At 61.6% G+C, this 55,726-nt stretch carries 56 protein-coding genes and 1 pseudogene (2 of these 57 running past the window's edge); 30 read left to right on the top strand and 27 right to left on the bottom strand.

Annotated features, from left to right (window positions below):
• The 5 genes in view from H7H48_RS19925 to H7H48_RS19905 are tightly spaced (at most 13 nt apart) and all read left to right on the top strand, a layout consistent with a single transcriptional unit that may run on beyond the window.
• Nucleotides 1-740: the 3' portion of an FGGY-family carbohydrate kinase gene (locus H7H48_RS19925; RefSeq protein ID WP_229450887.1), read on the top strand. Its footprint begins 706 nt before the window's first position; the window shows 740 of its 1,446 coding nt (coding positions 707-1,446); its start codon lies beyond the left edge, outside the window; its stop codon occupies nt 738-740.
• 13 nt (nt 741-753) lie between these two features.
• Nucleotides 754-1,668, top strand: coding sequence for a sugar ABC transporter substrate-binding protein (locus H7H48_RS19920; RefSeq protein ID WP_229450886.1), 915 nt, complete (start codon nt 754-756; stop codon nt 1,666-1,668).
• Between the two features lie 11 nt (nt 1,669-1,679).
• The gene (locus H7H48_RS19915; protein WP_229450885.1) at nt 1,680-3,200 is read left to right on the top strand and encodes a sugar ABC transporter ATP-binding protein; all 1,521 of its coding nucleotides are present in this window, start codon (nt 1,680-1,682) and stop codon (nt 3,198-3,200) included.
• Nucleotides 3,197-4,126 (top strand): ABC transporter permease, encoded by a 930-nt coding sequence (locus tag H7H48_RS19910; protein WP_229450884.1) that lies wholly within the window; start codon nt 3,197-3,199, stop codon nt 4,124-4,126. Before H7H48_RS19915 ends, H7H48_RS19910 begins: the two co-directional genes overlap by 4 nt.
• A 3-nt stretch (nt 4,127-4,129) precedes the next feature.
• Nucleotides 4,130-4,825, top strand: coding sequence for a GntR family transcriptional regulator (locus tag H7H48_RS19905; protein WP_229450883.1), 696 nt, complete (start codon nt 4,130-4,132; stop codon nt 4,823-4,825).
• Here the strand turns inward: H7H48_RS19905 and H7H48_RS19900 are convergent.
• Complete coding sequence (locus tag H7H48_RS19900) at nt 4,822-5,208, bottom strand: hypothetical protein (protein ID WP_229450882.1); 387 nt, start codon at nt 5,206-5,208, stop codon at nt 4,822-4,824. The genes H7H48_RS19905 and H7H48_RS19900 overlap by 4 nt on opposite strands.
• 144 nt (nt 5,209-5,352) lie before the next feature.
• Nucleotides 5,353-6,471 carry a Gfo/Idh/MocA family protein gene (locus tag H7H48_RS19895; RefSeq protein WP_229450881.1) on the bottom strand — a complete coding sequence of 373 codons (1,119 nt, stop codon included), beginning with the start codon at nt 6,469-6,471 and terminating at the stop codon, nt 5,353-5,355.
• A gap of 104 nt (nt 6,472-6,575) precedes the next feature.
• Here H7H48_RS19895 and H7H48_RS19890 point away from each other — a divergent pair, with 104 nt between their 5' ends.
• The 7 genes from H7H48_RS19890 (at nt 6,576) to H7H48_RS19860 (ending at nt 13,942) form a co-directional block, all read left to right on the top strand.
• Nucleotides 6,576-7,388, top strand: a complete 813-nt coding sequence (locus H7H48_RS19890; RefSeq protein WP_229450880.1) for a MurR/RpiR family transcriptional regulator — start codon at nt 6,576-6,578, stop codon at nt 7,386-7,388.
• A 142-nt stretch (nt 7,389-7,530) separates the two neighbouring features.
• A complete protein-coding gene (gene iolC / locus H7H48_RS19885) occupies nt 7,531-9,453 on the top strand; it encodes a 5-dehydro-2-deoxygluconokinase (RefSeq protein WP_229450879.1) in 1,923 nt (640 codons plus the stop codon).
• Nucleotides 9,450-11,273, top strand: a complete 1,824-nt coding sequence (iolD, locus tag H7H48_RS19880; protein ID WP_229450878.1) for a 3D-(3,5/4)-trihydroxycyclohexane-1,2-dione acylhydrolase (decyclizing) — start codon at nt 9,450-9,452, stop codon at nt 11,271-11,273. Before iolC ends, iolD begins: the two co-directional genes overlap by 4 nt.
• Complete coding sequence (gene iolE, locus H7H48_RS19875; protein WP_229450877.1) at nt 11,274-12,182, top strand: myo-inosose-2 dehydratase; 909 nt, start codon at nt 11,274-11,276, stop codon at nt 12,180-12,182. It begins immediately after the preceding gene.
• On the top strand, nt 12,179-12,379 hold the full coding sequence (locus tag H7H48_RS19870) for a DUF3329 domain-containing protein (protein WP_229450876.1): 201 nt from the start codon (nt 12,179-12,181) through the stop codon (nt 12,377-12,379). Before iolE ends, H7H48_RS19870 begins: the two co-directional genes overlap by 4 nt.
• A gap of 10 nt (nt 12,380-12,389) precedes the next feature.
• Complete coding sequence (gene iolB / locus H7H48_RS19865; protein ID WP_229450875.1) at nt 12,390-13,205, top strand: 5-deoxy-glucuronate isomerase; 816 nt, start codon at nt 12,390-12,392, stop codon at nt 13,203-13,205.
• 104 nt (nt 13,206-13,309) lie between these two features.
• The gene (locus tag H7H48_RS19860; RefSeq protein WP_229450874.1) at nt 13,310-13,942 is read left to right on the top strand and encodes a MarC family protein; all 633 of its coding nucleotides are present in this window, start codon (nt 13,310-13,312) and stop codon (nt 13,940-13,942) included.
• 7 nt (nt 13,943-13,949) lie between these two features.
• Here H7H48_RS19860 and H7H48_RS19855 read toward each other — a convergent pair whose 3' ends face one another.
• The 3 genes from H7H48_RS19855 to H7H48_RS19845 are packed head-to-tail and all read right to left on the bottom strand — an operon-like array spanning nt 13,950 to nt 16,179.
• Complete coding sequence (locus H7H48_RS19855) at nt 13,950-14,594, bottom strand: CDP-alcohol phosphatidyltransferase family protein (protein ID WP_229450873.1); 645 nt, start codon at nt 14,592-14,594, stop codon at nt 13,950-13,952.
• Complete coding sequence (locus tag H7H48_RS19850; RefSeq protein ID WP_229450872.1) at nt 14,591-15,541, bottom strand: phosphatidate cytidylyltransferase; 951 nt, start codon at nt 15,539-15,541, stop codon at nt 14,591-14,593. Before H7H48_RS19850 ends, H7H48_RS19855 begins: the two co-directional genes overlap by 4 nt.
• Entirely contained in the window at nt 15,541-16,179 is a 639-nt protein-coding gene (locus tag H7H48_RS19845; RefSeq protein WP_229450871.1) for a lysophospholipid acyltransferase family protein, read from the bottom strand. Before H7H48_RS19845 ends, H7H48_RS19850 begins: the two co-directional genes overlap by 1 nt.
• Before the next feature lie 212 nt (nt 16,180-16,391).
• On the opposite strand from H7H48_RS19845, the gene ugpB reads away from it, so the two are divergent.
• The 4 genes from ugpB to H7H48_RS19825 are packed head-to-tail and all read left to right on the top strand — an operon-like array spanning nt 16,392 to nt 20,595.
• On the top strand, nt 16,392-17,714 hold the full coding sequence (ugpB, locus tag H7H48_RS19840) for a sn-glycerol-3-phosphate ABC transporter substrate-binding protein UgpB (protein ID WP_229450870.1): 1,323 nt from the start codon (nt 16,392-16,394) through the stop codon (nt 17,712-17,714).
• A 60-nt stretch (nt 17,715-17,774) separates the two neighbouring features.
• A complete protein-coding gene (ugpA, locus tag H7H48_RS19835; RefSeq protein ID WP_229450869.1) occupies nt 17,775-18,656 on the top strand; it encodes a sn-glycerol-3-phosphate ABC transporter permease UgpA in 882 nt (293 codons plus the stop codon).
• Between the two features lie 12 nt (nt 18,657-18,668).
• Entirely contained in the window at nt 18,669-19,505 is an 837-nt protein-coding gene (gene ugpE, locus H7H48_RS19830; RefSeq protein ID WP_229450868.1) for a sn-glycerol-3-phosphate ABC transporter permease UgpE, read from the top strand.
• A gap of 16 nt (nt 19,506-19,521) precedes the next feature.
• On the top strand, nt 19,522-20,595 hold the full coding sequence (locus tag H7H48_RS19825) for a sn-glycerol-3-phosphate import ATP-binding protein UgpC (RefSeq protein WP_229450867.1): 1,074 nt from the start codon (nt 19,522-19,524) through the stop codon (nt 20,593-20,595).
• A 3-nt stretch (nt 20,596-20,598) separates the two neighbouring features.
• Here H7H48_RS19825 and H7H48_RS19820 read toward each other — a convergent pair whose 3' ends face one another.
• From H7H48_RS19820 to H7H48_RS19800, 5 genes are read right to left on the bottom strand one after another with little or no spacing between them, the layout of a single operon-like run.
• A complete protein-coding gene (locus tag H7H48_RS19820) occupies nt 20,599-21,084 on the bottom strand; it encodes a hypothetical protein (protein WP_229450866.1) in 486 nt (161 codons plus the stop codon).
• Nucleotides 21,085-21,111: 27 nt separating this feature from the next.
• The gene (locus tag H7H48_RS19815) at nt 21,112-22,170 is read right to left on the bottom strand and encodes a D-TA family PLP-dependent enzyme (protein ID WP_229450865.1); all 1,059 of its coding nucleotides are present in this window, start codon (nt 22,168-22,170) and stop codon (nt 21,112-21,114) included.
• A gap of 4 nt (nt 22,171-22,174) precedes the next feature.
• A complete protein-coding gene (locus tag H7H48_RS19810; RefSeq protein WP_229450864.1) occupies nt 22,175-23,086 on the bottom strand; it encodes a MurR/RpiR family transcriptional regulator in 912 nt (303 codons plus the stop codon).
• Between the two features lie 2 nt (nt 23,087-23,088).
• The gene (locus H7H48_RS19805; RefSeq protein ID WP_229450863.1) at nt 23,089-24,156 is read right to left on the bottom strand and encodes an ABC transporter ATP-binding protein; all 1,068 of its coding nucleotides are present in this window, start codon (nt 24,154-24,156) and stop codon (nt 23,089-23,091) included.
• A 10-nt stretch (nt 24,157-24,166) separates the two neighbouring features.
• Entirely contained in the window at nt 24,167-24,925 is a 759-nt protein-coding gene (locus H7H48_RS19800) for an SDR family NAD(P)-dependent oxidoreductase (RefSeq protein WP_229450862.1), read from the bottom strand.
• Nucleotides 24,926-25,241: 316 nt separating this feature from the next.
• Between H7H48_RS19800 and H7H48_RS19795 the strand changes: the two genes are divergently transcribed.
• From H7H48_RS19795 to H7H48_RS19775, 5 genes are all read left to right on the top strand, one after another.
• Entirely contained in the window at nt 25,242-26,474 is a 1,233-nt protein-coding gene (locus H7H48_RS19795) for a sugar ABC transporter substrate-binding protein (protein WP_229450861.1), read from the top strand.
• 84 nt (nt 26,475-26,558) lie between these two features.
• On the top strand, nt 26,559-27,434 hold the full coding sequence (locus tag H7H48_RS19790) for a carbohydrate ABC transporter permease (protein WP_229450860.1): 876 nt from the start codon (nt 26,559-26,561) through the stop codon (nt 27,432-27,434).
• The gene (locus H7H48_RS19785) at nt 27,431-28,255 is read left to right on the top strand and encodes a carbohydrate ABC transporter permease (protein WP_007007193.1); all 825 of its coding nucleotides are present in this window, start codon (nt 27,431-27,433) and stop codon (nt 28,253-28,255) included. Before H7H48_RS19790 ends, H7H48_RS19785 begins: the two co-directional genes overlap by 4 nt.
• Nucleotides 28,256-28,280: 25 nt before the next feature.
• Nucleotides 28,281-28,646, top strand: coding sequence for a RidA family protein (locus H7H48_RS19780; protein WP_229450859.1), 366 nt, complete (start codon nt 28,281-28,283; stop codon nt 28,644-28,646).
• A gap of 24 nt (nt 28,647-28,670) precedes the next feature.
• The gene (locus H7H48_RS19775) at nt 28,671-30,149 is read left to right on the top strand and encodes a M81 family metallopeptidase (RefSeq protein WP_229450858.1); all 1,479 of its coding nucleotides are present in this window, start codon (nt 28,671-28,673) and stop codon (nt 30,147-30,149) included.
• A 22-nt stretch (nt 30,150-30,171) separates the two neighbouring features.
• Here H7H48_RS19775 and H7H48_RS19770 read toward each other — a convergent pair whose 3' ends face one another.
• The 4 genes from H7H48_RS19770 to H7H48_RS19755 form a co-directional block, all read right to left on the bottom strand.
• Nucleotides 30,172-30,636, bottom strand: a complete 465-nt coding sequence (locus tag H7H48_RS19770) for an Rrf2 family transcriptional regulator (protein ID WP_229450857.1) — start codon at nt 30,634-30,636, stop codon at nt 30,172-30,174.
• 4 nt (nt 30,637-30,640) lie between these two features.
• The gene (locus H7H48_RS19765; RefSeq protein WP_229450856.1) at nt 30,641-31,102 is read right to left on the bottom strand and encodes a group III truncated hemoglobin; all 462 of its coding nucleotides are present in this window, start codon (nt 31,100-31,102) and stop codon (nt 30,641-30,643) included.
• Nucleotides 31,103-31,471: 369 nt separating this feature from the next.
• Nucleotides 31,472-31,735, bottom strand: a complete 264-nt coding sequence (locus H7H48_RS19760) for a hypothetical protein (RefSeq protein ID WP_229450855.1) — start codon at nt 31,733-31,735, stop codon at nt 31,472-31,474.
• A 330-nt stretch (nt 31,736-32,065) separates the two neighbouring features.
• Complete coding sequence (locus H7H48_RS19755) at nt 32,066-32,914, bottom strand: GntR family transcriptional regulator (RefSeq protein WP_229450854.1); 849 nt, start codon at nt 32,912-32,914, stop codon at nt 32,066-32,068.
• 168 nt (nt 32,915-33,082) lie between these two features.
• Here H7H48_RS19755 and fahA point away from each other — a divergent pair, with 168 nt between their 5' ends.
• Genes fahA through H7H48_RS19735 form a run of 4 tightly spaced genes read left to right on the top strand, consistent with a single transcriptional unit; the run spans nt 33,083 to nt 37,100 of the window.
• On the top strand, nt 33,083-34,408 hold the full coding sequence (gene fahA, locus H7H48_RS19750; RefSeq protein WP_229450853.1) for a fumarylacetoacetase: 1,326 nt from the start codon (nt 33,083-33,085) through the stop codon (nt 34,406-34,408).
• Between the two features lie 19 nt (nt 34,409-34,427).
• On the top strand, nt 34,428-35,456 hold the full coding sequence (locus H7H48_RS19745; RefSeq protein ID WP_229450852.1) for an ABC transporter substrate-binding protein: 1,029 nt from the start codon (nt 34,428-34,430) through the stop codon (nt 35,454-35,456).
• Nucleotides 35,456-36,274 carry an ABC transporter ATP-binding protein gene (locus H7H48_RS19740; protein ID WP_007007206.1) on the top strand — a complete coding sequence of 273 codons (819 nt, stop codon included), beginning with the start codon at nt 35,456-35,458 and terminating at the stop codon, nt 36,272-36,274. Before H7H48_RS19745 ends, H7H48_RS19740 begins: the two co-directional genes overlap by 1 nt.
• Nucleotides 36,267-37,100, top strand: coding sequence for an ABC transporter permease (locus tag H7H48_RS19735; RefSeq protein WP_229450851.1), 834 nt, complete (start codon nt 36,267-36,269; stop codon nt 37,098-37,100). Before H7H48_RS19740 ends, H7H48_RS19735 begins: the two co-directional genes overlap by 8 nt.
• Before the next feature lie 117 nt (nt 37,101-37,217).
• Here the strand turns inward: H7H48_RS19735 and uxuA are convergent, their stop codons facing one another.
• From uxuA to H7H48_RS19680, 11 genes are all read right to left on the bottom strand, one after another.
• Nucleotides 37,218-38,378, bottom strand: coding sequence for a mannonate dehydratase (gene uxuA, locus H7H48_RS19730; RefSeq protein ID WP_229450850.1), 1,161 nt, complete (start codon nt 38,376-38,378; stop codon nt 37,218-37,220).
• The gene (locus H7H48_RS19725; RefSeq protein ID WP_229450849.1) at nt 38,375-39,835 is read right to left on the bottom strand and encodes a mannitol dehydrogenase family protein; all 1,461 of its coding nucleotides are present in this window, start codon (nt 39,833-39,835) and stop codon (nt 38,375-38,377) included. The genes uxuA and H7H48_RS19725 overlap by 4 nt, the downstream gene beginning before the upstream one ends.
• A 6-nt stretch (nt 39,836-39,841) precedes the next feature.
• Complete coding sequence (locus H7H48_RS19720) at nt 39,842-40,903, bottom strand: ABC transporter ATP-binding protein (protein WP_229450848.1); 1,062 nt, start codon at nt 40,901-40,903, stop codon at nt 39,842-39,844.
• 2 nt (nt 40,904-40,905) lie between these two features.
• The gene (locus tag H7H48_RS19715; RefSeq protein WP_229450847.1) at nt 40,906-42,147 is read right to left on the bottom strand and encodes a hypothetical protein; all 1,242 of its coding nucleotides are present in this window, start codon (nt 42,145-42,147) and stop codon (nt 40,906-40,908) included.
• Nucleotides 42,144-42,974 carry a carbohydrate ABC transporter permease gene (locus H7H48_RS19710; RefSeq protein ID WP_025030173.1) on the bottom strand — a complete coding sequence of 277 codons (831 nt, stop codon included), beginning with the start codon at nt 42,972-42,974 and terminating at the stop codon, nt 42,144-42,146. Before H7H48_RS19710 ends, H7H48_RS19715 begins: the two co-directional genes overlap by 4 nt.
• Nucleotides 42,975-43,021: 47 nt before the next feature.
• Nucleotides 43,022-43,909 carry a carbohydrate ABC transporter permease gene (locus tag H7H48_RS19705; RefSeq protein WP_229450846.1) on the bottom strand — a complete coding sequence of 296 codons (888 nt, stop codon included), beginning with the start codon at nt 43,907-43,909 and terminating at the stop codon, nt 43,022-43,024.
• 78 nt (nt 43,910-43,987) lie between these two features.
• Nucleotides 43,988-45,310, bottom strand: coding sequence for an extracellular solute-binding protein (locus H7H48_RS19700; RefSeq protein ID WP_229450845.1), 1,323 nt, complete (start codon nt 45,308-45,310; stop codon nt 43,988-43,990).
• A gap of 144 nt (nt 45,311-45,454) precedes the next feature.
• Nucleotides 45,455-46,717, bottom strand: coding sequence for a neutral/alkaline non-lysosomal ceramidase N-terminal domain-containing protein (locus tag H7H48_RS19695; protein ID WP_229450844.1), 1,263 nt, complete (start codon nt 46,715-46,717; stop codon nt 45,455-45,457).
• On the bottom strand, nt 46,714-47,865 hold the full coding sequence (locus H7H48_RS19690; RefSeq protein WP_229450843.1) for an amidohydrolase family protein: 1,152 nt from the start codon (nt 47,863-47,865) through the stop codon (nt 46,714-46,716). The genes H7H48_RS19695 and H7H48_RS19690 overlap by 4 nt, the downstream gene beginning before the upstream one ends.
• Complete coding sequence (locus tag H7H48_RS19685) at nt 47,862-48,632, bottom strand: sugar isomerase domain-containing protein (RefSeq protein WP_229450842.1); 771 nt, start codon at nt 48,630-48,632, stop codon at nt 47,862-47,864. The genes H7H48_RS19690 and H7H48_RS19685 overlap by 4 nt, the downstream gene beginning before the upstream one ends.
• Complete coding sequence (locus H7H48_RS19680) at nt 48,625-49,323, bottom strand: 6-phosphogluconolactonase (protein WP_229450901.1); 699 nt, start codon at nt 49,321-49,323, stop codon at nt 48,625-48,627. The genes H7H48_RS19685 and H7H48_RS19680 overlap by 8 nt, the downstream gene beginning before the upstream one ends.
• Before the next feature lie 256 nt (nt 49,324-49,579).
• Here H7H48_RS19680 and H7H48_RS19675 point away from each other — a divergent pair, with 256 nt between their 5' ends.
• On the top strand, nt 49,580-50,590 hold the full coding sequence (locus tag H7H48_RS19675) for a LacI family DNA-binding transcriptional regulator (protein ID WP_229450841.1): 1,011 nt from the start codon (nt 49,580-49,582) through the stop codon (nt 50,588-50,590).
• A gap of 400 nt (nt 50,591-50,990) precedes the next feature.
• Nucleotides 50,991-51,698, top strand: coding sequence for a hypothetical protein (locus tag H7H48_RS19670; RefSeq protein ID WP_229450840.1), 708 nt, complete (start codon nt 50,991-50,993; stop codon nt 51,696-51,698).
• A 99-nt stretch (nt 51,699-51,797) separates the two neighbouring features.
• Here H7H48_RS19670 and H7H48_RS19665 read toward each other — a convergent pair.
• Both H7H48_RS19665 and H7H48_RS19660 read right to left on the bottom strand, forming a co-directional pair.
• Nucleotides 51,798-52,623 (bottom strand): annotated as a pseudogene (locus H7H48_RS19665) (IS30 family transposase).
• Nucleotides 52,624-52,734: 111 nt separating this feature from the next.
• Nucleotides 52,735-53,643 (bottom strand): LysR substrate-binding domain-containing protein, encoded by a 909-nt coding sequence (locus H7H48_RS19660; protein ID WP_229450839.1) that lies wholly within the window; start codon nt 53,641-53,643, stop codon nt 52,735-52,737.
• Between the two features lie 137 nt (nt 53,644-53,780).
• Here H7H48_RS19660 and H7H48_RS19655 point away from each other — a divergent pair, with 137 nt between their 5' ends.
• The 3 genes in view from H7H48_RS19655 to H7H48_RS19645 are tightly spaced (at most 37 nt apart) and all read left to right on the top strand, a layout consistent with a single transcriptional unit that may run on beyond the window.
• Nucleotides 53,781-54,755 carry a tripartite tricarboxylate transporter substrate binding protein gene (locus H7H48_RS19655; RefSeq protein ID WP_229450838.1) on the top strand — a complete coding sequence of 325 codons (975 nt, stop codon included), beginning with the start codon at nt 53,781-53,783 and terminating at the stop codon, nt 54,753-54,755.
• A gap of 37 nt (nt 54,756-54,792) precedes the next feature.
• A complete protein-coding gene (locus tag H7H48_RS19650; protein WP_229450837.1) occupies nt 54,793-55,305 on the top strand; it encodes a tripartite tricarboxylate transporter TctB family protein in 513 nt (170 codons plus the stop codon).
• Between the two features lie 27 nt (nt 55,306-55,332).
• A protein-coding gene (locus tag H7H48_RS19645; RefSeq protein ID WP_007007220.1) for a tripartite tricarboxylate transporter permease crosses the window boundary here: on the top strand, nt 55,333-55,726 show its beginning. Its footprint extends 1,100 nt past the window's final position; only the first 394 of its 1,494 coding nucleotides appear in the window; the start codon lies at nt 55,333-55,335; its stop codon lies off the right edge, out of view.

Genomic DNA, 55,726 nt, shown 5'->3' with positions numbered 1-55,726 from the left:
ATGCGGCAGCGGCCACATCGGGTGCAGCCGCTGACGCGCCGGGACGTGCCTATGCCTATCTCGGAACCACCGGCTGGGTTGCGGCCACGCTCACCATGCAGGAGGCCGCGCCCCCGCGTGACATCTACACGCTTGCCGATCCGGTCCATCCCGACCGCGCCATCATCATCTCGCCATTTCTGACGGCGGGTGCCGCCATGGACTGGCTGGCCGAAACCACGGGCGAAAGTGTCGAAGCCCTGCTGGAAGCGGCTGCGACGGCGGATGAAGCGCGCGCCGCCCCGCTCTTTCTGCCCTATCTCTCGGGCGAACGTGCGCCTTTCGAGGATCAGCGCGTGCGCGGCGCATTCCTTGGCCTCGACCGCACCCATGGCAAGGGCGCAATGGCGCGCGCCGTGCTTGAGGGCGTGGCGTTCGCCATCCGGCACAATCTGGAAACCGCCGGCCTGCCGCCATCGCCGCTCACCGTCATTGGCGGCGCGGCCCGTACGCCGCTGCAGCGGCAGATCCTCGCCGACGTGCTGAAGCGCGACATCGCCTTTCCCGATGCAAGCCAGGAGATGACGGCGCGGGGCGCATTGCGCATGATCGCGGCAAAGGCCGGCTTATCGCCTGCCGCCGTCGATGCGTCGCCAGCGCACACACAGGGCACCACCCACGCCAAGCGCTGCGACAGCCGCTACCAGGCCTATCTCGCAGCCTCCCGCTTTGCGCGGGAACACGCCAATCTGATAATCTGACCCGGAGGAAACCATGAAACGCATGCTCCTTACCACGGCCGCACTGGCCGCTTTCGCCCAGATCTCCACGGCCCATGCCGAGGACATCGCCGTGCTGACGCCCTATCTGAGTTCCGTTGCCACGAATGAGATGGTCGAGACCTTCAAGACCGATTCCGAGGCCAAGGGGTGGACGGTGAACGTCGTCGACACACGCGGCGATTTCCAGCAGCTTGCAAGCCGTGTCGAGGACGTCACCAATGCGGGGGCGGACGCCATCGTGCTGGTCAGTGTCGATCCCAACCAGATCGCCGATCAGGTTGCCGCCGCCGCGGGCAAGGACATCCCCGTTTTCGTGCTCGACGGCGCGCTTGCCGATGGCGTGACCGCCAACATCACCACCGACAATTTTGCCCTTGGCACCATCCTCTCCGATTACCTGTTCGAGGCGCTGGGCGGCGAGGGCAACATTGTCAAATTCTTCCACTCCGCGCATCCCGGCGTTCGCCAGCGTGAGCTGGCGCTGGATGCGGCGCTTGAGAAGAATGATGCCGTCAAGGTCATCGCCGAGCATTATGTCCAGGTGCCAGGCCCAATCGACAATGCGCGGCAGGCGATGGAAACCTTCATCCGCCAGCATGGCGACAAGATTGACGGTGTGTGGGCCGCGTGGGACGAGCCGGCCATTGGCGCGCTGCTTGCCCTTCAAAGCGACATGCCCGATGCAGACATCGTGATCGCCGGTATTGACGGCAATCCCCAGGCGGTGGATCTGATCAAGCAGTGCACCAATCTCGCCGCCACCGTGCGGCAGGATTTTCCGGGCATCGCCAGCGCCGCAGTCGGAGAAATCGAGACGGTGCTCGGCGGCGGCGAGCCTTCCTCCCGCGAGATCTTCGTGGAGGCCAAGGTGGTCGATCGCGAAACACTTGGCGCAAACTGCGAGTAAAGCCCGCACCGATGCTCGAGATCGAAGGGCTCACCAAACGGTTCGGCGGCGTCACGGCGCTCGATGGCGTGCGCCTCGACGTTGCCGCCGGGCGGGTCCATGCCCTTCTGGGGGAGAACGGGGCGGGCAAATCCACCCTGCTCAAGTGCCTTTCCGGCGTGCACCGGGCCGATGCCGGAACGATGCAGCTTTCAGGCAGGGCGTATCAGCCGGCGGATCCACGCGCGGCGGAAGCCGCCGGGCTGCGCACCGTGCATCAGGAGCTCAATCTCGTTCCGGGCTTTACGGCCTATGAAAACGCCTATGTGGGCCGCAGCTATCCGCGCCACCTCGGTCGTGTCGACTGGAAGGCGATGCGCGCGCGCTTTGCCGCCCTGCGGGACCGCTACAGGCTCGATCTCGACATCGACGTGCCGGTGGGGCGCCTCTCAGTCGCCAAGTGCCAGATTGTCGAAATCCTGCGCGCGCTGATGGACGATGCGCGGGTGTTGATCCTCGACGAACCCACCGCCTCGCTGAGCGAGGAGGAGGCGATCGTCCTGCGCCGCATCGTGCGCGATCTGGCCGATCAGGGCTGCGCCATCATCTTCGTGTCGCACCGGCTCGATGAGGTGTTCGCGCTGGCGGATGACTACACGGTGCTGCGCAATGGCCAATCCGTCGGCAGCGGGCAGATCGCCGACACCTCGCGCGACGAGATCGTCGGGCTCATGGCGGGCGAGGCGTTTCGCCATGAGCGCCATGGCGATGCGCGCGCTCCGGGCGACCCCGTTCTGGAGCTTAAGGGTTTCCGCGTGAGCCCGGTCCGCGCCCCCATTGATCTGACGGTGCGCGCCGGTGAGATCGTGGGGCTGTATGGTGTGGTGGGCAGTGGCCGCTCCAGTCTCCTGAAAGCCGTCTGGGGTGCAAGCGGCGTGGCTGAGGGCGACATCGCGCTTGAAGGTGCGCCGCTCCCGGCCGCGGGCATCGAAAGCCGCAAACGCGCCGGTGTCGCCTATGTCTGCGAAGACCGGCGCAACACCGGTCTCGTCATGCATCACTCCATTCTTGACAATGCCGTCCTGCCGCATCTGGAGCGCCACCGCGCGTTGGAGGCCCTGCCGGTCGTTTCCTGGAGGCGGGCGCGGGCCGGCGTTCGCGCCGCGCTTGAAGGGCTCAGCGTCAAATATGGCGGTCTTGGCGACCGCATCTCCACCCTGTCGGGCGGCAACCAGCAGAAGATCATGATCGGCCGCTGGTTCGATCCGTCGCTGAAACTCTTCCTGCTCGATGAGCCGACGCGCGGCGTGGATGTGCGCTCCAAGGCGGAGATCCACGCGCTATGCAATCGCCTTGCAGGCGAGGGCGCGGCCATCCTCTTCGCCACCAGCGATCTTGAAGAACTCCTGATGCTCGCAAGCCGCGTCGTGGTCATGGCGCAGGGGGCCGTCACGCTCGATGCGCCCAACAGCGCCGTCACGCGCCAGTCCGTCATCGACGCCACCTTCCATGCGCCGCAGCCTCAGCCCACAAAGCCGGAGATAAAAGTTTGAGCTTTTCCGCCCGATACGGAACCCTGATCGGCCTTCTGGCCATCATCGCCCTTTTCGCGGCGCTCTCGCCGGAGGCCTTCGCCAAGGGCTCGAACCTCATCAACATCACGCAGCAGATGTCGCTGCTCGCCATTGTCGCGCTGGGCGCCACCTTCGTCATGTCGCTGTCGGAGTTCGATCTTTCGGTCGGCGCGGTGGTTTCCATGGCGGGCATCGTTTCCGTCACGCTGTTCGGTGCCGGCTGGGGCATCGTGCCCGTCATGCTGGTCACGCTCATTGCGGGGTTTGCCGTCGGCGCGGTTAGCGGGCTTGCGATTGCCACCTATCGCATGCCGAGCTTCATCGTCACGCTTGCCATGGGCACGATTGTCGGCGGCATCACCTACTGGATCAGCGATGGCGCAACGCTGTTCGGAAACATTCCGGTGGGCTTCCGCGATCTGGGGCGCGGCTATCTCGCCGGTATTCCCGTTCTCACGCTCTGGGCGCTGGCGGCGACGCTGTTTGCAGCTTTCATCCTGGACCACACGGAGCTTGGCCGCCGCATCCTCGCCATTGGCGGCAACCGGGAGGCCGCGCGGCTGACCGGCGTGCGCATCGTGCCCAACAGTGTGTGGGCCTTCGGCCTCTGCACGCTGTTTGCCGCCCTTGCGGGCCTTCTTCTCACCGCGCGCCTCGGCAGCGCCCACCCGACCGGCGGCAACGGTTTCCTGCTTCAGGCCTATGCGGCTGTCTTCCTCGGCATGACCGCCTTCCGCGACGGGCAGGCCAATGCGCTCGGCACGCTTCTGGGCGCGGCGATCATCGCCGTGGTCGCCAATGGTCTCACCATTCTCGGCGTGCCGAACTACCTGCAGGACATTTTCACCGGCCTCATCATCATCGGCGCGGTGCTGGTGCGAAACATCGGCGGCAGGGCGACCTGAAACATGGCTGTGGATCACGCCTATCAGCGCCTCGCCAACAGGCTCATCCGCGAGCTGACAGGCGGTCTGTGGCGCAATGGCGATCCGCTTCCTTCCGAACATGCACTGGCATCTGCCTATGCGGTTTCGCGGCGCACCGTGCGTCAGGCGCTGGAGCTCCTGCAGCGCGAGGGGTTCGTCTCCAAGGGGCAGGGGCGCAGCACGGTTTACCGCGAACGCGCCATCGGGCGCAGCGGCGAGAAGCTGATGGATTTTCCCACCGCCGCGCGCGAGGCCGGCTTTCGTCCGTCAACGCGCCTCATCTCGACGGGGCATGTCGAGGCGGGGCTCTCCATTGCCCATGCGCTCTCACTGCCGCTTGGAACCGAGGTCTTCGAGATCCGCCGGGTGCGCCTACTGGAGGGCCGTCCCGTCGTTCATCAGACCTCGCTTTTGCCGGCGACTCTGGCTGAGAAGCTGGACGTCTCCAGTCTTGCGGAAACCTCGCTCTATACCATGTTGCGGGCTGCCCTTGGCGGCGAAATTTTCCTGGCGCGCGAGCACGTCTCGCTTCTGTCGGCTTCGCAAGAAGAGGCAGAGGCATTGTCCATACCGAAGGCCTCGCCGCTGCTCAGGGTCCAGCGCGTGGTGGTGGATGGGGGAGGGCGGCCTGTTGAATATTCCAACTCGGCCCTGCAGGATTCCTTCTTTCGGTTCTAAAGCCGCTCCACAAGCTTCACCTGAAACGTGTGCATCTGCCCCTGACGGGAGATCGAGATATATTCGCCCTGCCGAAAGCGTTCTTCGCCGAGGCGGAAGCCGATCTCGTCGTCGCGGTCGCCTTCTTCGTAATCGAAATACCATTGCCCGCCGGGCTTGCGGCGCAATCGGCCGATCTTGTCTTCCGCATTGGGTTCGAAGCGCCGCACGCGGCATTGCGCTTGGTGCTTCTTCCATTCCGCGGCGTCGAGATGCCCCTCCGTGTCGAGCGGAACCAGCAGGTCATATCCTTCGTCATGGTCGCCCAGGGGGTGGCCCTTCTCGCGGGCCAGTTCCAGGCGAACATGCCGGAATGTCGGGGAGAGATCAGAAGCTGAAGTCATGCTGGATCCTTTCGTTCTCCACCACCCTATGGGTATGATTCTGGTCCTGCTTTGACAAAGATCAAGCAGAGAAATTGCCCCTTCTTTCGTGGCGGTCAGATCCGGCCACCGGTCGGCGCGGCATTGAGAGGGCTCATGCCCGCCCTACACCGTCACACGCTGTCCCTCGCGTGCAGAAGCAGCGATGGCGTGAATGACCTTCTCGAACTCCAGCGCGTCCGTGAAATCGGGACCAACCTTCGCACCGCCTGCTATTTCCCGCAGGAAGGCACCGGCCTCCAGAACCTTGAGATCGTTGAAACCGAGCTGATGGCCGGGCGCGGGACAGAACGCAGCATACGCTCCATGGGTCGGGCCGGTGAGTATTGTTCGAAATCCCTGCTCGGCCGCCGGACCCTCGTTCCGATAGAGTTGGAGCTCATTCATGCGCTCCTGTTCAAAAGCGATCATGCCCTCGGTTCCATGAACTTCGAAACCCAGCCGGTTCTTGCGCCCCCATGCGGAACGGGAGGTGGCCAAAATGCCTTGTGCCCCGCTTCCGAACCGCACCAGGGCCGAAGCCACGTCCTCATTTTCCACCGCCCCGCGCCCGTTTCCGTCGGGCATCGGGCGTGTCTGATGAATCGTCTGCATATCGGCGATCAGGCTTTCGATGGGCCCCATCAGTCCATAGGCCATGGAAACCAGGTGGCAGCCGAGATCCCCAAGCGCGCCGAGCCCGGCATCCTCGATGCGCGCTCGCCATGTCCAGGCGAGTTCCGGATCGGCCTGGTAGTCCTCGTCCACAAAGCCGCGAAAATGTATCGGTGTGCCGATGGCGCCCCTGGCAATCAGTTCTTTGGCATGTTCGAAGGCCGGATTTTTGATGTAGTTGTAGCCGACCATGGTTTTGACCCCGGCCCTGGCCGCGGCTTCTGCCATGGTGCGAGCTTCTTCGAGTGTCAGGCCCATCGGCTTTTCGCAATAAACGTGCTTGCCGGCTGCAATGGCTGCCAGCGCCATCTCGCAGTGCATCCGGTTTGGGGTGGTGATGGAAACAAGCTCCACAGCCGGGTCATCGACCAGAGCGCGCCAGTCTTCCGTGGCGCGCGCAAAACCGAATTGCGCAGCCATCTGCTCGGCGCGCGTGGCCGGCGTGTCGCACAGAACCTCCAGTCGCGCTTCCGGCACATCGGCGAGGACAGCCTTTGCTGCGCGAAAGGCCAAAGCATGAGCCTTTCCCATGAAACCCGTCCCGATCAGGCCGACGCCGATGTCGCTCATGGAAATTCTCCTCCAATACTGGAATTTTTATTCCAAATGCGTAAGATCATCCCAGCCACGCTGTCAAGCGAAAGACCCATCGAGCAAAAGAAAGAGAGCCGGGCATGAGAGAGCCTTCCGCACCACAAACAATCGAGGAGTTGCTCGATCGAATGCTCGAAGTTTCAGACGGTTTGCCCAAGCGGTTGAAGCAGTGTGCTGATTATGTAGCCGCAAATCCGGATCGCATCGCGGTGTCCACCGTTGCGGAAATGGCGGAAGGCGCCGGTGTGAAACCATCGGCCTTCATGCGGTTCTGTCAGGTGCTCGGCTTCTCCGGATTTTCGCAGATGCAGCGGCTTTTTCGGGATTCCTATGTTCAGAATTGGCCCGATTATCCGACGCGGCTCGAAAAGCTGAGAGAGAGTGGGGCGGGGAGTGCGTCCGCACTCCTGGCCGAGTTCATCGAGGCCGGGCGTTTGTCGCTTGAAAGCCTAGCAAAGACCATCGATCCGGAGACGCTCGACGCAGCCATCAAAACTCTGTCTCGAGCGAATATGGTGCACATCGTCGGGTTGCGTCGGGCATTTTCTGTGGCAGCCTATTTCGCTTACGCCTTCGAGAAGATGAATGTGCCGACGATGATTCACGACCACGTCGGCAGGCTCGACAACCGGCATGCCATCCGCAAAGGCGATGCCGTCATAGCAATCACTTTTGCGCCCTATACGACCGAAACCGTCGAATTGGCCGAAGCCGCGCGCGCTGTCGGTGCCGACGTGATCGCAATCACCGACGCCATCGCAAGTCCGTTGCGGCCCATCACGCCTCTTATGCTCACCGTATCCGAAGCCGATTTCGGCGCCTTTCGATCACTCTCTGCAACGCTGTCACTGGCTGTGGCGCTCGTGGTCGCTGTGGGCGCCAACACGCAGTAAAATGGAATTCTGATGTTGATTTCGACATTAAAATAGAACATATCTTCCATTATGTGAATGATGGAGCGCCGGACCCGGTACACCATCGCCCTCTGCCGTTGCGCGACCACAAGCGCGGCAGAAATGTATGGAGGAGACAAGGATGAAGTCCCTCGACCTCATCACCATCGGCCGCTCCTCGGTCGATCTGTATGGCGCGCAAGTGGGCGGGCGGCTGGAGGATATGGGCTCCTTCAACAAATATATCGGCGGATCTCCCACCAACATCGCGGCAGGCACGGCACGTCTCGGCCTTAAATCGGCATTGATCACGCGGGTGGGCGACGAGCATATGGGGCGTTTCATCCGCGAAGAGCTCGAGCGCGAAGGCGTCGACACACGCGGTGTGGTGACCGACTCCGAACGCCTGACGGCACTTGTGTTGCTCGGCATTCGCGATCAGGAGCAGTTCCCGCTGATCTTCTATCGCGAGAATTGCGCCGACATGGCGCTGGGTGAGGAAGACATCGATCCGGATTTCATTGCCGAGGCCCGCTGTGTGTGTGTGACCGGCACGCATCTTTCCCATCCGCGCACCGAGGCCGCCGTTCTGAAGGCGCTGCGGCTTGCCCGCGAGCATGGTGCGCTGACCGCGCTCGATATCGATTACCGTCCCAATCTCTGGGGGCTTGCCGGGCATGACGCCGGCGAGAGCCGCTTCATCGAATCCGAACGTGTCACCGCCAAGCTGCAATCCACCCTGCCTTTGTTCGACCTGATTGTCGGCACGGAAGAGGAGTTCCACATCGCAGGCGGTTCCACCGACACGGTTGAGGCGCTGAGAAATGTGCGTGCGCTGACGGACGCCGTGCTCGTGTGCAAGCGGGGACCGATGGGCGCCTCCGCCTTCAAAGGCGCGATCCCCGACACGCTTGATGAGGGCGAGGCAGGGGAGGGGTTCCCGATCGAGGTGTTCAACGTGCTTGGCGCGGGCGACGGTTTCATGTCCGGGCTTCTGAAAGGGTGGCTCTCGGGTGAGGACTGGCCGACAGCGCTGAAATACGCCAATGCCTGCGGCGCCTTTGCGGTCTCCCGTCATGGCTGCGCGCCGGCCTATCCCTCGCTTGAGGAGCTGGAATATTTCTTCCGCACCGGCATTCGGGAGAAGGCGCTGCGCAAGGATGCCGCGCTTGAGCAGGTGCATTGGGCGACGACACGGCATGGCGAGTGGCCGCAGATGCGTGTTTTCGCCTTCGATCACCGCATGCAGCTGGAAGCCATGGCCGATGAGGCGGGCGTCTCGCATGAGCGCATCGGTGACTTCAAGAAACTGTGCCTCGAGGCGGCAAAGACCGTCGCTGGCGGGCGCCACGGATATGGAATCCTGTGCGATGGCCGGCTCGGGCGGGAAGCCCTCTACGCGGCCTCGGGCTCCGGACTGTGGATCGGCCGTCCGGTCGAATGGCCGGGCTCGCGCCCGCTCACGCTGGAACCGGCCATTGGCCCCGATTGCGGCGGGCTCAATGAATGGCCGCTGGAAAACGTGGTCAAGGTTCTGTGCTTCTATCACCCGGACGATGAGCCGCCGATGCGAGAAGAACAGGAAGAAACGGTCAAACGCCTGTTTGCCGCAAGCCGCCGCAACCGGCTGGAAATGCTGCTCGAAATCATTCCGTCCAAGGTCGCCGTGTGTGACGATGACACCGCAGCCCGCGCCATTCAGAGGTTTTACGAGATCGGCGTCTATCCCGACTGGTGGAAACTCGAACCGATGACCTCGCGCGCCGCATGGCAAAAGGCCTGCGATGCGATCAAGCGCAACGATCCGCATACGCGCGGCATTGTTGTGCTCGGGCTTGATGCGCCGGCAAAGGAGCTGGAGGAGAGTTTCGCGGTTGCCGCCTCTTTCGATCTGGTCAAGGGTTTCGCAGTTGGTCGCACCATCTTCGCCGAGGTGGCGCGGCGCTGGCTTTCCGGCGCGATCGACGACAAAACGGCGATTGCTGAAATGGCGAGAAATTACGCAGATCTCTGCGCTGTCTGGGATCGGGCGCGGGCACGGGCGCAAAAGGGAGAGGCAGCATGAAGACAACCCGGCTGACGGCGGCGCAGGCAATGATCCGCTACATCGCCGCCCAGAAGAACGAGGACGGCGAGCCCTTCATTGCCGGCATGTGGGCCATTTTCGGCCACGGCAACGTGGCGGGCATGGGCGAGGCGCTTCATGCGGCGCGTGAAACGCTCACCACCTATCGCGGGCACAATGAGCAGTCCATGGCGCACGCCGCCATCGCCTATGCAAAGCAGCTTGGCCGCCGCCGCGCCATGGCGGTAACATCGTCCATCGGCCCCGGCGCGACAAACATGGTGACGGCGGCTGCACTCGCCCATGTGAACCGCCTGCCCGTGCTTCTCATACCGGGCGATGTCTTTGCCAATCGTGGTCCCGATCCAGTCTTGCAGCAGATCGAGGATTTTGGCGATGGCACCGTAAGTGCCAATGACTGTTTCCGCCCTGTCTCGCGTTATTTCGACCGCATCACCCGGCCCGAGCAGCTCTTGACCGCGCTGCCACGCGCCTTCCGCGTGATGACAGATCCGGCCGATTGCGGGCCGGTCACGCTCGCCTTCTGCCAGGATGTGCAGGCGGAAGCGTATGATTGGCCGGAGAGTTTCTTTGCAGAAAGAACATGGCGCCGCCGCAGGCCCCGGCCTGATGAAACGGAACTGGCCGATGCCATCGAAACCATCCGCGCCGCAAGCCGCCCGGTGATTGTGGCTGGCGGTGGCGTTCACTATTCAGGGGCTTGCGACACGCTGAAGGCGTTCGCGGAAAAACACGCCATACCGGTGGTGGAAACACAGGCAGGCAAGTCCGCGCTCCCGTGGGACCATCCGCTCAATCTCGGCCCGGTCGGGGTCACGGGTTCGGCGAGCGCCAATGCGGTTTGCGAGGAGGCGGATCTGGTTTTCGGCATCGGCACGCGGTTTCAGGATTTCACCACCGGGTCCTGGGCACTGTTCAAAAAGCGACCCGGAATCCTGTCTCTCAACGTTCAGCCCTACGATGGCAGCAAGCACGACGCGCAGGCGCTGATCGCCGATGCCGATGTCGGCCTCAAGCTTCTGACTGAAGGGCTTGGTGGATGGAAGGCGGAAGCGCCATCGCCGGCACTGAAGGAAGACTGGTTCAGGGCCGCCGACGCGGTGACGGAAGCACCTTCGGTGGACGAAAACGCGCTCCCCACCGACATGCAGGTCATCGGCGCGGTGCAGCGCGCGGCGCGTGAAAACACGGTGGTCATGTGCGCGGCCGGCACCATGCCCGGCGAATTGCACAAGCTGTGGAAGGCCGGGCGCCCCGGCTCCTATCACATGGAGTATGGCTATTCGTGCATGGGTTATGAGATCGCCGGCGGACTGGGCATCAAGATGGCCGAGCCCGAGCGAGACGTGATCGTGATGCTGGGCGATGGCTCCTACATGATGATGAATTCGGAGCTGGCCACCGCCGTTTCCATGGGCATCAAGATCACCGTGGTCATCACCGACAATCGCGGTTTCGGTTGCATAAACCGGCTGCAGATGGGCACCGGTGGTGCCGAGTTCAACAATCTGCTCGACCATACGCACCATGTGAACCCGTCGCGGATCGACTTTGTCGCCCACGCGGCTTCGATGGGGGCCAGGGCGTGCAAGGCCGGTTCCATTGCCGAGCTGGAGGCCGCCCTTGCCGAAGCGCGCTCTGCCGAGGGGCCTTTCGTTGTGGTGATCGACACGGACCCCTATCCCTCGACAGAGGCTGGCGGGTACTGGTGGGATGTCGCCGTGCCCGAGGTTTCCGACCGGCAACAGGTCAAGACCGCCCGCAGGGCCTACGAAAAAGCGCTGAAGGAAAGACACTGAATGATCCGTTTCGGCACCAATCCCATTGCCTGGTCGAATGATGACGATCAGACCATCGGCGCGCATATTCCGCTTGAGCAGTGCCTGTCGGAAACGGCGACCATTGGCTTTGACGGCATCGAGAAGGGGCACAAGATGCCGTCCGATGGCGAGACGCTCAAAGCGGTTCTGGCCGGGCACGGCCTCGTCTTCGTTTCCGGCTGGCACTCGCTCAACCTTCTGGCCAATGACATCCCAACCGAGAAGAAGGCGATCCAACCGCATCTCGACATGCTGAAGGCGAATGGCTGCAAGGTGTGCATCGTCTGCGAGACGTCGAACGCCATTCACGGCAACGATGCGGTTCCACTGGCGGACCGTGCCCGCCTTGAGGATGATCGCTGGCCAGCCTTCTGTGCCGGCGTCGAGGAGATTGCAGAGTATTGCGCGGGCCAGGGCGTCACACTGGTCTATCATCATCATATGGGCACCGTGGTTGAAAACCGCGAGGAGATCGGTCGCCTGATGGATGGCACAGGCCCCGCGACCCACCTTCTGCTCGACACCGGCCATGCCTGGTTCGGCGGGGCCGACCCGGTGGAACTGGCCGAGACCTATGGCGAGCGGGTGGCTCATTTCCATGCCAAGAATGTTCGCCCCGCCATTCGCAGCGAAGTGGAGCAGGAAAGGCTGTCCTTTCTCGAAGGCGTGCGTCGCGGCGTCTTCACCGTGCCGGGAGACCCCGAAGGTGGCATCGCGTTCGTGCCCGTGCTGAGCGTGCTCGCGAAAAAGGGCTATGATGGATGGCTCGTGATCGAGGCCGAGCAGGACCCGCTCAAGGCCGACCCGGTCAAATATCAGTCCATGGGCTTGAAAGCGCTCCGGCAGGCAGCGCATGCTGCCGGCCTCACCCGGAACCCTGCAGAATGAGTTTTCTCGATCCACGCCATCCCTTCTTCAAGCCGCTCTGGCGACGGGTGGTCGTGGTGGTCGTCTGTCTTGGCTGGGGACTTTTCGAGTTTTTCTCCGGCGCACCGTTCTGGGGAATGCTCTTCACTGCCGCAGGCGTCTATGCGGCCTGGTCGCTGCTCTACACCTTCACGCCCGGCGACACCGAAAGCGAATAAGGGAGGAACCATGCCCGATCTTCTGGTCAAACCCGCAGGCACCGCCGGCAAGGTGCACGACATCACACCGGCATCGGCAGGCTGGGGCTATGTCGGCTTCGGCCTCTACCGTTTGAAAGCCGGCGAAACGGCCTCCGAGGCGACAGGAGACCGCGAGGTCATTCTCGTACTTGTGGAAGGGAAGGCGGAGATTTCGGGCGCAGGCAAGGCTTTTGGCGAACTGGGCGAGCGCATGAATGTGTTCGAGCGCCTGCCGCCTCATGCAGTCTACATTCCCGATGGGACCGAATGGCAGGCCACGGCCACCACGGACTGCACGCTCGCCGTCTGCAGCGCGCCGGGTAAGAGTGGCCATGAGGCACAGGTGATCGGCCCCACAGGCATCAGCCTCGAAGAGCGCGGCAAGGGCGCCAACACGCGCTACATCCACAACATTGCCATGGAAGGCCGCGATGTAGCAGACAGCCTGCTCGTCACAGAGGTCTACACCCCGCAGGGCAACTGGTCGTCCTATCCGCCGCACCGGCATGACGAGGACGATTTCCCGAACATGACCTATCTGGAGGAGACCTATTATCACCGGCTCAACCCGGCGCAGGGCTTCGGTTTCCAGCGTGTGTTCACCGAGGATGGCGAACTGGACGAGACGATGGCCGTGAGCGACCACGATGTGGTGCTGGTGCCGAAAGGGCACCATCCCTGCGGCGCGCCCTATGGCTATGACATGTATTATCTCAACGTGATGGCCGGCCCACTGCGCAAATGGCGCTTCGCGAACCATCCGGATCATGACTGGATCTTCCGGCGGGATGCGAAGGCTGGCTGATACCAGCGTCGCCCGTGGCGCAGCTTGATGCCATACTGCCTCGGAATTCAGTGAGTCGTTTTTTGCTTTGGCGGTGAGGCGAAATCGGCAGGCGGGGCAGGATCATGGACTACACCGAACTGACAAAAGCCTTCGGCGCATTCTTTGCCATCATGAACCCGTTCGTGAACTTGCCGATCTTTCTGGCGCTGACGGCAGGTTTCACGGTTCAGCAGCAACGCTTTCTGGCATTCAGAATTGCGATTTTCTCAGCCATCATGTGCGCTGTTATCCTGTTTGCCGGCCAGGCGATCATCGGGTTTTTCGGCATTACTGTCGATCAGTTTCGCGTCGCTGGCGGCATCGTGCTGGCGCACATCGCCTGGTCGATGCTCAATGGAAACGGCTTCTCGTCCCACCATGGAACCGAGAGCGAGCAGAATCGCATGGGCGACCTCTCGGGGCTCGCCTTCTATCCGATCACCTTTCCGATGATTGTCGGTCCCGGCACCATTGCAACATTGATCATCTATGCGGGGCATGCGGGCGGGTTTGAGGCGACTTTGGCCGTCGGTTCCGTTGTCGCCATCATTCTGGCGATCCTCTTCGTTGTTCTTTTCTTCGCAGCAGAAATCGGACGTGTGCTGAGCGAAACCATGCGCGTGATCACCACCCGGCTCATGGGCATGATCCTGCTCGCCATCGCCGTGGAGATGATCGTCGCAGGTGTGAAAGCCGTGCTGCCGGGCCTTGCCTGAAGATAAACTAGGCCTGGCCGCGCAGCTCCTTCACCAGCCGCACGGAGCGGCGCAGTGCTGTCAGGACCGCGCCGATGGCGACGATCCAGAGTGCCACCGTCAACACCTCGCCACGCCCGTTCCAAAGAGGTTCGAACAATGAAAGCGCGGCGGCAAGTGTGATCGCCGCCATCCGATGCGGTTTCGCCATGGGGCCGGAGAAATCCGCTTCCTGGCCGCAGGCGCGACCCAGCTCACGCACATAGGCGGTGAGGACGGCGAACCCTGCCGCTGCCCAGCCAAGCGCAGGCTGGTCGACCCCATAGCCCACGCCGATGAGGATCGCGATGTCGGCCACACGGTCGGGGAACTCGTTCCAGAAGGCGCCATCCGGCGATCCCTTACCCGCCTCCACGGCCACCATGCCGTCGAACAGATTGCACAGCAGCCGGCATTGCACCAAAAAACCGGCCAGAACCAGGAGCAAAGCCCGCGCAGCGCCCTCCGTCTCGCCCACTTGCCAAAAGGCAAGACCGGCAAGCGCCGCGAACACCACACTCGCCATGGAGATCTGGTTGGGCGTGATGGATGTTTCGGCCAGCCGGCGGGCCATGGCCTTCGCCCAGCCGGTGTCGCGGCTGGCGAGTGGGCGGCGGTTTTCGGTCTTGTTCATGTGAGAGACCACCAGTAACGCACGAGGTGAAAGAAGATGGGGGCGGAAAAGATCACCGAATCCAGCCGGTCGATGAAGCCGCCATGGCCGGCGATCAGGTGTCCCCAGTCCTTCACGCCACGGTCGCGCTTGATGGCCGACATGACGAGCCCGCCGAAAAAGCCCATGAGCACGATGACAAAGGACAGCAGTCCCGCCTGAAATGGCGTGAAAGGTGTCATCCAGAACAGTGCCGCGCCGACAAGCGTGGCGCTCAGCGCACCGCCGATGAAGCCTTCAACCGTTTTGGAGGGAGAGAGTTTTGGCGCGATCTTCGTGCGCCCAAGCATTTTGCCCCAGACATATTGCAGCACGTCGCTCGACTGCACGACGACCACCAGGAAGGCGATCAGAAGCAGGTTGCGCCCCTCATAGCCGGGGATCTGCAGCGTAAGCAGCGCCGGCACATGGGAAACGCAGAAGACGCAGATCATCAGCGCCCATTGGACTTCCGCCACACGCACAAGGAAATGGTCCGTGTCGCCTCTCACGGCCGAGATGATGGGCATCAATAGAAACGCATAGACCGGAACGAGGATCGAATAGAGCCCATACCAGTCGATATAAACCAGATAATACTGAACCGGCAAAACAATGAAGAATGCGGAGGCAAGCGCCCAATGATCGCCGCGCCGTGTGTCCGTCAGCGTCACGAACTCACGCAGGGCGGCGAAGGAAGCGAAGCCGAAGAGCAGAATGGCTCCCAATCGGCCGAAAAGCAGCGCGCCGCCCATCAGGATGATCATAACCCACCAGGCATTCACCCGGTCGTTCAGGTTTTCGATGACGGTGTTGGTTCCGTCGGGGGAGAGCTTGCGCTTGAGAAGGCGTCCTGCGAGAGAGGCCAGAACAAGTACGGCGGTGAGCCCGCCAAGCAGTTTCAGAAGGTCTATCTGATGCTCGTTCATCATGCGTTGCCTTCGACTGTTTCGGAGGTGGATAGGAGCGCGTCGCGTGCTCGCTTCACAAACACGTCCTTGGTCTCGTCGGATTCCACACGCAAGGGCGCACCAAACGTGACCGTGCAGATCAGCGGAATCGGAACAAACTCTCCTTTTGGCATGACACGGTTCAGATTGGCGATCCATACCGGAACGAGATCGATGTCGGGCCGTTGTTTTGCCAGATGAAAGATCCCGCTTTTGAAAGGCAGAAGCGGATTGTCCGTCTCATTGCGTGTGCCTTCGGGAAAGATGATGAGCGAGGCGCCGCCATCCAGTGCATCGGCCATCTGCTTGATCGGGTCGTCGGCACGTGTCTTGCGGTCGCGATCGATCAACACGGCGTTGAACACATCGCGGCCGATAAAGCGCCTGATGGAGGATTTCAGCCAATAGTCCGCGCCCGCCACCGGACGGGTCTGCTCGCGTAGGCGCGGAGGCAGGACCGCCCACAGGAGAATGAAATCGCCATGGCTGACATGATTGGCAAAATAAATTCGCTGTCGGGGGACAGGTTCAATGCCATCCCAAACGGCCCGCACGGCAGTGATGAAGCGCGCGAAGAGCGTGATAGCACCAGCCGCGAGCCGCGCCAGGAAACTCATTTGATCCTCAGACCCAGAATTCGATTCGACCCTGCACTTGTATAGGATGGCGAGAGGCTAGGCCAATCGCGTGAGCGCCTTGCTGTAGTATGAAATTTCTATACTGGAAAAGGTATGGACAATGTATTCTACAGATGCTGTCATCCAACGGTAACATAAGCCGACCAAGAGAGACCGGTTAACCGGCGATCGACGCTACAGGGAGAGACACAATGAGATTTCGCGCAATGCTTTCCGCAGCCACGGCTCTGACCGTGGCGCTTCCGGCCATGGTCGGCGCCGCACAGGCGCAGACCCAGGTCCAGTTCTGGCATGCCTTCACCGGCCGTCTCGGTGAACTGCTGGAAAAACAGGTCTCCGATTTCAATGCCAGCCAGGAAGATTATGAGGTCGTTGCCACCCTCAAGGGAAATTACTCCGAAGCTCTGAACGCCGGCATCGCCGCCTTTCGTGCTGGCGAACAGCCGCACATTCTGCAGGTTTTCGAGGTTGGCACCGCCACAATGATGGCGGCCAAGGGCGCCATCAAGCCGGTCTATGAAGTGATGGCGGAGGCTGAAGCCGAGTTTGATCCGAACGCCTATCTCGCGCCGGTCGCGGGCTATTACACCAATACGGACGGCGAAATGCTGTCCTTACCATACAACTCCTCTACGCCCGTTCTCTACATCAACAAGAAGGCGCTTGAGGAGGCCGGTCTTGACCCCGAGGCGAAGCCTGCCACCTGGCCGGAAGTCGAGGAACTGCTCGTCAAGCTCAAGGAAGCCGGTTCTGCATGCCCGCTGACGACGGCATGGCAGTCCTGGATTCATCTCGAGAATCTCAGCGCCTACCACAATGTGCCGTTTGCCACGCAAGCCAACGGCTTTGCCGGCACCGACACCGAACTCGCCTTCAATGGCGATCTGCAGGTGCAGCACATCGACAAGATGGGCGAATGGGCCAAGGAAGGCCTCTTCAGCTATTCGGGCCGCCGCAATGAGGGCGGTGCGCGCTTCCGCTCGGGCGAGTGCGCCATGTTCACCGAATCGTCAGCCGGCTATGCCGGTGTGAAGGCCGAGGCCGACTTCCCCTTTACCGTGACAAACCTGCCTTACTGGCCGGATGCGGAAGGCGCACCCTACAACACGATCATCGGCGGTGCTTCGCTGTGGGTCATGTCGGGCCACGAGGCCGAGGAATATGCCGGTGTTGCCGCATTCCTCAACTATCTCTCCAGCGCTGAGGTGCAGGCCCAGTGGCACCAGGACACCGGTTATCTGCCGATCACCACCGCCGCCTATGACCTGACCAAGGAGCAGGGTTTCTACGAAGAAAACCCGGGCACCGATATCGCCATTCTGCAGATGACGGGCAAGGCTCCGACGGAAAACTCCAAGGGCATCCGTCTTGGCAATTTCGACCAGATCCGCGCCATCATCGACGAGGAGCTGGAAGCCGTCTGGCAGGGCCAGAAGGACGCCAAGACAGCGCTCGACGAAGCCGTGAACCGCGGCAACGAGCTGCTGCGCCGCTTCGAGCAGTCGACGCGATAAGTCTGTGAAACCTGCGGGGCCGGCAGCAATCTTGCCGGCCCCTTCCTATCCGGTCGGCCCATGGAAAAGCGCGTTACCTTCGATAACCGTATGCTGCCCTATCTGCTGCTCGCGCCGCAGCTTGCAGTGACGATCGTTTTTTTCTTCTGGCCGGCCGGTCAGGCTCTTTATCAGTCGCTGCTTCTGCCCGATCCGTTTGGGCTTGGAGCGCGCTTCGTCTGGTTTTCCAATTTCGAATATCTCTTCAACGACCGGTATTATCTCCAGTCCTTCGTCACCACGGCCGTTTTCACCTTCTTCGTGACGCTGGTTTCCATGTCGGTGGCGCTGCTTTTTGCCGTGATGGCCGATCAGGTGATCAAGGGGGCAGGGGCCTACAAGACGCTGCTCATTTGGCCCTATGCCGTGGCGCCCGCCGTGGCCGGCGTGATGTGGCTCTTCATGTTCCAGCCGTCCATCGGCGTGGTTGCATTCTACATGAAAGCCATGGGCATTGACTGGAACCCCGTTCTCAATGGCGGTCAGGCGATGACGCTGGTCATCCTCGCCGCCGCATGGAAGCAGATCAGCTACAATTTCCTGTTTTTCCTGGCCGGCCTGCAGGCGATCCCCAAAAGCCTGATCGAGGCGGCGGCGATCGATGGCGCGGGCAAATGGCACCGCTTCCGCACCATCATCTTCCCGCTTTTATCGCCCACCACATTCTTCCTGCTCGTGGTCAACATCGTCTACGCCTTTTTCGAGACCTTCGGCATCATCCACACCATGACGGCGGGCGGGCCCGGCCAGTCCACCACCATCCTCGTCTACAAGGTCTATTCCGACGGGTTCGTCGGGCAGGACCTCGGCTCCTCCGCCGCCCAATCCGTCATTCTGATGGTTGTCGTGGGCATTCTGACCGTCATCCAGTTCCGCTTTATCGAGCGGCGCGTGCACTATTGAGGAGGGCGGAGCATGGTTGAAAAACAGGGCTTTGGCACGATCTTGATGCATGCGGTGCTGATCATCGGCATCGCCATTGTCTGCTTCCCGATCTATCTCACCTTTGTCGGCTCGACGCTGACCCATTTCGAGATCATCCGCCCGCCCATGCCGCTGGTGCCGGGGCCGCATTTCATCGACAATTACAGCGAGGCGCTGACGGCGGGCATCACCGCGCCGGTGGGGCGCATGCTGTTGAATTCCTTTGTCATGGCCATGGGCATCGCCATCGGCAAGATCGCCATTTCGATCCTGTCGGCCTATGCGATCGTCTATTTCCGTTTTCCGTTTCGCATGTTCGCCTTCTGGGCCATCTTCATGACGCTGATGCTGCCGGTGGAGGTGCGGATCGTGCCGACCTATGAGGTCGTGGCTTCGCTTGGCATGCTCAATTCCTACACCGGGCTGATCCTGCCGCTGATCGCTTCCGCCACAGCCACCTTCCTGTTCCGCCAGTTTTTCATGACCGTGCCGGATGAGCTGGTGGAGGCTGCGCGTGTCGACGGTGCGGGGCCGCTGCGCTTCTTCAAGGACATTCTCCTGCCGCTCTCGGTCACCAACATCGCGGCCCTTTTTGTGATCCTCTTCATCTATGGGTGGAACCAGTTCCTCTGGCCGCTTCTCATCACGACCAAGCCGGAGATGAACACCATCGTGATGGGTCTGAAACAGATGATGCCGACCGCCGATGATTACGGCAACTGGCCCGTGACCATGGCCGCCGCAACGCTGGCCGTTCTGCCGCCGGTGGCGGTGGTGATCTTCATGCAGCGCCTTTTCGTCAAAGGCCTTGTCGAGACAGAGAAATAGAAGGACCGAAATCGGCATGGCGACGATTTCCATACGCGACGTTCGCAAATCCTACGGCAAGACCGAGGTCATCCATGGTGTCAGCCTGGATGTGGCCGATGGCGAATTCATCGTCATTGTCGGCCCGTCCGGCTGCGGCAAGTCCACGCTCCTGCGCATGGTGGCCGGTCTTGAGCGCATCACCGCCGGCACGATGGAAATCGGCGGGCGTGTCGTCAACGATCTGGAGCCGCGCGAGCGCGACATCGCCATGGTGTTCCAGAACTATGCGCTCTATCCGCATATGTCGGTCTTCGATAACATGGCCTATGGTCTGAAGATCGCCGGCAAGACGAAGGACGAGATCCGCCAGCGGGTCGATCAGGCCGCCGCCATGCTGCAGCTCGAACCCTATCTCGACCGCAAGCCGCGCGCGCTTTCCGGCGGCCAGCGCCAGCGTGTCGCCATGGGCCGCGCGCTCGTGCGCAACCCGGCCGTCTTCCTGTTCGACGAGCCGCTGTCAAACCTCGATGCCAAGCTGCGTGTGCAGATGCGACTTGAGATCAAGCAGATGCAGCGCTCCGTCGGCACCACCGCGCTTTACGTGACGCATGATCAGGTGGAGGCGATGACACTGGCCGACCGGCTCGTGGTCATGAATGCCGGCATTGCCGAGCAGATCGACACGCCGATGGCCGTCTATGAACGCCCCGCGACACGCTTCGTTGCAGGCTTCATCGGATCCCCGGCCATGAACATCCTGAAGGGAAGTGTTTCAGGCTCCGACTTCGTGCTGGAAGGAGGCGGAAAACTCGCGCTCGACACGAAGCCGGCCGAGACCGGCCGGCCGCTGCTCTTCGGCGTGCGTCCCGAGCACCTGCAGATTGCCACAGCGAAAGAGGCGACGCTCAATCTTTCCGTCACGGCGGTGGAGACGCTTGGAGCCGACACACTGGCCCATGGCACACTGTCAGGCGCCAATGGTGCCGGCGGTGAGCTGATCGCCCGGCTCCCCGGCAGCGCAAAGGTCGCGCCCGGCGACACACTTCCGCTCACCGTTCAGGAGAACATGACCCATCTCTTCGATGCCGAGACGGGCAAGCGCGTTTGAGCCTCAGCCGCCCAACGGGTGCGGCATGTAGCCGACAAAGCCGGTGATCTTCCAGCGCCCGTCGATCCTGGCGCAGAAATAGAGCGTCTGCCAGTTCAGCCGGTCGACGCTTCCATCGGCCTTCGCCACATTGCCATTGAACTTCTTGTGCAGCACCGCGCGGTCGCCATCGATGTCGATGTCGCGCATGTTCGTCACGCGGAAGAGCGCATCGCGCAGCGGCTCGGCAAACTTGGTTGCCGCTGTTTCCCTGCCCTGCCGCAGCCATTCGTCGCGGTAGGTCTTCACATCGGGAAACTGAAGCCGCCAGGAATCCGCGTCGTTGAGGAAATGCGCATGCATGCCGAAAAACCGGTCCTCGGCAAAATCCCCTTCCACCATCGACCAGTCCTGCGCCAGAAACGCGTCGATGTCGCGCCGCACCAGCATCTCCCAGAGATAGTGACGGTCGGCATCGCCTTCAGGGAAGGGGTTCTTGTCGTAGGTCATATGCTTGTTCCTCGGAATGACTGGTTCTCAGGTCAGGCGGCCACGGGCGGCAACGGCAAGTGTTTCGGTGACCCTGTCGCCCTCAACGAGGTTCACAGCGTCGTAAAGGTTCGACACCGGGCAGACATGATTGGGAATGATGCGCACCTTCTCGCCGATCTCAGGTTTCGTCGCACATTTCGAAAGGTCCACAATACCATGCTCCTCGCTGAGCGAGGCGATTACCGCATCGGGATACCCCACGATGTGCCCATGGCCGGGCACGGGTGCGGTGTCGGCAGCGAGTGCCTTGGAGCCGGCATCGATGATTGCGCGGTTTTCGGTCGGCCGGCTCACCACCGTGGCCAGCACGGTGAACGCGCAGTCTTCCAGCGTGCCATGACCGAAAGCCACCTGCATGCGGTCGGAATAGATATAGGTGCCGGGCCGGTGTTCGGTGGCGCTGGTGATCTTCTGGGCCTGGTAAAAATCGGGCGACCCGCCATTGGAAACCGTGTTCACCGCCAGCCCGCTCTCCCCGAGCGCGGCGATGGCATCCGCCAGCCAGCGCTCCACCTTTTCCGGCTCGCCGCGCGGCGGGTAGGTCATCAACCCTTCGAAGCGCAACCCCGGTGCTGCATCGATCTGTTTCGCCAGCGTAACGACTTCTTCCACCGTCTGCACGCCGCAACGGCCCATGCCCGTATCGCATTCCACGAGCACGGGGAGGGGATGGTCGGGATCGGTGAACTGCCCGGCATAGCCGGCAATCGTCACCGCGCTGTCTGCCGTCACCGATAGCTTCACACGTTTGTGCAGGGCAAGAAGCCGGTCGAGCTTGGCCGTGCCGAGAATGTTGTAGGGAATGAAGATGTCGGTCAGCCCCGCATCGGCCATGACCTCTGCCTCGCCCACCTTCTGACAGGTGATGCCGGCCGCCCCCATCTCGCACTGCATGTTCGCGAACAGGGGCAGTTTGTGGGTCTTGATGTGCGGGCGCAGTTTCAGCCCGTGCGTGTCCGCGTGGGCCTGCGCGCGGGCAAGGTTTGCGCGAACTTTCGCAAGGTCGATCACCACGGCAGGTGTTTCAAGGTCGAGAATGCGCAAGGCATCAGTCTCCGATGGGAAGGTTGGGGTTCTTGATGTTCTGGCTCGCCAGGCTGTGGCGCACCCGCCTGAGCGGCTCCAGCACTTTCGTGCCAAGCGTGAGTGCGGTCGCCATGGCGATCATGTCCACCGCGGCGAGCAGCGTGTAGCGCATGGAAGACGGCTTGTAGAGATTGCCGTCCTCCTTGAAGGTGAGAGGCAGGATATCGTCGCCGGCAGCGGCCAGCGGCGAGTTTGGGGTGGTCACCACAAAGGCGCGCGCGCCATATTGCCGGGCGATCGTCACCGCATCCATCACCGAGGCGGCCTGCCCGGAAACGGAGAAGCCGATCACCACAGCCTTGGGCTCCAGCACGGAAGCGCTCATGCGCTGGAGCTGCGGGTCCGTGTGCGCGGTCACGTGCAGCCCGAGGCGGAAGAGCCGGTTCTGCAGTTCCACCGCCGCAAAGGAAGAGCTGCCGCCCGTGCCATAGACAAGGATCTGGCTTGCCCGGCTGATCTGCCTGGCCATGGGCTCGAGATCGATGTCTGCAAGCGCCATCGTCATGAGATCAAGGGCTGCATGGGCGCCCGAGGCAACCTTGGCCACCACCTGACCGGAGAGCGGCAGTTCCTCCACCGGTGCGCTCGGCTCCCGCAGATAGGCGCCACCAATGGCGAGCGCCTGCGCCAGATGAAACCGCATCTCCCGCGTGCCGGGAAACCCCAGCGCCCGTGCCAGCCGCGTGATGGTCGGCTCGCTCACGCCTGCGCGCTCGGCGATCTGCGCGATCGGCGCGTGGGCGGCAAATTGCGGATCGGCCAGAATGCTCTCCACCAGGCGGATTTCCGCGCCGCGCCCGCGCTCAAGGCGATCCTGCAACCGGGCGATGATATCGACCGTGCGTTCGCTGTCGTCGGGCACGCGTTCGTCCATGATCAGTGTGGCTCCAGCCTTTGTCCGCCTTCGCGGTCGAAGATGTGCACATGCTCGACCGGCACGGAAAGCGCAAGCGTCTCGCCCGGTTTCGGCAATTCCCTGTCGCGCAGCACGACACGCACATCCTCTCCGGCAATCGTGCCGAACACATGGATCTCCGGACCGGTCGGCTCCACCACCTCGACCTGAAGTTTCAGCGGCCCTTGCGGGTCCCTTTGATAGGATTCGGGGCGAATGCCAACGGTCACGGTTTCATGGCCGAAGCCCTGCGCAACGGGGAGGCTCGTCCCATCCTGAAGCACCGCCACGGGTGTCGCGCCCACCACACCTGTTTCCGCTTGCAAAAAGCTCATCGCCGGCGAGCCGATGAAACCGGCAACAAATGTGTTGGCGGGGCGGTCGTAGAGCTCCAGCGGTGTGCCCACCTGCTCGATATCGCCGCCATTCATGACCACGATCCGGTCGGCCATGGTCATGGCCTCGATCTGGTCATGCGTCACATAGACGATGGTCGTGCCAAGCTTCTGGTGCAGCGCCTTTATCTCGGTGCGCATCTGAATGCGGAGCTTCGCGTCGAGGTTCGACAACGGCTCGTCAAAGAGAAACACTTTCGGATCGCGCACGATGGCCCGGCCCATGGCGACACGCTGGCGCTGGCCGCCGGAGAGCTGGCCCGGCTTGCGGTCGAGATAGGCGCCAAGATTGAGTATTTCGGCCGCTTTCTCGATGCGCTGTTCGGTCTCGTCCTTCGGCTCGCCGCGCACGCGCGGTCCGAAGCTGATGTTTTCCCGAACGCTCATATGCGGAAAGAGCGCATAGGACTGAAACACCATGGAGGTGTCGCGCTTCTGGGGAGGAATGTCATTGGCGCGCGCGCCACCGATGAAAAGGTCCCCGCCGCTGATCGGCTCCAGCCCAGCGATCATGCGCAACAATGTGGATTTTCCGCATCCGGATGGCCCGACCAGGACCACGAACTCGCCATCGTCGATCGCCAGCGAGAGTTTCTCGATCACGGTCAGCGAACCGTAGCGCTTGGAAATGTCCTTCAATTGCAGTTCTGCCATGAAGCGCTCCTCAGCCGGCTATCTGTTCGAGAAAGGGCAGGTTGCCGGCAGAAATCCCGGCATCCACGGGAAGCACCGTGCCGGTGATGCCGCTTGCAAGCGGTGAGGCGAGAAAGGCGGCGGCACGCGCCACTTCGGCGGGCTCGACCATGCGCCCCAGCGGATAGAGCTGCCGCACCTTTGCCAAGATGCCCGGATCGCGCTCGATGCGGTGGTCCCATGCCATGGTGCGCACTGAACCTGGCGTGATCGCGTTGGCGCGTATGCCATGCCGGCCTTCCTCCGTGGCGATGGCGCGCATCCAGGCGATCAGCCCTGCCTTGGCCGCCGCATAGGCGGGGTTGCCATAATGCGAAAGCGCGTTGATCGAGGAAATGAAGACGAAGGCCGCCTCCTTTCGGCCTGCGCGCATGGCAGGCAGGAAAGCCTGTGAAAGCCGCGCCGCGCTGCGCAGGTTCAGGTCCAACTCGTGAGAGAGCGCCTTGGGCGTCACATCATCCAGAGTTTCGGCGCGCGTCCAGCCGGCGTTTGAGATCACGGCATCCGGAACGCCCCCGTCGCAGATGCGCCTTGCCGCCGCTTCAACCGCACCATCGTCCAAAAGGTCAAAGCGCTGTGCTTCCCCAACCCCGTCAAACGACAGGTCGGCCTCCTCCAGGTCGCAGGCGACCACAAACGCGCCAAACCCCGAAAGGACGTCCACCATGGCCCGGCCGATGCCCCCGGCCGCACCCGTTACCACGATCCTGTGATCCTTCAGATCGATCATTGCGCTCCCGTTCTTCCCCTCATGTCGTCCGGTTTTCAGAAGTCTCCCCGGTTACCAGCAGTTTTACTGTCTTTTTTCGGGTCTGTTCCGGGCTGTGTGACACCGTCCCCATTGGGACTGTCAGCAAAGATTTGCCGATAAATCGTAATTTAGCAACATGAATGTGTGATTTCACTTGCGTATTTCTATTTTCTGTAAAAAAATTACACAAAAGATCGCCATCCGCGCCGGGCGGCGATCCCAAGAAACAGTGCAGGCGCAAATGCCCTTTGCCGGGCATGCATCAGAAACCCGAGAGAGGAACAGGGAGTTACCAATGAACAGCACCGCATTGAAAGCCACCGTCGCCGGTGTCGCGCTTCTATCCATGGCTGGGTGGGCGCAGGCCGAGACCGTGCGCGTCACCGTGGCTGAATACAGCTCCAAGACCGGCCCCTATTTCGAAGAGGCCGCCAAGGCGTTCGAGGAGGCCAATCCCGGCTCCGATATCCAGATCGAGGTGGTGCCGTGGGATGTGCTTCTGCAGAAGCTGACCACCGACATTTCCGGCGGCGCCAATGCCGATCTGTCGATCATAGGCACGCGCTGGCTGATCGACTTTGTCGAGCAGGGCATTGCCGCGCCGCTGGACGATTACATGACGCAGGATTTCAAGGACCGGTTCTTCCCGGTCTTTCTTGAGCCCTCCGTGATGCAGGAAAAGACCTATGGTCTGCCCATCGCCGCATCGGCCCGCGCCATGTATTACAACAAGGCCCTGTTCGAGCAGGCCGGCATCGCCGAGGTTCCCGACACCTGGGACGAGCTTGCAGAAGCGGCCAAGAAGATCGGTGCGCTGGGTGACGACATTGCCGGCTTCGGCCTTCAGGGCAAGGAGATCGAGACCGACGTCTATTTCTACTACGCCTTCTGGGCTTATGGCGGCCAGCTTGTCGAGGAAGACGGCACATCCGGCCTCGACACGGATGCCGGCTACAAGGCGGCCGAGATGTACAAATCGCTGATCGATTCCGGCGCGACACAGCCCGGCGTTACCTCCTATAACCGCGAGGATGTGCAGAACCTGTTCAAGCAGGGCAAGGTCGGCATGATGATCACCGCGCCGTTCCTTTCAAACCAGATCAAGGAGGAGGCGCCGGATCTCGAATATGGCGTTGCCGCCATTCCGGCGGGACCGGATGGAGAGCGCGGCACCTATGGCGTGACCGATTCCATCATCATGTTCGAAAATTCCCAGAACAAGGATCTGGCCTGGAAATTCCTCGATCAGCTCTTCACCACCGAGTGGCGCGCAAAGTTCACCTCGGGCGAGGGCTTCCTGCCGGTTAATCCGGAGGTCGCGGCGCAGCCCGCCTTTGCTGACAATGCGGATCTGAAGGCGTTCACGGCGCTTCTGCCGGACGCCCGCTTCGCGCCCGTCATCGCCGGCTGGGAGGAGATCGCCGCCACCACGTCGGATGCGGTTCAGACCATCTATCTCGGCAATGGCGAACCCAAGGCCACGCTCGACGCTGCCGCTGAAGAGATCAACGGCATCCTCGGGCAATAGCAGATCCATTGAAAATGGCATGCGCGGTTGTGGTCGCGCATGCCGCTTCTGTCCGCTTGAAATCCTGCGAAAACTGACGGCGCCATGATCCGCTCGCCCCTGACAAATCCCTATCTGTTGATCCTGCCGGGGTTTCTTCTCGCCGCGTTCATCATCCTGTGGCCGCTTTACCAGCTCGGCACGATTTCACTCAACGACGTCAACCGCTTCGGCCAGTTGCGCGGGCTCAACGGCGTCGAAAACTATGTCGCCGTCTTCACCGATCCGGATTTTCTGGGCGCGCTGTGGCGCACCTTCATCTGGACCGGCGGTATCGTCGTTGGCACGCTCATCATCTCCGTGCCCGTCGCCATGATCCTCAACGAGGATTTTTATGGCCGCTCGCTTGCACGCGTCATCATCATGCTGCCCTGGGCTGTGTCGCTCACCATGACCGCCATCGTCTGGCGCTGGGCGCTGAATGGCGAGAGCGGCATGCTCAATTCGGGCCTGCAGAACATCGGTCTGATCGATCAGAACATCCAGTGGCTTGCCCGCGCCTCCACCGCCTTCCCGGTGCAGATCATGATCGGCATTCTGGTCACGATCCCGTTCACGACGACCATCTTTCTTGGCGGCCTCTCATCCATTCCCGACGATCTCTACGAGGCTGCCAAGCTTGAAGGTGCATCGCGCTGGCAGACCTTTCGCGAGATCACCTTGCCGCTGATGAAACCGTTTTTGAACATCTCGATCGTGCTCAACATGATCTATGTGTTCAATTCGTTCCCGATCATCTGGGCCACCACGCAGGGCGGGCCGGCCAATTCCACCGACATCCTCGTCACCTATCTCTACAAGCTCGGTTTCCGCTTCGGCAAACTGGGAGAGGCGTCCGCCCTGTCGGTGATGATGTTCGCGCTGCTTCTGGCCTTCACCATCCTCTATGTTGCGCTGGCCATGCGCAGGGAGCGGACATGAACCCCAAGCTGAAGAAATCGCTCCTCTACTGGGCGCTGCTGTCACCGCTCATCGTGCTGATCCTGTTTCCGTTTGCCGTGATGTTCATCACCGCCATCAAGCCGGCCAACGAGGTGCTGTCGCCCACCTGGTGGCCGCGTGAGGCGGCATGGCGCAATTTCATCGACATGTGGGCCGTCACCAATTTCGGCACCGCGCTGTGGAATTCGATCTATGTCTCGGTGCTGTCCACCGTTCTGGCGCTCGCGGTCTCCATTCCAGCGGCTTACGCCATGAGCCGTTTCCGCTTCAGGGGGCAGGGCTTTTTCCGCCAGTTCCTTCTGGTCACGCAGATGCTGTCGCCCATCGTTCTGGTGATCGGCCTGTTCCGGCTGGTGGTGTGGCTCGGCTTGCTCGACAACGTCAATTCCATCGTCTTCGTCTATGGCGCGTTCAATGTCGCGTTCACCGTGTGGATGCTGCAGAGCTATTTCTCGACCATCCCGAAAGATCTTGAGGAAGCCGCGTGGATCGAGGGCGCGAGCCCGGCCAAGGCGCTGGTGATGGTGTTCCTGCCGCTCGCCCTTCCTGCGATGACGGTGACCGCCATCTTCTCCTTCATCAATGCGTGGAACGAATTCGTCATTGCGCTCACCATGCTGCGGCGTCAGGAAAGCTACACGCTGCCGATCCAGATTTTCTCTCTTGTCGCCGGCCGCTATACGGTCGAGTGGCACCATGTCATGGCGGCCACCTTTGTCGCCACGATCCCCGTCGCCGTCATCTTTGCCTGGCTACAGCGCTATCTCGTGCGTGGTTTGGCCATCGGCGCGGTGAAATAGAGCAACCCGAAAACGGAGTTTATCAATGTCCAAACAGTGCTTCGGCACCTCCCATGTGCCGCTTTCCCCCGCCGTGCGCGCCGGCGATTTCGTCTACATCTCCGGTCAGGTTCCGGTGGGCGTCGATGGCGTTGTCGTCAAGGGTGGCATCACCGAGCAGACCGTGCAGGTGATGGAAAACGTCAAGGCGGCATTGGCGCTCGCCGGCTGCACGCTGGAGGATGTGGTCAAGACAACCGTCTGGGTGGAAGACGCCCGCGATTTCGGTCCGTTCAATGCGGTCTATGGCAAATATTTCCCGAAAGACCCGCCCGCGCGCACCACGGTTGAATCGCGGCTGATGCTCGACATCAAGATCGAGGTCGAGGCCGTCGCCTACAAGCCGCTCTGATCCACAAAGCCGGGACATCAACGCATGCGTGTCTTCACCGCCTCCTTCGCCACCGAAACCAACACCTTCTCACCGATCCCCACGGATCGGCGTGATTTTGAGATGGCGTTTTATGCGGGGCCGGGGAAGCATCCCGAGACTCCAACGCTCTGCTCGGCGCCCATCCCCGTGTTGCGGCGGCGGGCGCGGGAGGAAGGGTTCACCCTGATCGAGGGCACTGCCACGTGGGCTGAGCCGGGTGGCTATGTGCGGCTCGATGTCTATGAGGCGCTGCGCGACGAGATTCTGGATCAGCTTCGCGCGGCCATGCCGGTGGATTGCGTGGTGCTCGGCCTGCACGGCGCGATGGTTGCGCGCGGGCTCGACGATTGCGAGGGCGATCTTCTCGCCCGTGTGCGCGAGATCGTCGGCCCGGACGTGATCGTCGCCGCCGAGCTCGATCCGCACAGCCATCTGACGGCGAAGCGCGTTGCGGCGGCCGACATTCTGGCGTCTTTCCTGGAATTCCCCCACACGGATTTTCTGGAGCGCGCCGAGCATGTGGTGGATCTGGCGCTGCGCGCCACGCGCGGCGAAATCCGCCCGGTCATCTCCACCTTCGACTGCCGCATGATCGACGTCTTCCCGACGAGCCGAGATCCCATGCGCTCTTTCGTGGACCGCATAAAGGCGCTACAGGGCAGGGAAGGGGTTCTCTCCGTCTCGCTCATCCACGGCTTCATGGCCGGAGACGTGCCGGAAATGGGCACGCAGGTCATGGTCATCACCGACAATGAACCGGAGAATGGCTCAGCGCTGGCCGAAAAGCTGGGGCAGGAGGTGCGCGCCATGCGCGGCAAGACCGCTATGGAAAGCCTTTCTGCCGCCGATGCCATCGCCCGGGCAAAGGCCGGGGGCATCGGCGGCAAGCCGGTCGTCATCGCCGACATGTGGGACAATCCCGGCGGCGGCACGGCGGGAGACAACACCGCCCTTCTGCATATTCTCGCCAAAAGCGGCATCACCCGCGCCGGCGTTGCCACCATATGGGATCCGCAGGCCGTCGGCTTCGCGCATGGTGCGGGCGAGGGCACCATTCTCGATATGCGCATTGGCGGAAAGGCGAACGCCGCCAGCGGCACGCCGTTCGACGGGTCATTCGAGATCCGCAAGCTGGCTGAGGAAGGCTGGCAGACATTCGGTACCAGCCGTGTCACGCTCGGCCCCGCCGCGGTGGTGCGGCTTGTCGGCACCGAGATCGACATCGTGCTCAACACCAACCGCACCCAGACCTTCGAGCCCGACATTTTTTCCAATCTCGGCGTCGATCCGCTCGAAAAGCAGTTGCTGCTGATCAAGTCGACCAACCATTTCCACGCGGGCTTTGCTCCCATTGCCGAGGAAATCATCTATGCAGTCGTGGAGGGCTGCTACCCGAACAACCCAAAAACCGCCGGCTACAAAAAGCTCGGGCGTTCGATCTGGCCTATCGATGAGGATGCGTTTGACGAGCGGGCGGGATAGAACAGGGCAAGGGGCGCCGTTCTCAAGCTGATGCCACGGCATCAGAGGCTTCCATCTCGACACCGAGCAAGCCCGCAAGGGATTGCCGATTGGTCACAAGATCAGCCAGTGTGTAGCGATCGAACACGGCGAGATAGGCATCCAGCGCCTCGGCGACGATGCCTTTGAGCCGGCAGGCCGGCGTCAGCACGCAGGCGCTTTCTCCTGCGCCCATGCACTCGACAAGGGCGAGGCTTTCCTCCATGCCGCGAACAATGCCCCCTAGCTCGATGTTTTCGGGTACCTCCGCCAGCATGATCCCCCCTGCGCGTCCGCGCAGTGTCGTGACCGCGCCAAGTTGTGCGAGCCTGCGGGCGACCTTCAGCAGATGATTGTGCGAAAGCCCATAGGCTTCGGCCACATCACTCACGGTGCAGGGTGCCTCAGGCCGCACTGCCAGAAAGATCAGCATTCGCAGCGCATAGTCGGTGTGGAGTGTCATGCGCATCGCGTCACTCCCGCGACCGGGCGCGGGCCGCATCAGTCCCAAGCGCAGCAGGCAGGCGAAAGAACATGGCAAGCTTCAGGCTTTTGGCTATGCGCTCTGCCCGTTCCAAGAACGTCGCTGCAACCGCCGGCGGGCAAAGCTCCTCAACGGTTTCACGAAACAGCCCCAGCCAGATATCGAAGTCGGCTTCCACAACCGTTTTCAGTTTGAGATGCGCCGGCACCGGCCTGCCGTGATAGCTTCCGTCCTTGAGGATAACGGCGCACCAGAAATCGGTCATCTTCTCCAGATGGGGCTCCCAGTCATCCTTGATTTCGCCGGCAAAAATGGGCCCCAGCCGCGCGTCGCTTCGAACACGCGTATAGAACGTTCGCACCAGCCGCCCGATGAACTCCCTGTCTACGGCAGGGTCCTCAAGAGCTTTCTCTGGTTGAGGTTTTGGCCGGGCGATGAAGGTGCCGCTCATGGAACTCTCCAAAACTGGTATATTATATGCCAGTTTATCATACCCGCGTGTCCGCACAACATACGCGATGCCGCAGGCTCAAGTCTGGAATCAAGTTCTCACGGGGATGTTATCTGGGCTTTGAGCCGGAACCAGCGCTCGCACACAATGATCACCAGGGATGCGGCCGCAGATTGCGGCGCCGAGATAGGGATATCACAGCGGACGTTTTCAAATAAGCGCCGCAAATCCTGCCCTGAACGGCGGTATCCGCTCCCCGTATCGGCGCATCAACTATCAATTCTGCCTGTCGCGGTGAAACCATAAGTCAGCGCCTGGATCGCGCCGAATGAGATGGCGCTCACCAACCCTTCTGCGGGGGGTATTGAGCTATTCCGTACCCCGTTGCCAGATCGGCATGCCGAGGGCAATTGCCGCGCAGGCAAAGCCGATATGTGCCGGCGCGCCCTCCTGCCGGTATTTGGCGACCGTCGTTCTGGATATCTGCAAGGTTCTGGCTGCATGCCGTTCGCTGAAATTTACGTGCTTCAGCCATGCGCAGAACTCTTCCGCCGGCATGGCGGCGCGCCGGGTTTTATTGGCTGTCTTTTCAGTAAGCTGCCGTTCCGGATCGTCAAAAGCGAGAGTGTCCACCCGTTCCCCACCGCCAAAAAGCTTGCACTGTGAATGCCGCGTGCAAGTTGCAATAAACTACGCTGGATTGCATTATGCAACCTGGAGATATCGATTTCCCACAACCGAAGCGTTTGCTTGGACGCGACAAAAGGGGCAGTGCCCCCGATACCCCGGACGGGCCCCTGATGTCCGCCCCCCGGGACCATGACTATCCGCTCGACGGGCCCCTACACAACCCCTCTGGTGAAAACTGTGCGGGCAGGCAACTGGAATGCGCCGAAGCAGAATTCAGGCTGCAAGAGCAATGAAATCCCACACCGAGGCTTTTTTCCTGGCGAGGCTGACCCTTCAGAGCAGCTTGTAGAACTTTTCGAACGCCAGATAGGTTGATTTCACATGCTGGCGCGCAATCAGCTCGGCTTCCGCTGGATCTCGAACTGCGATCGCATCGGCGATCGCCTCGTGCTGCTGTTGGAAAAGCGCGGCCTCTTCGCGAGAGACGAATTGCGCGAAACGGTGGGCGAAATAGTACTGCATGTTTTTCCTGATCGCACTCACCAGGCGTTCGTTGCCCGACGCAGCGAAAATCAGCCCGTGCAGCTCCCGGTTCGATGTCAGACGGTCCGAGATATTGTCGAAATCGAGTTCTGAACGGGCGGTGGTTGCAGCCACGATCGATGCGACCTCTTCTTCGCTTGCGCGAATGGCAGCCTGCGCGGTGGCAAAACCTTCCAGCGCCATGCGCACCTCGTAAGATTCCCGAATCTGGACGAGATCGAGCTTACGCACTTCCCAGCCACGCTTGCGCCGCGAGAGGAGGCCATCAGCAGAAAGCCGCTGCATAGCTTCGCGCACCGGAGTGCGGCTGACGGCAAGCGCGTCCCCGATCTCGGCTTCGATCAGAGGTGTGCCGGTAGCAAGGGCACCGGTGCGAATTGCAATTCGCAGCATCTCGTAAACGATGTCGACAAAGGGGATAGCTTGTGCGGCAATTTTCGCCGGGTCTTCTGATTGCGTTTTTTCATGCCGCAACTCCTCGGCAAGTCGCCAGAAATCACCGCCTGCGATAACGCGCTCTTCCAGGTGCTGCAACCAGGAGGGCGATGCCTGGCTGGCAGGTGTCATGCGGTCGCGCGGCAGCGGTCCGTCGATGACCCAGGCTTCGTTTTTGCAATGCTGCTCTCGAGACTTGCTCATACGGCTCAAACTGCTCCTTAACCGCGCGCGGAATCCGGTCTGCCACGTCGGAATGAATATTCCACAAACCGATTGGCCTTCAAACCCATATTTGCATCCCTTGACGTATCCTAATTTGGATGCTTCTTTGTATACAAACTTTGTAACTATTTATCGGCGCAACAATCAATGACAATCTGGATGCTCGACGAAACGCATGATCCCCAAACGGAAAGCTGGGTTTCCAGCGCCAATCGGGTGTCCTGTGATTTCGCACTGCAGAACCTGCCCTATGGCGTTGCTGCGGCGGGCGATGCGGCCAAGCCGGTGATCGTCGTTGCCATTGGCGATCAGGCGCTCAATCTCTCGGCCTGCGCCCAGGAAGGGCTGCTTGATCGGCTTTTTGGCGCAGACGCACGCAGCATTCTGTGTCGTGACGATCTGAATGCGCTGATGGCGCGCTCGCCTGCGGAATGGCGCGCGCTGCGTCTGTGGCTGCATCGCGCCCTGCGTGCCGGCTCCGAGATGCAGTCGAGCATCGAGGGTTTCCTTCTGCCGATTGAAAGCCTTGAGATGCGCATACCGGCGCGGATCGGCGACTACACGGATTTCTACTGCTCGGTCGAGCACGCCACCAATGTTGGCAGGCTGTTTCGGCCAGACAATCCATTGCTTCCGAACTTCAAGAGCCTGCCGGTCGGCTATCACGGACGCGCGTCGTCCATCGTTGTTTCGAACTCGCCGGTGCGCCGCCCCAACGGTCAGATCCGCGTGGATGGCGACATCGTGTTCGCACCGAGCCGTATGCTCGATTACGAGCTGGAGCTGGGCGCGTTCATCGGCGGCGGCAAAAATGACACCGGCGTGCACCCTCTGCCAGAAGCGCGCGAACGGCTGTTTGGCGTGTGCCTCGTCAATGACTGGAGCGCGCGCGACATTCAGGCATGGGAATACCAGCCGCTTGGACCGTTCCTCTCCAAGAGCTTTGCAACGACCATCTCGCCCTGGGTGGTGACGATGGATGCGCTGGCTCCTTTCCGGGTGGCCGCGCGCGAGAGGCTGGCCGACGATCCGGCGCTGCTCGACTATCTCGCCGATAAGGACGAAGCCGGGGGCGGCGCTCTGAACGTCGATTTGACCGTGCATCTTCAAAGCGCGGCGATGCGGAAAAAGGGCGAGGCGCCGCTCACCGTGACGCGCGCCAACGCGGCGGGGCTCTACTGGACCTTCGCCCAGATGATCACGCACCACATGTCCAATGGCTGTCCGGTACTGCCGGGCGATCTGATCGCCAGCGGCACGATCTCCGGTGAAACGCCGGGATCGCAGGGCTGTCTGCTCGAGCTGACGCGCCGCGGCGCGGAGCCCCTGGATCTGGGCAATGGAGAGAGCCGCAGCTTTCTGCAGGACGGGGATGAAATCGTACTCGAAGGCCGATGCGAACGGGAGGGTTTCCGGGCAATTGGCTTTGGCGAGTGCCGTGGAGCCGTGCTCCCGGCATCTGACTGGTCGTAGGCAAAACAGGGAGGACCGAATGTTTAACGACTGCAAGACAATGGCACAGAAGGCATCGCGCTGGATGCGCCACATGGGCGTGGCGGCTGCAGCGCTCGCAATCACAGGCGGGGTCGCCATGGCCCAGGAGCTGAAGCAGGTCACGGTGGTTCTGCCGGGCTCTTCCGCGATGGCCTGGTATCCGATGATCGTCGCGCAGCAGCGTGGCTTCTTCAAGGAAGAAGGCCTTGAAGTCACGATCAAGAGCCTGGATGGTTCGGGCGCCGTTCTTCAGGCTATGGAAGCCGGCCGTGCCGAGTTCGGCGCGCCTGGACCCGGCCCGGTGCTCAATGCCGTTGCGCGCGGTGCTGACGTAAAATTCTTCTACAATCTCTTCTCGCGCGGCCTGTTCGTGCTTGCCGGTGACCGCAATGACGGTATCGACAGCGCAGAAGGTCTGCGTGGCAAGCAGATCGGCGTCTCCACGGCCGATGGCGCGGAAGTGTCCTTTGCCCGAAGCGCGCTTGCATCCGTAGGCGTCCAGCCCGACGAATACAAATTCGTGACCATCGGCCAGGAAGGCATGGCTGTAACGGCGTTTGATCGCGACACGATCCACGCTTTTGCGGCATCCTTCACAGGCATCGCGGTGCTGAAGGACCGTGGCGTCGACGTGGTCGACCTCACGCCTGAGGGCCTCGACCTGTTCGGCAATGGTCTGGCTGTTCGGGGCGAGATCTATCGTGACAACCCGGAGATGGTGGCCGGCTTCGCCAAGGCGATCCACAAGGCAACCAAATGGGGCATGGAAAACCCGGAAGGCGTTCTCGAAGACGGCGAGACCTACAATCCGCAGGAAGTGGAACGTCGTGAATATGCGCGTGCTCTTCTCGACACCGTGAACCAGCAATATGCGCCCATCGGCGACAACACGCTCGGCTACCTGCCGGAGAGCGGCTGGAACGCATGGCACAAGAGCCTGCTCGAAACGGGAGAGCTCGATAAGGCGATCGAAGATCTGTCAGTCGTCTATACCAATGAGTTCGTCGAAAACCTGGAGGCCAAGTGATGCATGATGTGCGGTCGGACGGGGACGCGATCCTTCGTCTTGATAATGTGAACAAGCATTACCGCCGCGCACGATCAGGCCAGGCTGACATCATCCATGCCGCCAAGGATGTGTCGTTTGAGCTGGAGAGGGGCCAAATGGCCTCTCTCGTCGGCGCGAGTGGGTGTGGCAAGTCGACTGTTCTGAAGATGATTGCCGGCCTGATCCCGCCGACGGGCGGAGAAATCACGCTCAGAGGCGAGGCTCTGACCGGGCCGAATGAGCATATCGGCATCATGTTCCAGCAGCCCACGCTTCTGCCCTGGCGCAGCGTGATGGAAAACGTGCTGCTTCCCATCGAAATCCGCGAGGGGCGAAAAGCAGCGAACGCTGCGCGCGAACGCGCTACGCAGCTTCTCGAGATGGCGGGGCTTGCCGAATTTGCCAGTGCGGTGCCATCGGAGCTTTCCGGCGGCATGGCGCAGCGCGCGGCCATCTGCCGGATGCTGGTGACCCAGCCAGAAATCCTTCTCCTGGACGAACCGTTCGGCGCGCTCGATGAATTTACACGCGAGCAGATGAATGTGGAGTTCGAACGGATCTGTCGCTCGCGCGAGGCCACGGCCATCATCGTTACGCACTCCATCCAGGAAGCGATCTTCCTGGCGGATTCCGTCTTCGTGATGTCGCCGCGACCGGGCCGGATCGTCAAGCGCATCGACATCGATCTGCCGCGTCCGCGTACGCCCGACATGATCACCGGCAACCGCTTCAACGAATATGTCCGCGAAATTCACGACCTGTTGTTCGGAAGCGGAGAGGGGGCCAGCCATGACTGACCAGCAAACTGTCGATCCCGAGGTGCTGATCGCGCTTGCCGAAAATGAGCGCAAGACGCTGATCGAGCGCACGCCGCAATGGCTGCTCGTGCTGCTGTTCGGTGCGGCCGTTGTCACTGTGTGGCACATGGCCGTCACCTATAGCGGCATCTCGCAGCTGGTTCTGCCGGGACCCTATCAGGTTCTGCAGGATCTCATCTTCACGCTCAACAACCTGTTCACTGGCGGTTATGTGGCCCATGCCACATGGATCACGCTGGTCGAGGTTGTCTTCGGCTTCCTGCTGGCTTCGGCCATCGGTCTCACGCTCGGTATGATCATCGGCGCGACCACGTTCGGCCGCAAGGCAATCATGCCCTATGTGGTGGCGATCAACACCATGCCGAAGGTCGCCTTCGCGCCGCTGTTCGTCGCGTGGTTCGGATTTGGCATCGAATCGAAGATCATGATGGCCGCGTTCATCTCGTTCTTCCCCGTGACGATCAACACGGCGGCGGGTCTGGCGGCAACCGACAGCAACATGTCGATGCTGTTCAAGTCTCTTGAGGCAAACCGCTGGCAGACGCTCATCAAGCTGCAGATGCCCTATGCGACGCCCTACATCTTCGCCGGTCTCAAACTGGCGGCCGTGTGGAGTGTGATCGGCGTTGTCGTCGGCGAATATATGGGTGGCGGTGAAGGCCTGGGTGAACTGGTTCGTGTCGCGGCAAGCCAGCTGCGCGTTGGCCGTGTTTTCGCACAGATCCTACTGCTCAGCCTGATGGGGCTCTCGGTGTTCGGCTTCGTGACACTGCTTGAGCGCTATTTTGTGCGCTGGAGGCGCTAGGGTTTTTACGTCAGGTTTCGGTTCCTGAGACCGCCCGCATCCGTTCTATCGCGGATGCGGGTGGTTCCTTTTTGTAGAGAATCCGTAGCGTGCTTGCGGCGCGGGAAGCCATCAGTGTCACGTACGCACGTACTCAAGTGTCCGCATCACGCCGCGCAGTTCGGCCAGCCCTTTCAGCCTGCCGATACCCGAATAGCCCGGGTTCACCCGTTTGCCGAGATCGTCCAGTATCGCGTGCCCATGGTCGGGACGCATGGGTATCTGCCCGCCACGTCGCCTCTCTTCATTCATCAGGGCAGCCACCACGGCAATCATGTCCGTGTCGCCTTCCAGATGCTCGGCCTCATGGAAAGAGCCGCACCGCTCCCGCTTCACGTTGCGCAGATGCGCGAAGTGAATATGGGGCCCGAGAGCTTTCGCCATGGCCGGAAGGTCGTTTGCCGGGTTCGCGCCGAGCGAGCCGGTGCAGAATGTCAGTCCGTTTGCCTCTGAGGGGACAGCCTCGAGCAATGCCTTCAGGTCGTCATGCGTGGAAACGATGCGCGGCAGGCCGAACAGCGGGAACGGTGGATCGTCGGGATGGATCGCCATCACCACGCCTTCCTCCTCCGCCACCGGCATGATCTCCCGGTGGAACTCTGCCAGATTTTCGCGCAGGCCATCGGCCGAGATGTCGCGATAGGTATCCAGCATGCGCCGGAAGCTCTCGCGGTCATAGACGAATTCGCGGGCCGGCACCCATTCGATGAGATTGCGCTCCAGCCGCGCCAGATCGCTTTCGCTCATCTTCTTCAGGCGCTCGCGCGCGGCCTCCACCCGCTCGGTCGGGTGGTCCGCCTCGGCGCCCGGACGCGCCAGGATAAAGACATCGTAAACGCAGAACTCGATTGCATCGAAGCGCAGCGCCGTCCCGCCATGCGGCATCGGATAGTCGAGATCCGTGCGCGTCCAGTCGGTGATGGCCATGAAATTGTAGCAGATGGTGCGCACCCCGGCGCGGGCCACATTGCGGATCGAGGTCTTGTAATTGTCGATCAGGGCGCGAAAGTCGCCGCTGCGCGTTTTGACATGCTCATGCACGATCACGCTTTCGACGACCGACCATTCAAGGCCGGCCTGTTCGATTTCTTGCCTGCGCTTGTCGATCTCGTCCTGCGGCCAGGCGCGGCCGTCATTGAGGTGGTGCAGGGCGGTGACAATGCCTGTCGCACCCGCCTGCCGCACATGGGCGAGCGTCACCGGATCGTCCGGACCGAACCACCGCCAGGTCTCTTTCATTGGGTAATGTCTCCTCGAGCGTAATGGGCAAGGGTCGCCGAAACGCCATGATCCGAGATGCGCTGATAGGCTTCGAGGACGGCAGGCAGGTATCGGTCGACCCTGTCGAAACGGGCAGCCTGAAGGACGGCGGCGACAGTGTCGGCGGGACTGGTCGTGTTTGCGATGGCCGCTTTCAGCGCCTCATCCAGCGGATCGGTAAAGGCCGGCGGCTCGCTTCTGTTTGCGAGCGCTGCAATCCAGAGTGCAACACCGGCTGCGAGATGCGGTGCATCTTCGCCCGCATCGAGCCGCTCCAGCAGCGGATTAATGAAGCGCTGCGGCAGTTTCTGCGAACCGTCATTGGCAATCTGCGCCGTGCGATGGCGCAGCGCCGGATTGGCGAAGCGGTCTGCAAGCCGCGCCATGTATTCGTCCGGCTTCAGGCCGGCGTCGCCGGAAAGTGTCCGGGCAGATTCCCGCCAGAGCCCCTTCACGAACCCATGGATCAACGGATCGGCAAAAGCATCCGCCACCGTCTCGTGCCCGAGCAGCTGTCCCGCATAGGCGATGGCTGAGTGCGCGCCGTTCAGAAGCCGAAGCTTCATCTCCTCGAAAGGGGCGACATCGGCCACCATCTCGACGCCATGGCCTTCCCAGGCGGGCCTGCCCATCGGGAAATTGTCTTCCACCACCCATTGCATGAAGGGTTCTGTCACCACGGGCCATGCGTCGTCAACGCCGAGCGCCTGCGAAACCCGTTCGCGGTCGTCATCGGTGGTCGCCGGAACGATGCGGTCCACCATGCTCGAAGGGAAAGCAACATTCTGCTCGATGTAATGGCCCAGTTCGGGATCGCGCAGGGCCGCAAATTCGATCACCAGCCCGTGTAGCGTTTTGCCGTTGGCGGGCAGGTTATCGCATGAAAGGACAGTAAAGGGAGGGATGCCGTCAGCCGTTCTTCGGGCGAGGGCTTCTGTCAGAAAACCCAGTATGCCGGTCGGCCGGTCGGGGTTGGCAAGGTCCGCCGCCACTGTGCGATCCTGCACATCCAGCGTGCCGTCCGCATTCCGCGGATAGGCCTTCTCCGTCACAGTCAGCGTCACAATCCGCGTCTGCGGACTGCTCATGGCGGTCAGAACGGCCTGCGGGTCCTCCGGCGCCACCAGCACCTTCATCACGGACCCGATGACCTTCAGCGTTTCACCGGAACCGTCACGCTGTGCAAGTGTGTAGAGAAAGTCCTGCGGGGCGAGGGCGTCGCGCATGGCGGAACTGCGGAGGGAGACACCGACAATGCCCCAACTGGCATCTCCCTCCGCGAGACAGGCATCCACATAGGCGGCCTGGTGGGCGCGGTGAAACGCCCCGATGCCGATATGCACGATGCCCGGGACCAATTGGGTTGGATCGTAGGCCGGACCCTGAATGGCGCCGGCCAGATGCGAAAGACTGGAGCGGTTAAGACGCTGCGCCATCACGGATCAGCCAAGCCTCTGGCTTGTCTCCGCGTCGAAGAGATGCGCCTTGGCCGCCTGAACGCCAAGGCGCACCGTGTCGCCCGCGCGAATGTGGACGCGATCACGAAGCTGCGCCGAGACGATCTGTTCTCCCACGCGAACCTGAACGAGGGTTTCAGACCCTGTCGGCTCGACATTGGTCGCAACGGCCTCGAACCCTTCGCCATCAGCGGCCAGATGCAGATGTTCGGGGCGGATGCCGTAGATCACCTTGCCGGCGGCAGGTGGCGCGCCTTCAAGCGGCAGTTCCGCGCCGCTTTCAACACGGACGCTCCTGCCTCCATTGGTGAGGAGGCCTGGCAGAAGGTTCATCGAAGGCGAGCCGATGAAGCTTGCCACAAAGGTGTTGTTCGGCCGGTCGTAAAGGTCCAGCGGCGCGCCCACCTGCTCCACGATACCATCGCGCATCACGACGATGCGGTCGGCCATGGTCATGGCTTCGATCTGGTCATGTGTGACATAGACGGTGGTTGTCTTCAGCCGGGCGTGAATGTCTTTCAGTTCAGCGCGCATCTGCACGCGCAGTTTGGCGTCGAGGTTGGAAAGCGGCTCGTCGAACAGGAAGACCTGCGGATTGCGCACGATGGCGCGGCCCATGGCGACACGCTGGCGCTGACCGCCGGAAAGCTGGCGCGGATACCGGTCGAGATAGTCGGACAGGCCGAGAATGGCGGCGGCCTCGCGGACCCGCTGATCGATCTCGTCTTTCGGGCGCTTGGCGAGCCTGAGCGAGAAGCCCATATTCTCGGCAATCGTCATGTGCGGATAGAGCGCATAGTTCTGGAACACCATCGCGATGTCGCGGTGCTTGGGCTCCACATCGTTGATGACGCGTCCGCCAATGCTGATCGTGCCACCGGAAATGTCCTCAAGTCCGGCGATCATGCGTAGAAGCGTGGACTTGCCGCAGCCGGAAGGGCCGACCAGAACCACGAAGGCGCCATCCGGCACGTCGACGGTCACGCCCTTGATGGTTTCGAGCTGTCCGTAGAATTTGCGGACATCCTGGATGTCGACTGAAGCCATGGTTACCTCGAGGCGTAAGCGGTGTGTGACGTTGAAAGAGCCTCCGCAACATGGATTGCGGCAAGAAGGCTCAGACCGGTGTGATATCCGGGGTCGAGATCGGGCGTGGCCGGCACATAGTCCGTCGGGCCATCTGCCGTTCGGGTCTGGTAGGCGATGGCCGGCGCACCGCGCCAGTAATGGTCGAAGAATGCGCTGTCCGCCTCTTGCCAGATGGCAAGGCTGTCGGCGCTGCCGGTAAGCTGGTGGCAGAGCGCGGCGGTGCGGATCGTTTCCGGCAGCGACCACCAGGGCCGGTAGGGGCTGAGCTTTTCGCCGGACGAAACCGAGACGGTGAGATGCAGCCCGCATTCGGCAAAGCTTGCCCGAAAGGACGCAATCAGGATGCGCTCCAGCGTGGCCACCAGCGCCGGGTTCCGGCGAACGGGCGCATGGTCCAGCGCAAAGCCCGCAAACTCGATGCCGTGTCCGACATTGCACTCATCGCCGCCCGGCACATTGCGCAGCAATCCGCTTGTCTCGTCCAGATGGTTTTCGATGACATGATCGATGAAACGCTGCGCATAGGCGGTGTGATCTGAAAGGCCGCAGCGTTCCAGCATGCCGGCAGCGCCAAGCAGGATCATGCGCGGCCCGAAATCGTCCGGCTCGCCGGCGAGCGCTTTGCCACCCAGAGGCTTCTCCTCGCCCATCTGGAAGCGGCCATCCTCGATTGCAGCAATCACATCGGTGAGATAGCGCAGATACCCGGGCAGTTCTTCAGGCGCATAGCGTGCGGCTGCCGCCACCAGTCCCTTGGCGGCGAAAGCATCGGAATAGGTGAACACGTCTCCCGCCGGTTGCTGGGCAGTCACCGCGCCATCGCGGTCCGCGCGAACAGGGCAAAGCCCGGCATCGTAGCGGAAATAGACATGACCATCGCGCGCCTGAAGCGCCTTGATGCGCGCGAAGAGCGAGCGTCCGGCATCATCGAGTCGCTGAGAAAGCGCCGCATCGCGTGTCTCGAAGAAAGCCGCATGGCTCACCAGCGCTTCGAGACCACGCCCCTGAATCCAGCCATAGGTGTAGTCCGGCCCGCGCAGCCCGTCGGCCTCGCCATAATCGGCAAGCGTCAGGCTGTTGACCTTGGTGTTCAGGAAGCCCGCCCCAAGCAGGGGGCGATCCAGCATCCACCTGAGCGTGCCGGCATTTGCCGATGCATAGCGGTCGGCGGCCTCTGGAAAGAAGGCGTTCCCGGCGGTCATTCCTTCATCCCCGTGCTGGCGACGCCCTGCACAAAGTTGCGGCGCAGGATCACGAACAGGGTGATGGAGGGCACGAGCACGGCCGCAGACGCTGCACTCAACCGGCCGAGATCGACCGTGAATCCGGTCTGGAACAGAGCGAGGCCAACCTCAATCGTGTAGCTGTTGCGGGTCGTCGTCACGATCATCGGCCAGGCAAATGACGTCCATGCCTGGAAGAAGGCAAGAACGGCAAGCGCGCCGAGCGCGCCGCGCAAGAGCGGCAGGACGATCCTCCAGAAGATCCAAAACTCTCCCGCCCCGTCGATGCGCGCAGCCTCGAGCAGTTCGTCAGGAATGGAATGCATCACATTCTGGCGGATCAGAAAGATGCCGAAGCTCATCACCAGATAGCCAAGCAGCAGACCCCAGAGGGAATTGAGCACACCCAGCGCCTGCGCCTGGAAATAAAGCGGGATCATATAGACCTCAAACGGCACGATGGCCGTGGCGAGGATCAGGATGAAGATGATGTTGAGCGAGCGAAACGGAAACTTGGCCAGCACATAGCCGGCGATTGCCGAGGTCATGACAATCGCCACCATGGAAAGGGTGGAGAAGGCGACGCTGTTAAAAATCCACAGCGGCAGAGGCGTGTCCGCCAGCACCGAGCGGAAATTCTCCAGCGTCGGATCGCTCGGAATGATGCGTGGCGGCCAGGCGACGATCTCCTCAGGCGTCTTGAAGGCGTTCGACACCAGAAACACCAGCGGCAGGATCATCAGGATCGAGAAGCAGAACAGGAACACATCGATGGCGAAATCGATGAGTTTGCCCCGCGTTTTCATGCGCCCGCCGGCTTTCGGGCGTGGTGTGGAAGCGGCTATCGTCTGTGTCATTTCCGCCCCTTTTCCCGAAGAATACCGAACTGGATGAGAGTCAGCACGAGAACAATGGCCAGAAGCACCACGGCTTCGGAGGCCGCATAGCCGACACGGTAGTTGCGGAAGCTGTTTTCGAGCATGTCGAGCACTAGAACCCGGACCTGCCTGCCCGGCGCGCCTTGCGAATCCGAGGCGAGCACGAAGGCCTGCGCATAGACATTGAACCCGGAGATCAGCGTGACGACGGAAACATAGAGCGTGATCGGTTTCAGCATCGGCACCGAGACATGCCAGAAACGCTGCACGCCGGACGCGCCATCAAGCTTGGCTGCCTCGAAGAGGGAGACCGGAAGGTTCTTGAAGCCGACGAGATAGATCAGCACGGCATAGCCGAGCGCCTGCCACGAACACAGGATGATGATGCAGATCACTGAAAGAACGGGATCGAAAAGCCATGCCTGCGCTGGGATGCCGAAGAATTCGAGCAAAGCGTTGAGCGGGCCGAGCTTGGCGTCGAAAATCCATTTCCAGGCCATCGCCGCCGGCACCAGCGACACGACATGCGGGATGAAGACTGATGTCTCGTAGAACCCGGAGAAGCGCGAATGCGTGCGGTGGTGAATGAGCCCGGCGATCACCATGGCGGTGGGCACCGTGAGAATGACCACGCCGAAAGCGATGATCGACGTGTTTGTCAGGGCGTTCAGGAAGAGCTGGTCCTGAAAGAGCTCGCGGAAATTCGCCAGGCCGATGAACGGTTTGTTCTTCGACAGGATGTTCCACTGATGCAGGCTCAGCCGCAATGTCTCGACGATCGGGTACATGCGCACCCAGGCAAAAATCGCCAGCGTCGGTAGGATCGCCAGAATGGCAAAGCGCCATCGCTTTTGTTGCAGCATTTTGTTCCCGTCCGCCTGAAGTCACAGATCGGAAACGGCGCGAACGCCGTTTCCGGGATGAGGGTATCGATGAAGCGCCTATTCGGCGAGAAGGCCTTCGCGCTTCAGGATGTTGTTGGTCTCTTCGGCAGCCTTTGCAAGCACTGCGTCGATGGCCGCGTCATCCTCGGCGAGCACGGGATTGCTATAGGCGTTGGTGAGCTGAGCGGCGAGACGGGTCAGCACCTCCTCGATCGGACCAATGGCCGGCAGGGTGAAAAACTTGTAGTCCTCCGGATAGTCGACGAATGCGCCATAGGCGGGCACCTTGTCCGTGACGACGCTGTAGTCGACGCCCGAACGGTTGGGCAGCCAGCCGACATTGTCCAGAAGCCAGACGAGGTTTTCCGGGTCGTTGGCGGCCTGCACATAGGCCCATGCAGCCTCTGCGTCCTCACCCTCGACGGAGTTCACATAGAGGTTGGCCGGCAGAGCGATGGAACCAACGGGAAGCGGCGCGGTCGCATAGTTCAGGTTCGGAGCCTTGGCCGCGATGTCGGCGATAACCCAGGACTCGCGGATGAACATCGCCGTCTGACCGCGCTCGAAAGCCTCGGCATCTGCCGGCATTTCGGGCGTGACCGTCTTCAGCACATGCACGTTCTCAAGATACTGCTTGAGTGCCTTGCGGCCAGCCTCATTGGCGTAGTTCGCCTTCCACTTGCCGTCGCTCACTTCCTCGATCACCGAGCCGCCATACTGGAACAGGTTGATCCAGAACTTCTCGGCAATGCCCTGGCCGCCGCCCGAGAGGCGCAGACTCCAGCCTGAAACGGTCGCCTTGCCGTCAGCGTCGCGCTGGGTCAGCTTCTCGGCGTAATCCGTATAGGCCTCCATGGTCTGGGGCGGCTCTTTGAGCCCCGCCGCCTCGAACATGTCGACATTGTAGAAAAGGGCGCCCTGTCCGCGGAAAAGCGGAACGCCATAAACGGTGCCGTTCTTGGAAGCGGCATCGACGAAGAACTCACCGAAATTATCGCTGTTGGTGACGAAGTTCGCCACGGCTTCCGGTGCCGCCGGCAACAGATCGTTTTCAATGTAGCGGCTGGCCGTGGAGCCCGCGAGTTCGATCACGGTCACGCCGGCGGAGCCGGAGGTGAGGCCGAGCGCAATGCGCTTCTCGTGCTCGCGCAGGGCAATCGCTTCGACATTGACTGTGAGGTCAGGATATTTTTCCTTCAGCCCTTCCGCCACGTGTTCGTAGAACGGCGCCATTTCAGGGTAGCCGCTCCAGACATTGATGGTCTGGGCAAATGCGGAACCGGAGATCGCGGTAATCGCGGCCCCCAGTGACAGCGCCGCCACCCGAGCCGTGAAGCTCGTGCTGCCGGATTTTGTGTTGCTGGACCTGTACGCTCTCATCTTTTGTTCTCCCTTTCGACGTGAGCAGACTGCAATTTCGTTCCCAATGAAAAACTGCCATGCAACCGGTTGCGCGTCAAGCCGACTTCCTTTTGCATCAGCATGGGCCGCCCGCATTTCGCGAAGGCGTCGCCTCGTCTCCCTCTATTCCCTGCCAGAGTGCGTTTTTTTCAAAAGTGTCACACTGGCCGCGGCGAGTGCTTCTGCGCAACCGGGTGCGAAACTTGCCGGCTGGCCGTAATAGCGGTGCGCCTCATCCACCTCATATCCGCCGAAAGCAAATTCCTCTGACGGGGGAATATAGCCGGGATTGTCTTCCGCGAACCCGGCGATGAAGGCCGGGCGCTCGCCGCATGCAGCCCGCAGGCCAAGCGCGGTCGCCGCAAAGATCTCTCCGGGCAAGCCAAAGACTGGCAATCCGCCCCAATCGAGCAGGGACACACGGCCCGACAGGGCGTCGGTTGGCTCCAGCGCAATGGTCTCCGCCCAGTGAATCCAGGCATCGAGCAGCGCTGCCTGCGCGGGTTCAGCCCGTGCGCGCTCAGCGCGCCACCGCGCTGCCAGTTCTGCCGGCGCCTCTGTCTCACGCCGCTCGAATGGCAGGGAAACCTGCGCTTCCATTGCCGCCACATCCCCGCCAAGCGGCAGCTCCGGTGCATCCATTGCCGCCTTCGCAATCGCCTCGCCAATCCGTTCGGCGGCGGCAAAGCTGCGATCCGGGTTGGCGGCAAGGCTGATCGAGGCATGGGCGCTGTGGCCCGTATTCGCGTCGCCCACACATCCGGTCACGAACAGGGCGGTGGCTCCGGGATGCGCAGTCTCAAGCGCCCGACGCACATAGTGCGGATAGTCGGCGGTCCACAGCCTGTTGTCTGCGCCGAGCACCACGGGGTGGCAGGCATAGCCCGTCATCAAGGCGATCATGTCGCCGCTCTCATCGCGCACACGCAAGAGCGGCAGAGCGCGATCCACCGGGCCGCCCGGATGGCGGCGATTGCGCGCAATGTCGGGGTCGGATCCGAGCCCGACCGAAAGCGTTGCAGGTCTTTGCGCGACAACAGCCTGATCGATGGCCTCGACACAGGCATCCTCCAGCCTTTGCAGATAGGCCTCGTCGGTCTCAATCGTCAGGCGTCCGGCCATGGAAACGGGGCCGCCATGATTGTGCAGGGCACTGATGATGACATTCGCGTCGGGGAGAGTGCAGCGGCGGCGAATGCGCGCGCTCATGTCTCCGTGCAGGCCGATCACATCGGCAACCACCATCGCCGTATCGTTGATGGCCAGCGCACGCACCGTCAGCGGGTCATGTGCGCCGGTGGCCGGCAGGGTGCGGGCGGCAAAGCCGGAAAGCGGCAAGCCCGCGGGCGGGGTGATGTCTACCGTGGCGACGCCTGCGCGGATCATGCGGAGTGCACCTCCTCGCCGTGAACAAGCGTGTTTTTCAGTTCAAAGGCTCCGGTTTTCCCGTCAATGGTAAAGCGGATCAGATCGGCCGGTGCATCCAGCTTCATCACGCTCCGCCCGCCGACAAACGCGCCGGGATTGGTCGTCGCGAGCCTGAGCGCCTGCGCCAGCGAAAGCCCGGCCATGCGCATGGCAATCGCAACGTTCTCGATCAATGGCAGGCCGGCTCCGGCTAGATAAGGCGTTCCGGCAATGCCCACGCGTCCGTCAGCACGAATTTCGACATCGCCGCCAATCGGCTGCCGGTAGATGCCGGGCTCCATGCCGGCCAGCGCCACGCTGTCGGAAACGAGCAAGGCGCGTTCCAGCCCCTTGGCGCGCAGCATGGTCTTGAACGTGTCGCCCGGCAGGTGATGCCCGTCGGCGATGAGCGTGGCCGTCAGCCGGTCATCGGCAAGCTGCGCCCAGATCAGGTTCGGATGGCGCGGCATAAGCGCGGCAGCGCCATTGCCCAGATGCGTCGAGAGCCGCGCACCGGCCTCGGCTGCCGCATGCACCTGCTCGGGTGTGGCAGAGGAATGCCCAATGGCGACATGAACACCCTGCGCCGTCACTGCGCGAATATAGGCCGGGGCCTCTTCATATTCGGGCGCAAGGGTCACGAGACGGACAAGACCGCCGCTCGCCTTCTGCCATGCATTGAATTCATCGAGGGAAGGGGGTCTCACATGCTCCGCCGGATGCGCGCCGCGCGGCCCGTCCTCGGGCGCGATGCTCGGGCCTTCCATGTGGACGCCGGGGATCATCCGCGCGCAGAGAGGATCTTCGCGCCGCGCCGTGGCGATGGCGTCAAGCCCATCGAGCAGCCGCTCGCGAGATCCGGTCACAAGGGTTGGCAGATAGGTGGTCACACCGAGCCCGGCCATGATGCGGGTGAGCTCGCAAACACGCTTCGGCGTCAGCGCGCCGTCATTGAGGTCAAGCCCCGCATAACCATTGACCTGCAGGTCGACCAGGCCGGGCGTGAGATAGGCTTCATCCTGCGCGCCCGTCTCGGCAATTGCCGCGATCCGCCCGTCGCGCATCGTGATGGCGATGCCGCCTCCGGTAACGGGATCGCGCCCGGTTATGGTCTTCTCCGTGTTCACAGCGCACGAACCCGGTCGCGAAAGCGGGCCAGAAAGCGGGCGTTTGCCTCATCGCCACCCGGTGCATTTCCGCTGCGCCAGACCGGCGGTTCGACGCCACGGTCGAGCAGTTTGGCAACGGTGCGGATCACAAGACAGTTGAGCGCGAACGCATTGGCAAATGTGGAAATGGCCGAGATGTTCTCGGTCATGCCGGGCAGGCTGACCACCGCATCGCCGATCGGCACTTTCGTGTCGATGGCGATGTCGACCACATCATGCAGGTTCTTCTTTTCCGGGTGGCGCGCCGGGTGATCCGGGCTCGTGCTTTCGGCATGCTCGCGCGAGCTGACGCCGATGAGAAAAGCCCCGCGAGACTTCGCCTCCAGCGCAGCGTCGATCAGGGCTGCGTTGATGCCATAGGCGTTTGCGAGGATCAGCACGTCGCTTTCGCCAAGCCGGGCATCGGCAATGACAACGCGGCCATAACCCGGCGTGCGCTCGATTGCCATGGAGCGCAGTGCGCCGTTGGACAGCAGCGTGCCTTCATCGAGAATGGCGCTCATATGCATCAGGCCGCCGGCGCGGAAGAACACCTCCTGGCTGGCGAGATTGGAGTGGCCGCCAGGGCCGAAAATGTGCACAAGCCGGTCTGCCTCGATCTGGGAGGCAAGGCGTTCGGCAGCCTTGTCCAGAGTGTCACGCTCTTCGACAAGGATGCGCTGCATGAGCGCGTGGCTCGTTGCGAGATAGTCTGCGCAGATCGCGTCGGCGTTGATCTCAGGCATCCGGGTCAGCCTCCTTGTCCAGATAAAGCGTGCAATTGCCGTGCTCGCGCAGGATGCTTGCCGGGCAATCTGTTGTCAGCGGTCCATGCAGCGCCCCCTGCACGGCATCGCGCTTGTGTGCGCCCGGCACGATGCAGAAGAGGCGGTCCGCGCGCAACAGTCTTGGAATGGTGAGTGAAAGTGCCGTGCGCGGCACTGCGTCGAGGCTTTCAAATCCGCCATCATCATATTGCTGCTGGCGGCAGACCGCGTCGAGCTCCACGAGCTTGACGTCCAGCGGATCCTCAAAATCGGCGATGGGCGGATCGTTGAACGCGATATGGCCGTTGACGCCGATGCCGAGGCACACAAAGTCGATGGGCGCTTCATTAAGCAGCGCGGTGTAGCGTTGCGCTTCTTTCTCCGGGTCTGCCCCGGGGTCGATCCGGTGTGCGGCAGCCAGCGGAAGCGCATCGAAAATGTGCCGGTTCAGCCAGTGCGCGAAGCGCTGGGGCGCATCCGGCGCAAGCCCGATGAACTCATCCATGTGAAAGGCGGTCACGCGGGACCAGTCGATGCCCGGCATGGCGCGAAGCTGCTCGACCATCGAGGTCTGGCTCGGCGCGGAGGCGAAAATGACGCGCACATTCTCCTGGCTGGCCAGCCGTTCGCGCAGGGCTTCTGCAATATCGGCTGCAGCGGCCGCTCCCATCGCTTCGCGGTCTGCAAACGTCTTTACGGTGAGCCTGTCGATCTTCCGGTCAATAAGCGGAGTTGGCTGGAGCGCGGCTTGGCTGTGCTGCAAATCATGTCTCCCAAGAGTGCGCCCGCTGATCGCAGGGCCTTGCGGCAGAGTAGAACGAGAATGCGCGCACTATGCTGTGCAACCGGTTGCATGTCAACCGGTTGCCTGACGCCTCGCGGCGGTGCATCTTGTGGCAAGCAAGCACAGGGTTCGAGGGCAGGCGGTGGCAGCGGAACGCAAGGGCGGCGTCACGATCAGTCAGGTGGCAAAGGAGGCCGGGGTGGCGCGTTCGAGCGTGTCCCGCGCCTACACGCGACCCGATATGCTGAGCCCGGAGACGGTCGAGCGCATCAAGGCCGCCGCCGGCAAACTGGGTTATGTACCCAATCACACGGCGCGGGCGCTCAGCACCGGGCGCTATGGCAATGTGGCGCTGATTGTGCCGGATGTCGCAAACCCGTTTTTCCCGCCCATGATCCGCGCCGCCCAGGTCGAGGCGGATCGCTCCGATTTCTGCGTGTTTTTGGGAAATTCCGATGAAGACCCGGAGAAGGAGGACCAGCTTCTCGGTCGTTTTGCCGGGCAGGTCGAGGGCATCATCCTGGCATCGCCCCGGCTTTCGGACGAGCGCATCGCGGCCCATGCGCTGCTGCGCCCTCTTGTTCTGATCAACCGCGATGTGAAGGGCATCCCGAAAGTGCTGATCGACAGCGGTACGGGCATTGCCGAGGCGACCCAGCATCTGGCCGATTTCGGGCACCGTAACATCGTCTATGTCAGCGGCCCGTCCACATCCTGGTCCAACAAGCAGCGCCGTGCCGCCGTGCGCCATGCCTCAAAGAAACTTGGCCTTGAGCTGAGCTTCGTCTCCGCCAGCGTTCCGAGTTTCGAGGCCGGTTTGCAGGCGGTCGATGCCATCCTCGCCAAGGGTGCGACGGCGGCGATTGCCTTCGACGACGTGACGGCGCAGGGCATTCTGGCCGGCCTAGGCGAGCGCGGCGTCAGCGTGCCCGGTGAATTCTCGGTGGTTGGCTGTGACGATGCGCTGGGACCGTTGACGGTGCCAAGCCTCACCACCGTTTCCAGCCGCTCCATAGAAGCTGGAAAGCTGGCTGTGTCTCTGCTGCTGGAGGTGCTGGGCTCGCAGGCGGTGCGCGATGCCTCCTATGTTCTGGAGACCCATCTGATCGTGCGCTCGACCACCGGTCCTGCGCCCGAGCGCGGACAGAGCTGAGAAAGGATACCGCACGGGCTTGTGCCCACCGGGTTTCCCCATGGGGAGGCTCGGAAAAGCTCCCGTGTTCTTCCCTGCAGATGGCCTTGCCCATCTTGCCTCATGGCCACGTGGGCTGTGAATGCTACGGCAACGTTTGCCGTAATGCTGCAGTCATCTCTGTGACTTCTAAAGTAAATGCAACAAGGGCAAAAAGCAGCTACAGGGCAGGTAAGTCAGCCCCCGGTCAGGCGTGCTGGTCGGGGTTGCTAAGCCTGTCCGGGGGCGGATGGTGATAAGTTGATGGTGGTCTGCAAAGCGGACAAACCTGCCGCTACCGCAATGCATGTTGAAGTCCGCTTTCGCTTTGGGCGCTAAGCACCTAGCATATATTCAGACCACTTATTTCGATGAGAAAACTATGACTTACTCGCCTACAGATTTTCAAGAACTCAATTCCGAACTGACGCGCACGCTGCAATTAACCGAAGATGACGCAAAACCCTGTCAGCTTTATGATTGCGAGATGCCAGAAGATCACCAGACCATCAAACTGCAGACCGGTGAAAGGGTCTGCCATGTCGCAGACGCGTGTAACCTGGCAAGCTCACTTCAAGGCATTTCGTGCCTTTTAAGGATACCAATATCCGAAAACGATTGCACGAATTTGTCGCGGGTGTTGGTCCGTGAGCTTGGATGTCTCTGGGAAATGATTGATGCCGCCGTTCAGGAGCAACGAAGGCTGGAAAACAGCAGCGGTTTTCGCGGAAGGAAAAGCCACCGAGACAACAAACCGGCGGGTAAGCTCATTAAATTATGGGCAGATGTTCTTAAACACCCAAAATCAGCAGTCGTTGCACACCAGTGCTTTGATCGCACAGAGGCTACCTTCATAATCGACAGTGATGAGTTAAGAAAATTAGAAGCCGAAATGAAAATAATTCGACCAGAACACGAAAACAGTTCCGATAAAGCTTGGGGAATTATTTGGCGTAGATACGCAGGAGAAATCGTTTTTTTCACGTTGCCAGAAGTGGATGAGATTAAGAAATTCATTGTCGAACTGAATGAGCATTATGACTATCTCATTCAGCATCGTCGGCGGCTGGCTAAACACTTGAGCAGCTGATAAAGCGCTCCGACAGAACGACAGTTAACTGACTGCACTTCCTACTTAAAGTGGACTTTAGCCGCGTTGCGGAGTTGCTGAAAGGTGGGCTCAAAGCCGTCATTTGAGCACTTCACGCCTGAACACTTCATCAGGGGTGCGGAAACCGAGCCATTTCCTCGGCGTGTTGTTCAACTGTTCGATCAGGGATCGTATCGATTCCTCAGGAACTGACAAGACAGCGGTGTCCCGCGGCAGATAGCGCCGGACCCGCCGGTTCATGTTCTCAACGGAGCCTTTCTGCCAGGGCGCGGACGGATCGCAGAACCAGGCATCTGTGCCCATGCCTTGTTTGAGCCGCCGCCAGGAGACGAATTCGAAGCCGCGATCGAATGTCAGACTTTGCCGGACATGCCTGGGCAGGGGGCCGAGCACGTTGATAAGCCGGTCCATGATCGGTTTGGACTGCCGATCATTGTTCTTGAACAGCACAGTGGACCGGCTTGTTCGCTCAACAACCGTCGCGACATTGGCCGACGCTTTCTTCGCCGTTCCGGAAGAAGCCGGGCGAGCTGTTGCTGCTGGCCCTCGGGTGAATAGACGTAGCGACAGATGCTGGCCTTGGCCTTCGGTTCGATCTTCAACCGTCCGGCGACCAGCCGGCTTCCAGCTTTCCAATCACTGCGGTCCGCAGATCCTCGCGCCGAAAGAGCTTGCCGACACGCCGCCGCCGGTCGCGCGCCATATCGTTGGCGGTCATCGCCCAGTAGCCATCGGCATCGGGGAACTCACGGTCGTGCCAATAGTTGCGCCTGATCTCCCGCGAGATCGTCGCACGGTCACGGCCGAGGCGTCTGGCGATCTCTGACTGGCTGAATTTCTGCTCCCGCATGCGGGAAATCGTTTTGCGTTCTTCAAAACTCAAATGGGAAAAAGTACGGCTCAAAACATCGCTTCCGAAAAGCAGGCAGCTTAGCGCCTGTGTTGCAGTTCGGGATAGAATGTGCCCCCCATTCAACAGTATCTCGCATAATATACATTATGGAACTATCCTTCTTCACGAAAGAACACCCTCTTCTCGCAGTTCGCCGATTTCGGCTCTGATCGTTTCGATGAAGGCATTCTCGATGCGGCTCAGCGGTCGGTCTTCATGGTGGAAAATGGCCATTTCCCAGGGAATGGAAGGCTCCAGTGGTCGTTCAATCACATCATCGCCCGATGGCAGGAGAATGCTGAACGGGTCGACGATTGCGATGCCCACGCCGCGTCGCACGAGACCGTGCACCGCGCGCAACGTGCGCGCTTCGGCGGCAATGCGCCGCTGGGCGCCCGCCGTCTGCATCATGTAGTCGACACGCGTGCGCAGCGGGCTGCCGATGGCCAGCTCGACGAACACCTCGCGCCGCAGGTCTTCAAGGCGCACAACGTCGCGGCTCGCCAGCCGGTGTCCGCGCGGGATCAGGCAGCGCGCCTCGCAGGCGCCGAGCGGTATCAGGCGTGCGCCATAGGGGCTCGCATCGAGCGTGATGCCGACACCCAGATCGCAGCTCCCCTCGTTGAACATGCGCAGCAGCTCTTCCAGTCCCGTATCGACGATCTTCACCGCCACGTCGGGATGTGTCTGTTTGAAGCGCGCCACCACATCGAGCAGAAACGTATCCACATAGATCGGCTGCGCCGCCACCACGATGCGCCCCACCTGGCGGTTGGCGATGGCGCGTGCCTCGCGTTCGAGCTCCTGGAATGTGGTCAGCGAGCGTGAGACATTGGCGTGAAAAAGGATCGCCTCATGTGTCGGCATCAGCTGGTTGCGTTTGCGGACGAACAGCGGAAAGCCGATCGTCTCTTCCAGTTGTCCCAGAAGCCGGCTCACCATTGGCTGGCTGATCTTGAGCGCGGCCGCTGCCCGTGTCGCCGAGCCATGGCTCATGAACGCATCGAAAGCTTCGAGCTGCTTCAGGTTCATCTGCGCATCCTCAATAGTCAGTATTCATAAATGTAATAGTAACAGGCATAATTTGCAGAAGAAAGCATACTGTGCAAAAACCTCACGGCGCTCGAACCCTTCGGGCGAATGGATTCACTCTCCCTGGGAGGATTTGCATGAAATCTCTGATGAAAACCGTTCTGGCGGCAGCGGTTGTCGCCCTTGCTGCCGGCACCGCACATGCCGACTATCCGGAGAAGGCCGTGACCATCGTCGCCCCTTATGGCGCTGGCGGCGCTTCCGATCTGGCAGCCCGGGCGCTGGCTGAAACAGCCCGCGACTACCTCGGCGAGCAGCCGGTCGTCGTCGTCAACAAGCCGGGCAATGGCGGCATGAACGGCGCGCGCTTCGTTTCCGAAAGCACGCCCGATGGCTACACGCTGCTGCTCGCCCGCGTCGGCATGGCGTTATACCCCGCCGTGCAGGAAAGCTCGCCGGTCGGCTGGGACGATTACACCTTCCTCGGCTCTCTGGAAGCCACGCCGATGATCCTCGCCGTGGCGGAAAACTCTCCCTATAAGACCGCCGAAGAGCTGGTCGAAGGCCTGAAGGCCAATCCCGGCGCTCTCACCTATGGCGCATCGGGCGCGACCGCCATTGACGGTTTCACCGTTCAGGCGCTTCTGGCCGACAACGAGCTCGACCCGCTGACGGCAGCAACCCTCGTCCCCTACAAGGGCGGCGGCGCGCTGGCGACTGCGCTTCTCGGTGGCCATGTGGACTTCCTCGCCATCGCGGCCGGTTCGCTGATGCCGCACATCGAGTCCGGCAAGATGCGCGCCCTCATGGTCTATGCGCCTTCGCGCATGGACGCTCTGCCAGACGTTCCGACCGCCGCCGAGCTCGGCTTTGAAAAGGCCGGCCAGATCACCGGCTGGAGCGCGCTCTACGGCCCGAAGGATCTGCCGGAAAACGTCGTGACGCGCTGGCAGGAAACGCTTGCAAAGGTTGCCGAGGACGAGAAGTGGCTGGAGCTCGCCAAGCGCCGCGGATCCATCTCCACCGTTGGCAAGGAAGACATGGCAGCCTATGCCAAGTCGCAATACGAGCTCTTCAACGGGCTCGCGCGCGAGTTCGGCTACATTAAGTAAGCCGGAAGTAAGCCGGCATAGCAAAGGAGGACGCGGCATGTTGAACAAGGCCATGCTCCGGGGGCTGCTGATAGCCCTGTTCTTTGGCACGGTGCTTTTCGCATTGATTCCGGTTCATGTGCCGCGTCCTTCCTTCATTCCAGGCTTCGCGCCGCCGCCCGACATGTGGCCGCGCACCGTCTCGATCCTCGGGCTAGCCCTCGGCCTGCTGGCGATGGCGTTCGCGGCGCTTGGCGGCGGGAACGAAACGAGCGATGAGCCGAAGCGGGGACCGGCGTCGGCGGTTGAATGGCGCAATCGGCTCATCCGGCTCGCGCTGGCGCTCGCCGCATTCGCAGGTTTTGTCGTTCTTGTGCCGTTGCTGGGCTTTCTCGCTTCTTCCATGCTTTTGGCGCTTGCCTGTTTCCTGCTTGCCGGCGCATCCGGGCGGTGGGTTGCCGTTCTGGCTCTTGCCGTTCTTCTGCCGCTCGGCCTGCAGCTCTTCTTCGGCAATGTGACGCACACACCCTTTCCGTCGGGAAGCTGGGGCATCTTCCCCGGCCTCAACTGACCGACCGCCACCGGGACCGCTCAACACATGTGGAACGATCTTCTTTTCGCATTCGAATCCGTCGCCACGCTCGCCAATGTGCTGGCCATGGGCGCGGGCATCCTGGCCGGCGTCGTCATCGGCGCCATTCCGGGCATGACCGGCACCATGGCGGTCACGCTTGCCCTGCCCTTCACCTTTTATCTGCCGCCCGTCACCAGCATTCTGCTGCTTGTCGCGCTCTACAAGGGCAGCACCTACGGCGCGTCGATCTCGGCGATCCTGATCAAGACACCGGGCACGGCATCGGCTGCCTGCACGGTGCTCGATGGCTGGCCGCTGGCCCAGAAGGGCAAGGCCGGCAAGGCGCTCAACATGGCGCTCATCTCGTCCTGCATCGGCGACTTCCTGTCGAACATCTCGCTAATCTTCCTCGCGGCCC

Origin of the sequence: Nitratireductor sp. B36 (assembly GCF_020833685.1) — a bacterium.
In the GTDB taxonomy this organism is placed as follows: domain Bacteria; phylum Pseudomonadota; class Alphaproteobacteria; order Rhizobiales; family Rhizobiaceae; genus Nitratireductor.
The sequence above is the reverse complement of the archived record's forward strand: the minus strand, read 5'-3'. Positions and strand labels throughout refer to the sequence as shown.

Coding starts and splice junctions, on each gene's coding strand:
- H7H48_RS19920 (WP_229450886.1), top strand. CDS start 754: ATGAAACGCATGCTCCTTACCACGGCCGCACTGGCCGCTTTCGCCCAG.
- H7H48_RS19915 (WP_229450885.1), top strand. CDS start 1,680: ATGCTCGAGATCGAAGGGCTCACCAAACGGTTCGGCGGCGTCACGGCG.
- H7H48_RS19905 (WP_229450883.1), top strand. CDS start 4,130: ATGGCTGTGGATCACGCCTATCAGCGCCTCGCCAACAGGCTCATCCGC.
- H7H48_RS19900 (WP_229450882.1), bottom strand. CDS start 5,208: ATGACTTCAGCTTCTGATCTCTCCCCGACATTCCGGCATGTTCGCCTG.
- H7H48_RS19895 (WP_229450881.1), bottom strand. CDS start 6,471: ATGAGCGACATCGGCGTCGGCCTGATCGGGACGGGTTTCATGGGAAAG.
- H7H48_RS19890 (WP_229450880.1), top strand. CDS start 6,576: ATGAGAGAGCCTTCCGCACCACAAACAATCGAGGAGTTGCTCGATCGA.
- iolC (WP_229450879.1), top strand. CDS start 7,531: ATGAAGTCCCTCGACCTCATCACCATCGGCCGCTCCTCGGTCGATCTG.
- iolD (WP_229450878.1), top strand. CDS start 9,450: ATGAAGACAACCCGGCTGACGGCGGCGCAGGCAATGATCCGCTACATC.
- iolE (WP_229450877.1), top strand. CDS start 11,274: ATGATCCGTTTCGGCACCAATCCCATTGCCTGGTCGAATGATGACGAT.
- H7H48_RS19870 (WP_229450876.1), top strand. CDS start 12,179: ATGAGTTTTCTCGATCCACGCCATCCCTTCTTCAAGCCGCTCTGGCGA.
- iolB (WP_229450875.1), top strand. CDS start 12,390: ATGCCCGATCTTCTGGTCAAACCCGCAGGCACCGCCGGCAAGGTGCAC.
- H7H48_RS19860 (WP_229450874.1), top strand. CDS start 13,310: ATGGACTACACCGAACTGACAAAAGCCTTCGGCGCATTCTTTGCCATC.
- H7H48_RS19855 (WP_229450873.1), bottom strand. CDS start 14,594: ATGAACAAGACCGAAAACCGCCGCCCACTCGCCAGCCGCGACACCGGC.
- H7H48_RS19850 (WP_229450872.1), bottom strand. CDS start 15,541: ATGAACGAGCATCAGATAGACCTTCTGAAACTGCTTGGCGGGCTCACC.
- H7H48_RS19845 (WP_229450871.1), bottom strand. CDS start 16,179: ATGAGTTTCCTGGCGCGGCTCGCGGCTGGTGCTATCACGCTCTTCGCG.
- ugpB (WP_229450870.1), top strand. CDS start 16,392: ATGAGATTTCGCGCAATGCTTTCCGCAGCCACGGCTCTGACCGTGGCG.
- ugpA (WP_229450869.1), top strand. CDS start 17,775: ATGGAAAAGCGCGTTACCTTCGATAACCGTATGCTGCCCTATCTGCTG.
- ugpE (WP_229450868.1), top strand. CDS start 18,669: ATGGTTGAAAAACAGGGCTTTGGCACGATCTTGATGCATGCGGTGCTG.
- H7H48_RS19825 (WP_229450867.1), top strand. CDS start 19,522: ATGGCGACGATTTCCATACGCGACGTTCGCAAATCCTACGGCAAGACC.
- H7H48_RS19820 (WP_229450866.1), bottom strand. CDS start 21,084: ATGACCTACGACAAGAACCCCTTCCCTGAAGGCGATGCCGACCGTCAC.
- H7H48_RS19810 (WP_229450864.1), bottom strand. CDS start 23,086: ATGGACGAACGCGTGCCCGACGACAGCGAACGCACGGTCGATATCATC.
- H7H48_RS19805 (WP_229450863.1), bottom strand. CDS start 24,156: ATGGCAGAACTGCAATTGAAGGACATTTCCAAGCGCTACGGTTCGCTG.
- H7H48_RS19800 (WP_229450862.1), bottom strand. CDS start 24,925: ATGATCGATCTGAAGGATCACAGGATCGTGGTAACGGGTGCGGCCGGG.
- H7H48_RS19795 (WP_229450861.1), top strand. CDS start 25,242: ATGAACAGCACCGCATTGAAAGCCACCGTCGCCGGTGTCGCGCTTCTA.
- H7H48_RS19790 (WP_229450860.1), top strand. CDS start 26,559: ATGATCCGCTCGCCCCTGACAAATCCCTATCTGTTGATCCTGCCGGGG.
- H7H48_RS19785 (WP_007007193.1), top strand. CDS start 27,431: ATGAACCCCAAGCTGAAGAAATCGCTCCTCTACTGGGCGCTGCTGTCA.
- H7H48_RS19780 (WP_229450859.1), top strand. CDS start 28,281: ATGTCCAAACAGTGCTTCGGCACCTCCCATGTGCCGCTTTCCCCCGCC.
- H7H48_RS19775 (WP_229450858.1), top strand. CDS start 28,671: ATGCGTGTCTTCACCGCCTCCTTCGCCACCGAAACCAACACCTTCTCA.
- H7H48_RS19770 (WP_229450857.1), bottom strand. CDS start 30,636: ATGCGCATGACACTCCACACCGACTATGCGCTGCGAATGCTGATCTTT.
- H7H48_RS19765 (WP_229450856.1), bottom strand. CDS start 31,102: ATGAGCGGCACCTTCATCGCCCGGCCAAAACCTCAACCAGAGAAAGCT.
- H7H48_RS19755 (WP_229450854.1), bottom strand. CDS start 32,914: ATGAGCAAGTCTCGAGAGCAGCATTGCAAAAACGAAGCCTGGGTCATC.
- fahA (WP_229450853.1), top strand. CDS start 33,083: ATGACAATCTGGATGCTCGACGAAACGCATGATCCCCAAACGGAAAGC.
- H7H48_RS19745 (WP_229450852.1), top strand. CDS start 34,428: ATGTTTAACGACTGCAAGACAATGGCACAGAAGGCATCGCGCTGGATG.
- H7H48_RS19740 (WP_007007206.1), top strand. CDS start 35,456: ATGCATGATGTGCGGTCGGACGGGGACGCGATCCTTCGTCTTGATAAT.
- H7H48_RS19735 (WP_229450851.1), top strand. CDS start 36,267: ATGACTGACCAGCAAACTGTCGATCCCGAGGTGCTGATCGCGCTTGCC.
- uxuA (WP_229450850.1), bottom strand. CDS start 38,378: ATGAAAGAGACCTGGCGGTGGTTCGGTCCGGACGATCCGGTGACGCTC.
- H7H48_RS19725 (WP_229450849.1), bottom strand. CDS start 39,835: ATGGCGCAGCGTCTTAACCGCTCCAGTCTTTCGCATCTGGCCGGCGCC.
- H7H48_RS19720 (WP_229450848.1), bottom strand. CDS start 40,903: ATGGCTTCAGTCGACATCCAGGATGTCCGCAAATTCTACGGACAGCTC.
- H7H48_RS19715 (WP_229450847.1), bottom strand. CDS start 42,147: ATGACCGCCGGGAACGCCTTCTTTCCAGAGGCCGCCGACCGCTATGCA.
- H7H48_RS19710 (WP_025030173.1), bottom strand. CDS start 42,974: ATGAAAACGCGGGGCAAACTCATCGATTTCGCCATCGATGTGTTCCTG.
- H7H48_RS19705 (WP_229450846.1), bottom strand. CDS start 43,909: ATGCTGCAACAAAAGCGATGGCGCTTTGCCATTCTGGCGATCCTACCG.
- H7H48_RS19700 (WP_229450845.1), bottom strand. CDS start 45,310: ATGAGAGCGTACAGGTCCAGCAACACAAAATCCGGCAGCACGAGCTTC.
- H7H48_RS19695 (WP_229450844.1), bottom strand. CDS start 46,717: ATGATCCGCGCAGGCGTCGCCACGGTAGACATCACCCCGCCCGCGGGC.
- H7H48_RS19685 (WP_229450842.1), bottom strand. CDS start 48,632: ATGCCTGAGATCAACGCCGACGCGATCTGCGCAGACTATCTCGCAACG.
- H7H48_RS19680 (WP_229450901.1), bottom strand. CDS start 49,323: ATGGGAGCGGCCGCTGCAGCCGATATTGCAGAAGCCCTGCGCGAACGG.
- H7H48_RS19670 (WP_229450840.1), top strand. CDS start 50,991: ATGACTTACTCGCCTACAGATTTTCAAGAACTCAATTCCGAACTGACG.
- H7H48_RS19660 (WP_229450839.1), bottom strand. CDS start 53,643: ATGAACCTGAAGCAGCTCGAAGCTTTCGATGCGTTCATGAGCCATGGC.
- H7H48_RS19655 (WP_229450838.1), top strand. CDS start 53,781: ATGAAATCTCTGATGAAAACCGTTCTGGCGGCAGCGGTTGTCGCCCTT.
- H7H48_RS19650 (WP_229450837.1), top strand. CDS start 54,793: ATGTTGAACAAGGCCATGCTCCGGGGGCTGCTGATAGCCCTGTTCTTT.